Genomic DNA, 57,671 nt, shown 5'->3' with positions numbered 1-57,671 from the left:
GTAGCCACTTCCAGCGAAAGGATAGCCTCCTCTAGCTAAGTTGTTCAGCCAATATCACCTCCATACAATGCTCAAACGTATAGAAAATTTGGAGTTTTGGTAATGATCAAGACTAAGCTTTCCCCCTGCGAGAGTTTACTCTATCACTGGATTCGGTTTCATACTAGAACCAATCATAAAGTAAATTTTAACTGGCATGACTTTCAGGCTTGGACAGCAGAATTCCTTGAACATTCAGTTAGCTTGAGCGAAGTTTACGCCGCGCTTACAGAGCTACATAAGCTGAAATTAATTACTGTCCAAGGCACCGAAGTTGCCCTAAATACCCCCCCAAGTCGTACACCATTAGAACTTTCACCATTACCCCATAAATTATTAACCACCAACCGAAAACCTAAGCTTTTTTCCTGGGGTTCCCTGATGACGTTAATCTTTTTAGTCTTGTGGTTAGGCTCAGGCGTTATGTATTTTAAGTTGTATTCAGGAGACTCAAATCATTATACCAATCCTTATCAATTTTTGGGCGAAAAAATAAAATAATTGGGTTGACTTATTTAGTCAATCGGAGACAGAGCGAAACCAGGATGAAGAGTGAAACAGGGTTATCCGAATGTAGTGTCGTGGCACACCTTAATTGGTGGATTAGCATTGTAGGGGCGCATGGCGTGCGCCCGGTTAAACGTCAAATCTATTCCACAATTTTAGCTGTGTCAGTCCAGTAGGGGCGGGTTTCACTACTATCTTTTTTGACTTCACCCGAATTTCACTAAACCCGCCCCAACCCAATGTGAGAACTATAGGACAAACCAATGACACAAGACAAACGCCTTAAGCATCAATCACCACTTGTCCGTCAGGTAAAGCACAACAAGTCAAAACCATGCCTTCCTCTAAATCTGCCACAGCATCATACTCTTCCTCATACTTCACTTGACCTTTTAATAACTTCTTAGCACAAGTCCCGCAAGTACCAGCACGACAACTACTGTCGATTTCAATGCCTTGGCTTTCAGCCATGTCCAGGATAAATTCCTGAGAATTGCCGTCAACCTGTTTCCAAGATTCCGCGAAAAATAGCTTTGTTTGAGCTTGATTGCCGTTCGTTTCTGTCTCAGATGAAGGTTGAGTATCCTCTGGAACATTCTCCTGAATTTCTGGCTCCGGTTCTATAACCACTCCATCCTTAACTTTAGCATCAAAGTTTTCAATTAATAGATTCCGCAGAATCGGTTTTAGATCATCGCAGGCAATTCCTTTTTCCAATACGTCTCCGAGTTTAGCATCTTTGCCGACTTTTCCCCCAGTATAAAGATTCACCCCTTCGACAGGTGTGCCATCTTTACGAACTTTCGTACCCATTAAGCCAATATCAGCAACTTGAGGTTGTCCACAGGAGTTGGGACATCCAGTCCAGTGTATCCGAACTCGTTCGGGAATGTCTAATTCTTGATCCAGTTCTTGTGCTAATTTTAATGCCCGTTGTTTGGTTTCTATGATGGCAAAATTGCAATAGCGATTCCCCGTACAAGACACCAATGAACGGGTAAGCGTAGAGGGATGAATCGGAAACTGCTGGAGTAACGGTTCACTCAGAAACGCTTCGATTTTTTCATTGGCAATGTAGGGAATAATTAAATTTTGTTCAACGGTTAAGCGAATTTCACCATTGCCATAAACATCAGCTAATCGGGCTAACTCAAACATGGTGTCGGCTGACAAGCGCCCCACAGGAACCAGTAAGCCCACATAACTGTATCCTGGTTGCTTTTGCGGATAAACCCCAATGTAATCTTTTTTCTCTTGGGTAATCTCATCCTCAGGCGCAGCCGGGAGAATTTCTTTCTCATAAGTTTTTTCAACTTCCGCCCGGAATTTTTCTACGCCCCATTTATCAATTAACCACATCATCCGGGCTTTTTGGCGGCTTTTTCTTAATCCCTCTTTTAATCCGTTCTGAGTATAAACGGTGAGAATCGCACCACTCAAGTTAATCACATCTGCTTCATTTGCCGGAACCCATGCATTTAAGGGAATCGCTTCCACACAACGCTGGGCTGATAAATAACCGCCGACTAAAACATTAAAACCTAATTCTCCATCCCGATAGGCAGGGACAAAGGCAATATCATTAATTTCAGCATGAATGGAGTTATCCCGCCCTCCTTCAATGGCAATATTGAATTTACGCGGAAGATTAGTAAACGCATAATTGCCTTCCCCGTTATTGGTAATCATGTCCTGCAATTTTTGCACCATGTCACGGGTGTCAATGATTTCGTCCGCATCAATTCCGGCGACGGGTGATCCGGTTAAATTCCGCACATTATCCATTCCCGTCTGCACACTGGTCATATTAATAGATTGCAGTTGACGGAAAATGTCTGGAATATCTTCTAAACGGACGCCTCGCAGTTGAATATTTTGGCGAGTAGTAATATCGGCGCTACCATCATCACCATAACGCTGCACAATACTGGCGAGAACCCGCATTTTCTCACTGTCCAGATAACCATTGGGTGTGCGTAAGCGCAACATGAATTTGCCAGGAGTGACTGGACGAAAAAAGACACCTAACCACTTGAGGCGAAGTTCTAAGTCGGTTTTATCAACGTTTTCCCAGCCAAGTTCGATTAAGCTTTCCAGTTCATGTTTAATGTCTAGCCCATCTTTCTCTGCTTTGGCTTTTTCCACTTTGTTTATTTTTTTGGATACGTCTTTTGTTGTAGTCATAGCGCTATTTTGATGAATTTTTACGGTTTTCGGTTCTACTAAAATTTCCCCTCTTAATTTCAGTAAGGTAAGCAAGGTTAAAGTAGTGAATTGTATATTTGGATACGTTTTTAAGTTGAGTTTGAACAAAATGCATCATATAAATGCAATTTGTGAATTAAATGTTTATAAATCCTAGATTCTATGAAACGATAGGAAGAGTGAGGCTGAAGTGGCACACCATTCAGTCTGGGTAACGATGCAATTGATCAAACAATGGACAAACTTCTTAAACAAGCCACAGTTGCCACAGAGCAAGGGGATTGGTTGTCAGTCACTCAATGTTTGCAGCAATTACCGTTGGATGAGTGCAGCCGAAATCATTCCAGTCAAGAAACAAAGGAATTGCCCCTAGGATTGGCGATGGCGTTAACGGTTTTGGAACAGGGAGATTTTCAGGCGCGTTGGGATATTGCCAAGGTTTTGCCACAATGGGGAGAGAGTATTGTAATACCGTTGATCGAGATTCTGGAAGATGAGGAGGCGGATTTAGAGCAACGGTGGTTTGCGGGGCGGATTTTGGGTGGATTTAATACGCCTGACGTGATTCGGACATTGGTGAAATTACTCGATCACAGTGAAGATGAAGAGTTAAGTGCGATCGCATCTAGTGCATTAGCCGCGATTGGACATCCTGCGGTTGAGGCGTTGACTGATTTGTTGGTGAAACCGGAATCTCGTCTTTTCGCCAGTCGCGCCTTAGCGCAGATGCATTGTGCAGAGGTGATTAATCCCTTATTAAGTGTCGTCCATGATCCCGATGTACAGGTGCGCGTCACCGCCATTGCTGCCCTGAGTCGTTTCCATGACGATCGCATTGTACCCGTTTTCTTGGTGGCATTAAAGGATTATGCAGCATCGGTTCGCAAGGAAGCGGTGATCGGGTTAGGCTTAAGCGCCTCCTCACAAACAGATCTCGATACATTAATCTATCTGCAACCCCTGCTGTATGATCTGAACTTAGACGTCTGTCAGCAAGCCGCGATCGCGATCGGTAGAATCGGTACAGATCAAGCAACTGAGGCGTTATTTCCAGTTGTGCGATCGCCTTTAACTCCCGTTCCCCTACAAATTACCGTCATTCAGGTATTGGCGCGGATAGAAACGGCGACTGCATTGGAGTATTTACACCAAGCATTACCCGCCATAGCCGAAGACTCCATCTTAGAAATTGTGCGCGTTTTTGGGCGGATTGAAACCCCAAATCTGAAACACCAAGGCGCTAAAATCTTGCTAGATTTCTTCCAGTCTGGACATCCCAGTGTTGATACAATGGTGATTAAACAAGCATTAGCCTACAGTTGGGGACAATTAGGAATCCGCGACGCCATGAGTGCTTTAACCCAACTTCAGAATGATCCTCAATTGAGTGTCAGATTACACGCTAATGCGGCAATTCAACAACTCCAGTAAACGTTTCCAAATCTTCTATCCAAAGTAGTATGATCGCCATCTAATCCTCCTGTGATCTTCTCTTCTCATCCTCTGTCCTATGATGAAGGGCGGGTTTTGTTGAAAGGTTATCGATAAGTACCAAAATTAAACGGCTAAACCCGCCCCTAAAATTAGACCCTTTGACTACGCTCAGAGCATGCTTTGTAGAGGCGTTGGGTTTCATTCTTCGACCCAACCTATTAGCTAGAGTCGCGGATCAGACTCCGGTGGATGCCAACCTGCTATAACTTGCGTTTGGGGGTCAAGACCCGATGTAAAGTTATAATGACGCTCATTGATAAATATTACCGAATTCGCTCATTTTCATGCCGGAGGACATTAGGGCGGAGGGTTGAACCATGAGTTGAGGTGTCATTGGGCTACCACGATTATCAATTGCTCTTTATCCTACTATTTTAGATGGGTCACGCTAGGAAAATCGCTACCGTAATCCCTGTTCAATTAGCAGCGTATTCAGCCAAGCCGCTTAGGAATCGCATCTGGTAAATTAAAGGCATAAAGCTGGGCATGAGGTCTTAACTCGCTGCGACTAATCAGAATCCGATAGTCTTTTAACTGAGCTACCCCTTGCATCGGCATCGCTTTTCCACTGCGAAGTAAATCAATTTCTACCAAGTGGGTGGAACAGGTTAAAATTTTCTGGCGTTTGCGTAGATATGCTTCCCTCCCCTCACCTGCTCGTTTATTCTTGGGTGAAAGTAGTTCAATTGTGGTGACAACTTTTCCCGTTTTAGTGTCTCGAATCTCTAAATAGCGTTCTTCTACCTCCTCCGCCAAGGGAATCGTTACGGTTTGCGGTTGATCAGGCTTCGATAAGGTAGCAGTAGCCCTGTTGCGCGTGGCGAATTCTGGAGACGCCTCTACCTCTGAACAGACAACGGAAACATCGGGAATACCAATCAGGATAGTATCCTCAGGAGTGCTACTGTAGACACGCTTTTCAATTGCCACATAATAGTTAGGAAGTAACGGGGGTGCAATCTCATCCGCGATCGCGACAATTAGACGGCTATGCACCTCAGACCATAATTCTGGATTCTCCAGATAGGGATTCATGCCAGGAAATGGAGACGTCATATCGCTAATTGTTGCAGGGTGAGTAGCTGTAATCTAAATATTTGTATACTGACTACTATAATATCATCAAAAACTGAAAAGTGTCAGTCCACTACGGTGTATCAAGTTTCTACTGCCGCAGCTACGAATCGGCGAAGACAGTGCAACTACGAACCGGGTTTCCTGTACCCATTCGGTCGAGTAAACCGTACTCTTTGATGACTCCAACATTTTAGGACGGTAATCATTAGTAAATTAGTCGTTAAAACCGAATTGGCAGTGTTGTTTGTTTGCCTACTATGGGAATCAAGGGATAGATGGTAATGCTCCATTCCGTTACCAGCCCGGATTCAGCATACGAATGTGAAAGCTGAGTACAAAGATGGTATTTTGAATCTGACGTTGCCTAAGACGGAACAAGAAAAGAACAAAGTGGTCAAAGTTCAGCTTGAACCAACCGCTTAAGGGATCTTTCACCATTCTAAATTAACCGCCCGACGCCCGACGCCCGATGCCCGGAGTTCAAACTCCGGGCTAAAAGCTTAAGTCAGCTAAAGCTGACTGGATTGAGTGAGGTACTCCAGATCCCCCTCCCGTCCCCCTTCAAAAGGGGGAAGCCAAAGGATGCTTCGCTTTTTTTGCACGGGGATGCGAGGGGGATCGACAATCTACCGCATAGCAGAGCAAACTGCTGTATTCTCAAGCCTACCCAAAAATCGGTTGTATATTTTTGGAGCTAACCGATTTACTTCTCCTCAAAATGTATCCGTTCTTTTCCTGTATAAATATTAAATCGTTTTCCGCGCAAAAATCCGACTAAGGTGATGCCAAACTCTTTGGCTAACGCAACCGCTAAACTGCTGGGTGCAGATACCGCACAAACAATCGGGACACTGGCGGTTAGACATTTCTGTACTATCTCAAAGCTAGAACGTCCACTCACCAGCACAATTGGGTTGGTTAAAGGTAATTGATTACTCAAAAAAGCAGCACCAATTAATTTATCCAAGGCGTTGTGGCGTCCCACATCTTCTCGTACTGAGAGTAATTTTCCTTGGGTGTCGAATAAGGCGGCGGCGTGTAATCCTCCGGTACTTGAGAAAATCCGCTGGGCGGTGTGTAATTGTTCGGGTAAACTATAAATAATATCTGGACTAACGGTTAATCCGGCTGAGATAATTGAACATCCCCGTAAATGTAGGGCTTCTAGACTGGCTTTCCCACAAACTCCACAGGCGCTGGTGGTAAAAAAGTGGCGTTCTAAGGGTTGTAAATTAACCGATAATCCGGGTCGAAGTTTTACATTAACAATGTTGTAACGTTGTTCCCCATCGACATCCGGATCAACACAATAACTAATCTGCTGAATATCATCGCGATCGCGAACCACTCCTTCAGAGTACAAAAACCCCGCCGCCAGTTCAAAATCCGCCCCTGGTGTTCGCATCGTCACCGCTACGGTTTGCGGGGGAGAGACGAGGCGAATCTCCAAGGGTTCTTCCGTCGCCACCTGATCCTGGCGCGATCGCACGTTACTTGAGAACCCCCATATTGAAACTGATCTCCCGCTTCTTTGAGATGTTGAATCCCCGCATATTGGGGAATGATTTGGGCAATTTCTTGGCGAATCGCGGCGGTTCCTTCAAACTTTAACGGCGCGTTTCCGTCATTTCCTGCGGCTAAATCGGGACGAACTCTCCGTGCCAATTCCATGAATACTTCCCATTCTGGACGCGCTTCGCCAATGCGATTTCCCTGAACTTCGGGACTGAAAATAACCCGTCGTTCTGTCGTGGTTTCGGTTACGCCTCCTGGCACTTCATACCGAGTGGTGGCGGGGAGTAGAATTACCGTATCCGCCGGATCAACTAACATTTGGCTAGAACAAATAATATCCTGATGCACCCGCAGGGGAACGCGCTTTAATGCCGTTTCCACATAATCGGGTTCGGGTAGCACTTCTAGGAAATTTCCCCCCACGGAAAAAAGGACATCCAACTCTCCCGCATAAGCCGCCTGAATCATTTCTGATGCGGTTAATCCTGGGGAGGTTGGTACATCAAATCCCCATTTTTTACTCAACTGTGCTGCATTTTCTCTTGTAATCGGCTTCCCTCCAGGGAGTACCGTGGCGTAGCATCCCATCTCCGCCCCCCCTTGTACTCCAGAATGTCCGCGAATCGGCATCAAGCCACAGCCTTCTCTGCCGACAAAGCCTTTCGTTAGTGCTAGATTAATTAGCGATCGCACGTTATCTTCGCCACATTCATGCTGGGTAATCCCCATACTCCAGACAAAGACAGCCTTGTTCGCCTCGGCTATCATCTGGGCAAATTCATACATCTGATCACGAGATGCGCCAGATAGCCGTTCGAGTTCCTCCCAGGATTGGCAGTCTAGGCTGGCTTTTAAGTCCTCAAAGTTGCGCGTATAGGTGTTGATAAACGAGTGATCAACCCAATTATTGGCGATTAAATGTTTCAGTGTACCATTAATAAACGCCATATCCCCACCCATATTCACCAGGAAAAAGTCTTCGGCGAATTTTGTGCCAAATAAAGCACTTTCGGGAATCGACGGCACCCAATAGCGTTCCATCCCCGGTTCCTGGTAGGTATTAATTACGACTATTTTTGTTCCCGCCTTTTTTGCCCAGTGGAGATACTTCACGGTGACGGGTTGGTTATTTGCCACATTCGACCCAATGAAGACTAATAAATCTGTCCCTATCCAGTCTTTATAGGAACAAGTTGTAGCGGCTACCCCTAAGGCGTTTTTCAATCCCGCTGTACTCGGAGAATGACAAATTCGCGCCGCATTATCAATATTATTGGTTAAAGCGGGCATTGTATTCATCCGCAGCAGTCGCAACCGGACATTACAAACATGAATCCCCTCTAATGTCCAGTCTTTCATCCCCGTGGTGCCTAACGCACAACCGTCGCAGACGCCTTGGTTGAGGATATCCCAGGCGTAGGGAAGTTGATCCCGATTTTCCCAGATGGCGCGAAATACTTCCCAGTAATTGTTCGGGTATTGTTCGCCGATACCGAAGGGTTTCCAGGTTGCCCAGTGTTCAGGCGTCCAGCGCTTTTTAGGTTGAGGTAACATGATTTGGAGTGGTGCTAATGCTTGCGATTCTTTAACGCTACCATTTTCCTATTCTAATCCGATAGTTTGGTTCGGTCTATCGCCTTTCCACTCGATCATCAAACCTAATGCTAAGTAGGTCGGTGTCAATAAAGCTATCTATATTAATTTCTGTAAATAAACCTAAAACTCTTACAAATGACAAATGACAATCTTCACCGTTCACGTTAATTATGTCCACCTACTTAGGGTCAAATGTCCAGCAATCCATACCGTTTCTGAAGTTGCAGCAATTTTAGTCGGGCTTCCCCTGCATTATCGGCTAAATCAGCAAACTCTAAAAACCGTTTCAACTCTTTTTTGAGCAAATTCCGTTCCACCTCTAACGTTTCACGTCCTAAATCTGGAGGGAGAACAATCATATCAAATAAAGTTGCCCGTTCCTTATCAGGATGCGGGCGCAAAATTCGCCCCCGCCGTTGAATAAACTGGCGGGGATTTCCACTACTAGCAAGAATAACAGCCGTTTGAATCGCTGGAATATCTACCCCTTCATCAAGACAGCGAATCGCCACCAATCCTTGTAATTTCCCGGTTTCAAATTGATGACGTAATTCCTCTCGTTCGGCTAAAGGCGTGTCTGCTGTATAGGTGTTAATCCGATATCCAAGTTCACTTCCTAATAACCGGGTTACGGCTGCTAATTGACGAGTGGTTTCCTGACTTACACTGCCTTCAACTGAACCATCTCCACAATAAAATAACGTGTGATAGGTCTCTAATCGTTCTGCCATTAACTGTTGCAATGCGGTTAACTTGTTAGCCGCTGATCCAATTAAACGAGCGCGTTGCATTAATAAGGCAGTTACAGTATCATTATTCTGGATATCGATCCCTTCATTATTCATTAGCGCCCAGCCAATGCGTTTCGTGAATTTGGCATAAGCGATTGATTCAGTTTCAGTTAATTCCACTAATATTGGATAGTAGAGATAGTGAACTAATGCCCCTTGGTGAATCGCATCCGCTAAAGTCAGTTCAGGTTGCAAAACTGAGCCAAAATAGTTGAATAAGCCGTGGGTTCCTTCCTCATCAAAATAGCGTTCTGGTGTCGCGGATAGGGCAAGACGTAAGCCAATGTTGCGCGGTAAACTCTCTTCTAAGCGTCGAGACCCTAGGTTATGGGCTTCATCACCAACAATTAAGGTTTTGGGGGGAAGGTATTTGAGTTGAGATTGTAACCCTTCTGTGATCAATGTGGCGTTGGTGGTGATAATTGTCAGAAAAGATTGATTGCCTGATTGTAAGTTATAAAGGGCAGTAGATAGTTGATTTTGCCAATGGCGTACACTTTCAAATGCCAGAATCGGTTCTAAATTAAACGTCTGACATTCTCGCGCCCATTGGGTAACTAGATGACGATAGGGACAAACAACCAGTAAGACTTGTAAGCCGATTTGGTGATAGAGTTGGGTTGCGATCGCGAGGGCGGTAATTGTCTTGCCACTCCCTGTCGCCATCTTCAGCGTACCGCGTCCCTGATTGCTAAACCAGTTGGTTATCGCTTGTTGCTGGTAGGAACGCAGATGCAGTGATCGGGGTATCCGGGGACAACCTGGTGATATCATGTCCGGTTTTTGATGGCAGATGGCAGAGGGAGAGCAGGGGGAGCCATGTAGAGACGTAGCATGCTACGTCTGGAAGATGAGGGCGGGTTTTGAACCAACGTTATCATCAATAGCTGGCGCGAAGTCCCTAAACCCGCCCCGACAAATCAGGTTCCCTTGAAGGAAGCGAAGGGTCAACACTCAACCCTAAAAAATTTCCCAAGCCTTTCCGCGATACCCAAAATTAAATGATTCTGGATGCAGGATTTCTGCCAAAATTTCTAAGGAATCCACTAATCGGGGTCCGGGACGATTAAAATAAGCATTGCCATCGGTAATATAGACTCTCTTATTCCGTACCGCCTGTAACTCTGACCATTCTGGACGCTGAGTTAACTGCTGGGTTTCCTGACGGGTTCGCTCTAAATCAAAACCACAGGGCATAATAATCATCACCTGAGGGTCAGTTTTCAGTAGTGCATCCCATTCCAAGTACGGCGAATGCTTACCCAAAGCGGCAAATAAATGATGACCCCCAGCCATATCGACTAATTCGGGAATCCAGTTACCACTCGCCATTAACGGATCAGTCCATTCGATCGCGGCGACTGTGGGTTGATTGGCGAGGGAGAGGTTCTGTGTCATTTGCTGAATGGTGTTCACACGAGATTGGAGTTGATTCAGCAAGGGTTGGGAGTCTACGTCTAATGTAGCCGCTACTTGTTCAATATCTGTCCACACCTCGCTTAATTGATTCGGCTGCAAGGAAATTACTTTTGGCTGACTCTGGGTGAGTTCAGCAACCGCTTTCTCGACTTCTGGAAAATTGACTGCACAGACATCACATTGATCTTGAGTAACAATATGGGTGGGTTGTAATTGTTCCAGGATATCGGTTTTAATTTGGTAGATGCTCAAAGCATCCTTGACTAAGCGACGCACATCCCGGTCAATTTGGGCGCTGGGTTTTTCGGCATTTAGTCGCGCTTCGGTACAAATGGGGCGGTTTTGGATGTCGGGAGGATAGTCGCATTCGTGCGATCGCCCGACAATTGCATCGGTTAAGCCTAAAGCGGCGACAATCTCGGTAGCGCTAGGGAGTAGGGAGACTATTTTTAGGTCGGATGTTGGCATGATGGAGTGAAGATTTTATTTTTTCAACGCAGAGGAACGCAGAGGGTTACGCAGAGGGGCGCAGAGGATTTGAGAGGATTTGAGTGAAAATTTTGTAGAATTTGAGAAACGATAAGTTATCACCTGGCAAGTTTGCTTTAGGGGGTAAAAGCACTCACTCGAAATTCATGAGGTTGGATTTGTTACTCTAACCGGATATTTGTGCTAAAACCTGTACTATTATCCGATGCAAAATTTTAGGTGATTTAGTTCTAATATGAAAGCATTGCTCGTCTATCCCCTCTTTCCCAAGACATTCTGGTCTTATGAAAAAATCTTAGAATTAGTCGATCGCAAAGTTTTACTGCCTCCTTTAGGGTTGGTCACTGTTGCGGCTATTTTACCACAGACGTGGGAATTTAAATTGGTGGATCGCAATATCCGAGCCGTCACCGAAGCGGAATGGGAATGGGCGGATATTGTGATTCTTTCAGCGATGATTGTCCAAAAAGGGGATTTACTGGCACAAATCCGGGAAGCCAAACGGCGAGGGAAACGGGTGGCTTGTGGGGGTCCTTTCCCCACCTCTGTTCCCGATGGGGTGCAGGAGGCGGGGACTGATTATCTGATTTTAGACGAAGGCGAAATTACGTTACCCCTGTTTGTCGAGGCGATTCAACGGGGAGATGAGACAGGCATATTCCGTTCCAATGGGGAAAAACCGGATGTGACAAGCACGCCAATTCCTCGGTTTGATTTATTGGAATTGGACGCTTATGATTCAATGTCGGTGCAATTCTCGCGTGGTTGTCCGTTTCAATGTGAATTTTGCGATATTATTGTCCTCTATGGACGCAAACCCCGGACGAAAACACCCGCCCAGTTATTGGCAGAATTAGACTATCTCTATGAACTGGGATGGCGACGGGGTGTGTTTATGGTCGATGATAATTTTATTGGCAATAAGCGGAATGTCAAGTTATTGTTGAAAGAATTAAAAGTTTGGCAAGAAGCACACCAATATCCTTTCCGATTTAATACTGAAGCCTCTGTTGACTTGGCGCAAGACACCGAACTGATGCAATTAATGGTCGAGTGCTATTTTGATGCCGTGTTTCTGGGAATTGAAACACCGGATGAGGATAGTTTACAGTTGACCAAAAAATTCCAAAATACCCGCAGTTCCTTGGCTGAATCAGTGGATATTATTACTGAGACAGGATTGCGGGTGATTGCTGGTTTTATTGTCGGTTTTGATGGGGAAAAATCTGGTGCGGGTTCGCGGATTGTCCGGTTTGCTGAACAGACAGGAATTCCGACTACAACCTTTGCCATGTTGCAAGCGTTGCCGAATACAGCATTGTGGCATCGGTTAGATAAGGAGGGACGACTCCGGGGCAAAGATGGCAATATTAACCAGACTACGTTAATGAATTTTATCCCCACTCGCCCTTTAGAAGAAATTGCCCGGGAATATGTCGAGGCGTTTTGGCAATTATATGAGCCGGAGCAATATTTAGATCGGGTGTATCGGTATTTCCTGAAACTCGGAGAACCCAAGTGTAAACCCCCGTTTAAATTGCCGAGTTGGGTAGATTTAAAGGCAGTGGCAATTGTGTGTTGGCGACAGGGGCTGAAACGGAAAACACGCTGGAAATTTTGGCATCATTTATTTAGTATGATTCGGCGAAATCCAGCGGTTTGGGAGCATTATTTAATTGTTTGCGCTCACAACGAGCATTTTATGGAATATCGTCATATTGTCCGGGATCAAATTGAGGGACAGTTGGCGGAGTTTTTGGCACGGGAGGAGAAGTTAAAAGCCTCTACAGAGAATCGCAAAACTCAGGTGACTGTATAACGAGATTCACGTTACCCTCCTATGTAAAGTCAGTAAACAGTGATCAGTGAACAGTTATCAATAAGCAGTGCTAAGTCGAATGGTACTGACTTAAGGTTGGTGGGTTGAGCGAAGTCGAAACCCACGATGGCGGCTTGACACAGCTAAAATTGTGGAATAGATTTATCGTTAAACCGGGCGCAAGCCTTGCGCCCCTACAATTCTAATCCATCAAATAAGGTGTGCCACGCCACTACGGTATATCAAAGGTTTCGGTGATTTCCTAATGCTTATTGAGTGTGCCATTCGTGCTAAGTCGGTGATAACTGATAACTGACAACTGATAACTGACAACTGATAACTGATAACTGATGAGGAAACTTCTTGTGGAACTAAGATAAATCTAAGTTAGTTTTATTCGCAATCTGATCCTGTACTCCCATCTTAATGTCTTGAGCTATCTTCGTGAATTTATCGAGGCTCTTGGGTTCATACTGTACCGTATCCGCTATCGCTTGGACGCTTTTAGCAACCTCTGAGTCGGTTTTGGCGACTTCTTCTATATGTTTGGCAAGGCGAGCCGCTTGATTGCCATTTAATGGCTCTTGCTCAGTTAGTTCTATCTCATTTGCCGTTGTGGGAAATCTATCTTGAAGTAGATGCCATAATTGGTGCCGTTGTTCAAGCAACTGTCCTTCGATGGGTTCACCTGTTTTTTCTACAGCGTTTGTCAGTACCAAGGTAGCAATTGCTGGTTCTGTTAGTGAAGTAGATGTCATAAAGCATTATTATTGATAAACGGTTATACCTTAGCAAAGCATACCTAGGCAAGTTTAGCGTCTATGGAAAGTTAGAGTTTGAGCAATACTGACATTTCTACCACCAACATCGGGGTGCTATCACCACTCCCAGAGCCAAGTATCTCTCCTTCTGCGTAGAAGAAGCACATAGCGATTCTTTGCCTACGATTAAGTAGGTTGGTGGAAATTAGCGGGTGTCGGGGCTTACTGATAAACGTGCAAGATGTAAGGTTAACCTAACCCTTGAGTGGAGGCAAGTTTGTGCGTATAGGTTCATTACTGGGATTATTCTTATTTATCCTCTCAGTTTACATTTTGTGGAAAATTAAAACGGTTATTTTGCTCGGTTTTGCTGCCGTAGTTTTTGCCACTACACTTAACCGCCTGGTGCGATTTCTGCTGCGCTTTCGGCTCAAACGCGCTTTCGCTATTATTATATCTGTGGGCTTTTGTCTAGGATTACTGAGTGGTTTTTTTGTCCTGGTTGTTCCCCCCTTTGTTGATCAAGTTCAGCAATTGATCGATTTAGTTCCAATTGGATTACAACAAATTCCTGAATGGGCAAACTGGGTGAGAAATTTGGTTCCCGATGGACTTTTAGATGATATTGGCGGTTTGAAGGTCTTTACCCAAAATCTGCGCTCATGGGCAACAAAACTCTTTGGCAACTTTTTTGATATATTCTACAGTTCAATGGGTCTAGTCTTGAACATGTTGTTAGTTGTGGTTGTAACCATTATGTTACTCGCCAATCCTGAACCCTACCGCCAAGGTTTTATCCTCCTATTTCCTGCCTTTTATCGTCACCGAATTCAGGAGATTCTCGATGAATGTGAAGATACTCTGGGAGGCTGGGCAGTTGGTATCCTCTTTAACATGACAGTAATTGCTATATTGAGTGGGGTTGGGTTATGGATTTTGCAGATACAATTGCCACTGGCGAATGGTTTGTTAGCGGGTATATTCACATTTATCCCAAATTTGGGTCCGACTTTAAGTGTAATTCCTGCCGTGGCATTGGCTTTACTTGATTCGCCTTGGAAAGCTCTAGCTGTGGTGATTTTGTATATAGTAATTCAGCAAATTGAAAGTAATATTTTAACTCCACTGGTTATGCAACAACAGGTATCTTTGCTGCCAGCGGTTACGTTATTGTCTCAGATGGCTTTTGCTATATTTTTCGGCATCTTTGGTTTGTTTTTGGCGCTTCCTATTGTTGTCGTGGCTCAGGTTTGCTTAAAAGAAGTTTTGGTCAAGGATATCCTAAACAAATGGGAATAGTTCATTAATATAGCACTACGAGGAGACGTTAGGACATCAGTTAGTCCAAGAGGGAACAGGGAACCGGGAACAGTAAAGAATTTCCTAACCTGTCTTAGTACCGCTATAAAAACATTTTGTAGATTGGGTTTAACAAACTGAAACCCAACAGATTTGTATCAATTTTTTGTTTGTTGGGTCTCGTCCCTTGACCCAATCTACTCTTTTAATTTTATTTAAGAACTGAAGGAATTGCTGCCATTATCTGTGATGTAATGAATTCCGGTGTATCACTGATATTAATGGGAATGTGAAGATCGGCTTCTGCATACATAAGACGCCGTTTGTCAAGTAAATTTTGCAGTGCTGCTGTTGGATCAGTTGTTTGTAATAAGGGGCGTGTAGTATCATCTTGCAGACGCTGTATTAATAGGTCTACAGGTGCATCTAACCAGACAATTAAACCTTGGTGTAGATAACTCCAATTCATCTGTTTGAGTACAATTCCACCACCTGTGGCAACAGTCAAGTTAGTGTAAGCGGATACTTCTGACAAGACTTGAGCTTCTAACTGGCGAAAGTCTTCCTCTCCTCTGTCAGCAAAGATCTGGTTAATGCTTTGTCCTGCTACTTGCTCAATCAAGACATCTGTGTCTACAAAACGATAGCCTAGTTCTTTTGCCAATCGTTGTCCTACGGTGGTTTTACCGACACCCATCATGCCAATCAGGTAGACATTTATGCCTTTTAATAAATTGTTCATCACTAAAGTGTTTCTCTCTCATCTCCTGGTTAAGACGAGTTACATTCTACCTGATTGAACACTATAAAATTTCGAGGTGTCTTCGGTTATTGTGCCAATTGGGGATAAAATTTACCCTGCTCAAGGATAGCCGCGATCGCTAATAAATCATCAACCTTGAGCGGTTTGGTGATATGGCTGTCAAACCCTGCTGTCAGGGCGAGTTGGCGATCTGGCTCAGTCGCTGCTACCGTCACCGCGATCGCGGCAACATGATATCCTCGTTTTGTCTCTAAGCCTCTGATTTGACGGATCAGCCAATTGCCGTCTTCTTCCGGCAGAAGTAGCTCACATAGCAGAATATCCGGTTGAAAATCCTCAAATACCTCCAACGCTTCCCTCGCGCCAGTAACAGTCAGAACATTGGCTTTTTCTTGCTCAAAAATGATGCTGAGTAATTCTCTGGAATCGGCATTGTGATCTACAACCAGAATCCGCCTATTTTTGAAATTATGGTTCATTGGTGGGTGTTGTCTAGCTTGTGTTTTCAACCGCGATCGCCTACGCTGGCACAGATTGAGTTAGACATTCTGCTGTTTAAGCATTACAGAATTGAGATCATTCGTCGGTACGGTAGCGTACAGAGGTAGGGCAGGGGGAGCTGGGGGAGCTGGGGGAGCAGGGGAAGCAGGGGGAGCTGGGGAAGCTGGGGGAGCTGGGGAAGCTGGGGGAGCAGGGGGAGCTGGGGGAGCTGGGGGAGCATGGGAAGCTGGGGGAGCTGGGGAAGCTGGGGAAGCTGGGGAAGCAGGGGAAGCAGGGGGAGCAGGGGGAGCAGGGGAAGCTGAGACGTTCCGATGAAACATCTTTTGTAGGGGCGGGTTTTATCACTAACGTTTCGTTTTCACCCTGATATAACTAAACCCGCCCCGCCCTAACTTTCAATTATCACAAATGACGTAGCTTGCTTCTCGCTCCCTTGAGTATGACGAATGACGAATGACAAATGACGAATGACGAATGACAAATCACCGATCGCCATTTGCCGGATAAAGTAAGCGATCGCACTCCTGTTTGACGACGTTGTAACATTCACACGCTATAGTTTCCAACAGTTTCCGATTGAGAATAGTAATCATCCCTCGGTGATGGCGAATTGCACCTGCCTCCTGAAGCTTACCCGCCGCGACTGTCACCGTAGCACGACGGGTTCCCAGCATATTGCCCAGAAATTCTTGCGTGAGTCGCAACTCAGAGCCAGAAATACTATCCTGAGCCGAGAGTAACCAACGAGCCAGCCTTTGTTCTAGCTGATGCTGGCGATTGCAAGCCGCCGTTTGACTCACCTGATTCAAGAGGGTTTGGGTGTAGCAGAGGAGTAATTGTTGCAATCTAGCCCGTCGATCAAACTCGCGTTTCAGAATTGAGGCATCCATTTTCATCCCTGTGCCTTCGAGTTGCACAATTGCTTGGTTGATTGCCATCCCATCCGCCAGAAATACAGGAATACCAACCATCCCTTCCTTCCCTACCATGCCAACTTCAGTTGTTGAACCATTTGTCAAGAGGGTGACTAAAGAAACCATTGCCCGATTGGGAAAATAGACATGGAGTATCGGTTCTCCAGGTTGATAAAGAATTTGTCCTAATGTCAGAGAGACTTCTTCGAGGTGAGGAACAAGGCGTTGGTACTCCTGATCGGGTAGAGCCGTCAGCAGTTGATTAATCCTGATCGAATTGCTATTTAATGAGGGCATTTCACTATAGTATTTCCAGGGAGGTTGTCAAGAACATCTCCGCATTTTTTGGTAGTATGAAGTCTGCATGACAACTCATTCTTCACCCCTTTCACTTTGCCCTTGATCGACGCCTACAGTGACTTTGAGCAACAACTCGCCCACCTGCCGCTAATTTTGGCAGGTCCGATCTTGCGACGTACTGATCCTGATGGCGTCACCGTTTGGCTGGCACTGAAAGCGCCGAGTGTGGTCACGCTTAAAGTTTATACCACGATCGCAGGTCAGGGGAAAAGCCTTGATCGGGAACAGTTGGCTGGATCACGCGCCACTGTCCCCGTTGGCAAATACCTGCATATTGTCGCCGTAACCGCCAAACCCATTGAGGGCGACTTACTTGAACCGGGACAAATTTATGCCTACGATTTAGAATTTAGCGATCGCACTCAAACCCTTAACGATGCCCTCAACGCCAGAGACGTTTTTCCCCTGATCACCGTTAGCTATTTAGACCACAATCTGCCCACATTTGCCATGCCGCCGGATGACTTAAATCATCTGCGGATCGTTCATGGTTCCTGTCGCAAAGCCCACGGAAAGGGACAAGATGCCCTACCTCTGCTGGATGGTTTAATCGAACAGTCAGCCGATCAACCCAATCATCGACCGCATCAACTCTTTTTAACAGGAGACCAAATTTACGCCGATGATGTCGCTGATCCCCTGTTAGCCGCCCTCAGCGATATCGGGAATACGTTACTCGGTTGGGAGGAAGAATTGCCCTATAAAGGTGATTTTGTCAAGGGGTATTCCTGGAAAAAAGTGAGTGAATGGAAACCGGGACAGCGGACAGAAATTGCCCGAAATTATGCTGGCTTAACCGCGATGCTGGAAAATCAACCCGAACGCTCTAAAAGCCATCTGTTTAGTCTGGGTGAATATTTGGCGATGTATCTGTTGTCTTGGTCGCCAATCCTGTGGGTGAATCATCTTACTAAAGGCAAGACAAGGGGGAAAAAGTCGAAATCATGGGATGAGGAAGTTGATGCCATTCAGGACTTTGCCAGGTATTTGTGGCAAGTCAGGCGATCGCTGGCGAATGTGCCAACCTATATGGTTTTTGATGACCATGATATTAGCGATGATTGGTATTTGAATCGGGAGTGGTGTAACCGGGTTTTGGGGAAACCCTTAGGCAGACAAATCGTTCAAAATGGACTATTAGCTTATGTTCTGTGTCAGGGGTGGGGAAATACACCAGAACAGTTTACCGCAGGGCAACCCGGAGAAAAATTCTTGCAAGTGTTGCAACAATGGTCAGAATCTGCTGGGACAGATGAATCCGCCTGGGAAACGATGGGAAAATATTTGGGAGTTCCTGAGATTGACGCAGAAACAGGATTGCCGAAGTTGAAACAGGATGGAACGGTATTAGTTCTGAATCGAGACTATGCTGATGGCACTCCAACTTTAACCTGGCACTACAGTGTTAGGAGTTTTAAGCACGAAGTTATCGTATTAGATACGCGGACGTGGCGCGGTTTTCCCATGGGAGAGAAAAAGGCGATCGCACCGCCGATGCTATTATCCCCCACAGCCTTTGACCAGCAGATTGAAGATCCCCTAGAAGCAACCAATCAGCTTAAAGCGGCGGGTAAGTCGAAGATTGAAGCCACGTTAATTGTTTTACCAACAAACCTGATCCATGCATCATTAGTGGATATCGCCCAACGGTGGCATTGGCATCAGGGTAAGGTATTTGGGACTGATGTGGGGGATTCGTGGAACTTTCACGATGTCGCCTTTAGTAAGCTATTAACCGCCCTATTTCAGCGACGCGATCGCATTGTGTTGCTGTCGGGAGATATTCACTATGGCTACGTGGTTCGCCTCAACTATTGGTCAAATCCCCGTGGGAAACTCCAGAGACAAGAAGTCGGCTATGTCTGGGAAGCTGGAGAGAGGGACAATCAAGATGCGGCATCGGTGCTAGTTCAGTTAACCTCCAGTTCAATCAAAAATGCTGAGTTGAAGACGTATTTAGTTCATACCAAAGTTAAATCACTGGCATTAGAACAATCTGAATATTGGGTCGGATGGCAGACACCGCCGCCACTGGTGGAAATTATCGCAACTCCCGGTAAGGTGAGAATCCAAGATGTGCCAGTCCCCAGTCAAGGACCCTTTTGGCAGCAAATCCAGGTTCCTCAAGGCACTTGGGACATCGCGTGGCAAGTTGCCCTCAAGGAGGCGCGATCGCAACCCGACTGGCGGTATCGAACCGCATGGAGTAAACGCCAAAAAGCTGAACCCGTTCCTTGGCTGAAACGACATCCCCAACCCGAATCCGGCAAAAAGCCACCCTTATGGCGAAAGCTTTTAGTCGGTTCCCTATCGTGGTTATGGCGAAATCGCTGGTTACAAGAGGGTGACGAAATTGTTGGCTGTAATAACATTAGCGTTGTCAGTTTTCAATGGTCACCCGATGAGAATAAAGCGGTGATTCAAGAGGTCTATTGGCATCCACCCTGGAAGCCGAATAGTGTGGTTAAGAGTCGGTATTTTGCGCCACTACAGTTAGAGTCGCCACCCCCGTTACCTACCATTAACAGTTAAGGCAGAAGGCACAAGGAAGAGGAGTTGCCATGTAGAGACGTTGCATGCAACGTCTCTACTATAAGATGCGTCCTAACCGCTATGGCGATTGCTATATATCCCTGAAGGGGTGATTTCCGAGAACATCTTTACCTGCACTCCCCGCAAACGGTAATATTCACTACAGTTCTAGATCCAATTTAGACCAATCTTGGAATACGTAGGGTTTACATCAAGGAGGAGGGGTGTAGTAAACGTGGCAGTACAATGGGATCTCTACAATCCAGAAGACTTCTATGATGAGCTGTTTTCAGCCAAAGGGCAGCCACGAGAGTCAGCCGCTGCCCTGATTCAATGGATGCAGGGATTACGCCCTGATGAACTCCAGCGACACCGGGAAACGGCTCAAGTTGCTCTGCTCAAGTTGGGTGTAACCTTTAGCGTCTACAGTGATAATCAGGGTATTGAACGAGTATTTCCCTTTGATATCATTCCCCGGATTATCTCGGCTCAGGAATGGCAAACTTTAGAGGGTGGACTCAAACAACGGATTCGAGCGCTGAACCTCTTCCTCAACGATATGTATGGGGAACAGCGTATTCTCAACGATGGCAAAATCCCCCACGAAGTTGTGTTTTCGGCAACGGGATTTCTCAAGCCTTGCATCGGCTTAAAGCCGCCCAGCGATGTCTGGTGTCACATTACCGGAACAGATTTGGTGCGCGATCGCGAGGGTCAGTGGTATGTTCTAGAAGATAACCTGCGTGTACCTTCGGGCATCTCCTACGTCTTGGAAAATCGGCGGGTGATGAAAAGTACATTCCCGGCAATCTTCCAAACCCTGGCAATTCAACCCGTGGACGATTATCCTAGCCATTTGCTAGAAACGCTGCTCAATTTAGCACCAGCTCAACTCCCTGATCCCACTGTTGTTGTCCTTACTCCCGGTATTTACAACTCCGCCTACTTTGAACATTCCTTTTTAGCCCAGCAAATGGGTGTGGAACTGGTTGAAGGTCGGGATTTAGTCGTCGTGGATGGCTATTTGCAAATGCGAACGACGCAAGGATTGCGGCGAGTAGATGTGGTGTATCGTCGTGTCGATGATGACTTTTTAGATCCTCACGTCTTCCGCCCGGATTCCCTCCTAGGCGTACCCGGATTGATGGACGTTTATCGCCAAGGGCGAGTCGCCTTAGCTAATGCACCCGGAACAGGTGTAGCCGATGATAAGGTTGTCTATGCTTATGTCCCCGAAATGATTCGCTATTACCTGGGAGAAGAACCAATCTTATCCAATGTTCCTACCTATTTATGTTGGCAAGAACAAGACCGAAACTATGTCTTGAATAATTTAGAAAACGTCGTGGTTAAGTCTGCCAATGAGTCGGGGGGATATGGTATGTTAGTGGGTTCGAGTTCCACTGAGGTGGAACGGGCAGAGTTCGCGGAACGGATTAAAGCCAATCCTCGCAATTATATTGCCCAACCGATCCTTTGTTTGTCGCGAGTGCCAACGTTGATTGATCATCAGGTAGAAGGACGACATGTCGATTTGCGCCCTTATATTTTGCATCGGGGAGATGACATTTATGTTCATCCCGGTGGATTAACCCGTGTGGCGTTGAGAAAGGGTTCTCTGGTGGTGAATTCATCCCAAGGGGGCGGAAGTAAGGATACGTGGGTACTGAATCACTTTCATGAATGATGCATGAATTACCCTGTTCCAGGGCTAGTCCTTTGTTCATAACTTCCTCAACAAAGGACTAATGACTAATGACAAAGGACGAATAAATAAACAAATGACAAATGACGAATAAATACTTATGCTAAGTCGGGTTGCTGATTCTATCTATTGGCTCAATCGCTATATCGAACGGGCAGAAAATATTGCCCGATTTGTGGATGTTAATTTAAATTCCATGCTGGATATGCCCCCCGGAGTGACTCAGCAGTGGGAACCCTTGGTGATTACAACGGGGGATTTAGATTTATTCCGGGAACGCTACGGCGAGGCTACCTCGGACAATGTTATCCACTTCCTCACATTTGACTCGAACTATCCCAATTCAATTCTATCTGTACTCCAACTCGCTCGCGAGAATGCCCGTTCGGTTCGGGAAGTTATATCTTCAGAAATGTGGGAAGAGGTGAATCAATTTTTCCTCATGGTTAAAGAGGCGTCTCAAGGAGGAGCATTGGGGACATTGCCTGATTTTTTCACCCAAGTAAAACTGGCTAGCCATCGCTTTGCTGGAGTTATGGATGCCACGATGACCCATAATGAGGGATGGAATTTTGGGCAACTGGGTCGATTATTAGAACGGGCAGATAAAACAACCCGAATTCTCGATGTGAAGTATTTTGTGTTACTGCCGTCGGTACAGTGGGTAGGAACGCCATTGGATCAAATTCAATGGATGGCGCTACTCAAATCGGCTAGTGCCTATGAAATGTATCGCAAATCTCAGCATCGGATTACGCCGAATGGTGTTGCTGAATTTCTAATTTTAAACCGTCAATTTCCCCGTTCCATTCACTTCTGTCTAGCGCAAGCTGAACAATCATTGCATCAAATTACTAGCACCCCCCGTGGAACCTGGTGCAACCCAGCCGAACGTGGTTTAGGGCGTTTGTGTTCTCAACTCGGATATCAGACAATAGAAGATGTGTTTGAGAATGGCTTGCATGAATTTTTGAATCAAATGCAAATTGAAATAAATCAAGTCGGCAATCAAATCTCGAAAACATTTTGTGCGGTAGAACCTGTATAGTGAGCGAGGGAGACATGTAGAGACGTGCCATGGCACGTCTAGAGGAGCAGGGGAGATTGAATTATCGTGCGTTATAAAATTTGCCACACGACAACCTATACCTATAATCAGCCCGTTATTTTAAAACCCCATATCATCAGGCTACGTCCCCGGTGTGATGGGACTCAGACACTGTATTCGTTTACACTGGAGATTGAACCCAAACCTGAGAACATCGCTGAGATAATCGAATTGGATGGAAACGCGATCGCGAAACTTTTATTTAATACCAGTACCGAACAATTAACGATCAGCGCTACCTCAGTTGTGGAAACCTATCGAACTAATCCCAATACCATTCAACTCGAATCCTGGGCGACTCAGTTACCGATTAACTATCCCAACTACTGGTTCTCTCAGTTACAGCCTTATCAGCAATTTTATGACCCTACCTCCGGGAATTCGATCAAACAATTAGCCCAGGATATGTACCAGCAAGTTAATGGCGATACCGTTAACTTTGTCAAAACACTCAACCAATATCTCTACAGCCATTGTAAACCCCAATATCGGGAAAAAGGCGCACCTCGGTCTCCCCGTAAAACCTGGGACTTAAAGAAAGGCTCTTGTCGCGATTTAGCGGTGCTATTCATGGATGTTTGTCGGGTGATGGGATTAGGCGCACGGTTTGTCAGTGGGTATCAGGAAGGTAATCTAGAACGATCGCAACGATACCTTCATGCTTGGGTAGAGATTTACTTCCCTGGTGCAGGCTGGCAAGGCTATGATCCTAATCAAGGTGTCGTTGTTACAGATCGCCATATTCCCCTCGTGGCTTGCGCTTTACCCCGTTATGCTACCCCGATTTCGGGTGCGATCGCGACAACGAAATCGGTGGGTGAAGGGGGTAAGAAAATTGAGTCTGATATGAAGATTAATTTGTCGATTGCCAGAGATGAATATAGCGGTTTTCAGTCCGATACAATACATTTAACCTAAGTCATACCAAGTTGCAGTCTAAGGTAGAATTTGTCATGCTGAGCGTAACGGAGTGTAGCGAAGCATCTGTCCAGATTCTTCGCTTCGCTCAGAATGACATGATAGAACGCAACTCGGTATCAATGGATTTTAATTATCAGCAATAGACTATGGTACAATCCCTCACCCCAACCACCACCGCAACAGATTTGGCTCAACTGGCGATTGATTTGATTCGTCAAGCCGGCTGTGAATACGGCGATGTCCGATTTTGCACCTACCGCCATCAAAATCTTTATGCCCGCGATCGCTCCCTGAGTCAATTGTCTGATAATGTTAGTGCTGGCTTTGGTGTGCGGGTGTTGCTGGATGGGGCGTGGGGATTTGCAGCGAGTCCCTATAAAACGCCAGCAGAGGTGGAACGCCTGGTTACCTTAGCCGTGGAAATTGCCAAGGGGAGTCGCCTGTCTCAGCGGACAAGGGTACAACTGGTTCCTGTCGCCGCCTATCAGGATACCTATATCACTCCGATGGACATTGACCCCTTTAGTATCCCGATTACTGAAAAAGCTGATCTACTGTTACATATTAATGACCAACTGCTGGGTTATGGCGAACGGGGGATTAAAAAGGCGTATTCTTATTTACAATTTACCAAGGAAGATAAGACCTTTGCTTCAACGGAAGGTTCGCTGATTCACCAAACGCTGTATCGGACTTATCCTGGATTTGGCTGTAGTGCGATCGCGAATGGAGATGCTCAAAATCGCAGCTATGAACGCCCGCCGATGAATAAGGGCTATGAGCATGTTATCCGAGCCGATTTACTTTCTCAAGTGGAACGAGTAGCGGAAGAAGCGATTGAAAAAGTCCATGCGCCGAAAAGTCCCTCTGGTATTCGTACCACGCTAATTCTGAAACCGACAAACCTGTGGCTGACGATTCATGAATCGGTAGGACATCCCACAGAATTAGATCGAGTATACGGCTATGAAGCCAACTTTGCTGGCACCAGTTTCGCCACAACTGATAAATTAGGGAAACTCCAGTATGCTGCACCTTGGGTTAATTTTAAAGCCGATCGCACTCAACCGGGTGGACGCAGTACCATGGGTTATGATGATGAGGGCGTACCATCACAAGAGTGGTACGTTGTCAAGGATGGAATTTTAGTTGATTATCTTACCGATCGCGAAACCGCCTATCGATTGGGGCGAGGCAGTAGTAATGGTAGTGCCTTTGCCGATAGTTGGTCAAGTGTACCGATGGTACGCATTCCCAATTTAGGCTTAGAACCGGGAGTCGAGGGGGGAAGTCATACGGCGACATTAGCCGAAATGATTGCTGATACCGAGGATGGTATTTTAATTGATGGCATTGGCAGTTTTTCTATTGATCAGCAACGGCGCAATTTTCAGTTTGGTGGTGATGCTTTTTGGAAGGTAGAAAAGGGGAAAGTAGTGGGAATGTTAAAGGATGTCACCTATCATTCCATGACCACTGACTTTTGGAATAGTGTAGACGCGATCGGACCTAAATCTGAATGGCAACAATGCGGGACGAATTTATGTGGCAAAGGTGAACCCATGCAAATTGCCCAAATGACTCATGCTTGTGTCCCCGTGCGGGTGCGAAATATTCACATCGGCGGCGCATCTTGATCCGTCTGTAGGGGCGGGTTTGACTATTATCGTTTCTTTTGCACCAAAATGCAACTAAACCCGCCCCGCTCAAGTTTTGAGGACAGTGTTCGTAGTAAAGGAACCTTAGCCTTCAACGTGTCAACGAAGCCAATAACCCTTGAATAAAGGGCGGGTTTTGTTGTTCAGTTATCGTTAAGCCATCCAAGTGAGTCCCTAAACCCGCCCCTACATTCTTGCTCCCCTCTCCACAGATCCCTTCCTTTCAAAGCAGGGCTAATTCCGCAGTGATGAGAGAAAATTAGGGCGACCATGATAAGCGCGTAAACTAAATATTGAAACCCTAGTTTAATTGAGTCATTTGCTATCATGAAGGGCAATCTCCTGGAAGCCTTAAGCCAAGTGCCAGATTTTCGTGCCGCAAGAGGACGGCGTTATCCTTTGTGGTTACTTCTTTTTAAGTTGACTACTGAACAAACAGTACCTATTAGGTTTGATATCACCACGGTCAGCAGATTCGCGATCGCGATTTGAGAGGATCTGATTTCTTTGTGGTTCTGAATGTAGATGGTAAGCGCGAACGCCAAGGCTGGGTTGTTTGGGAAGAAAAAGGTCGCTATCCTGATGTGATTATCGAACTCATGTCACCGTCTACTGCTGCGATGGACACAGGTGTAAAAAAAGATATTCATCAATTGGAAGGTTTAGGGGAAATTGTTTTAGAGGTGGAATCCTTAGAGGAATTTATCAACCAGTCATCTTAATCCGCCTAACCCACCCTACAAAACTGATGACAAAGGACAAATGACATAAGACGAATGACAAAAGAATAACCCCTTCTGCTTGACTCTACAGAAGGAGTTTACTGGGCTTCTATTCTATGTAAACTCGGAGGGAATTACTTAAGACTCAATTAAGCCTTGTTGTTCTTTTTGGACTGTTGGCGCTTGAGCAAACCGCCGATTCCTAAAGCAGTAGCGGAACCTAAGATGGTGAGGGGTTCGGGAACAGCTTCAGGATCTGTAACAGGTTTGGGTGCTTGATACACGGTGAAGTGAGATAAACCGGGACCTGGCTGACCGTTACCTTTTACAACCCCATCAGTATTCCATGAGCCGCTAGTCGCACCATCGAGTAAATAAGCACTGAAGCTGTTACCACCCTTGAGGGCAACCATTATATTAGATGTGTTGAAATCGATGCCTGTCAGACTCCAGCCTCCTGATGTACCGCCACCAGTAACATTCAAGCCACCATTAGTGCCACTATCATTATCTACTTTAAATAGTTCTGACCATGCATCGACTCCAAATAGACCATCTAGGTCTTGATTAGAATCATTACCATCAAAAGTACCTTCACAAGCTACAGAGCCACTTAGGTCTGAAGTGCTACACGAATTTGATAAAGATGTTAAGGCGGCTTGAGCAGGAGAGAAAGCTGAAGATGCAACAGCGATTCCAGCAGCGGCGATAACAGAGGGAACGAGAGAAGAGAATTTCATGTAAGTACTCCTTAGGACTAGATAACTCGATTGCTGAAGCGTTTGGACTGATTTGCTTCGGCGTGTTTGCTTTTCTATATTCACACTATAAGGGACTTCACTTAGGTGTTGGGTAAAGTAGCAATGAAGAATCAGTGAAATTATGTAAACTTTCGATAAAGATTAATCTCTATAAGGCTAGATACATTACGGGGCAAGGATTTGAGGATTTGATTAAAGTATCGGGATTCATGCCCTCTTGAGGAAAAATCAGCACAAATAAGACCCCCAGCCTGTTTTTTTGACGCAGGAAGACTATTGGGGGTCAAGCTCTTTGTGATATTGGCTAAGTTAATTGTTTTAGTTGTTGTAAGTTGGGTTGAACGAAGTAAAACTCAACCGATTATTGTGGGGACTCATACATCAACCCAACCTACCTCCTGAATTGCTCAATAAAGCCAAACAAAAGGCTGAAGATACAGGTGGGAATGCTTTTTTGTATAACTTATGACGTATGAATAAGGACGGGTTTTGTTGCTCAGTTATTAGTGACAAGCTAGCTTGATTTCCTAAAGGGAGTCCCTAAAATAGGCTTATATATATATATATAATTGATTACTTTTAGACATGACGACGGCTACGCCAGTAGCAGCTAAAACCGAGGGAACAAAAGCAGAACGTTTCATGTCAGTGCTGTTTAGGACTAGTTAACTCAATTCAATACTAGATAGTTGCTAGATGTGAGCAAAACCCTGAATTGCTTGCCATATCTGGCTTGAGCTTCATTGAATTCGCTCTATCGTTCACTATAAAGTATCCTTCGATACATGTCTATAAAGCTTCGATGAAGATATCCGGAAAATTAACCCTTAATTTAAAGTTTTGATGAAGATGCCTGAGATTCCCGTCAAAATCCGGTAAAAATGGTTACATTATTTCGGCTGAAAACCAGGTATAGTTTACCTTTGAGTATTAGACTCTGCTAAATAAGTGTTGTAGTGGGGGGAAGAGGAAGACTTCAGCCTGAGCGCGACTCGACGTCTCGACTGAAGACTTTGTATGACTAACGCTCAAAGTTTAGATCCCCCTAAATCCCCCTTAAAAAGGGGGACTTTGATTAATTTCTGGTTCCCCCCTTTTGAAGTTGATTAATTTCTGGTTCCCCCCTTTTGAAGGGGGATACTGCTGGTCATTAACGGAGGGGTCAGACCCCTCCCCAAACCCCTCCCCGCCACGGGGAGGGGCTTAGAGGCTCCCCCTTCCGTGCAATAAAAGCGAAGCATCCTCTGTCCTCCCTCCTCGCAGGGGGGAATGAGGGGGGTTGGGAAGGGGGCTGGGGGGTTAGGTTTTTCCAATTCGCCAGCAGTATCAAGGGGGGCTAGGGGGGATCTCTTATTAAGTAAGGGTTTCAGCCTTAAGTTGACACCAATGGTCTCGTCCGACAGTGATTATCCTCTACCAACTCATGCCCTATTCATGTACAGACGCGCCATGGCGCGTCTCTACTGCCAGGTTATCTCTGGCAATCCGCATCTTCACGAAGTAAGGCGCGGTTCATGAATCGCTACGTCTTGCCCAACCCGTTAAGCGCCAAACACTAACAAACAACGCCCCAGACACCAAAGCGCCCAAATTCCACTTCACCGAATTCTCCAGTAACCGTAAGCGCCGAGACTTTTTCTGGGATTGAGCTTCCTCCTGCATCCGCGTCTCACCCTGTTCCAAAAATGTCGAAAGCTGCTCCTTCACCTCAGCTAACTGCTCAGTACCTTGAATCTGTGGGGTGCGCCCTTGACTATCCAATTGACTAATCAGAAACTGCATCTGTTCTACAGTCGTCGCTTGTCCGAGTGCCTGTTTAACCTGTTGAATCTGCTCCTGCCGCTGTTCAACTTGCCGAGTAATTTGATCCGTGTTCCGCGCGTCCAGTCGGATTGTGTTCACCACACCCAAGGGAACCAGTAAAAAGAACAAAATCCCCACTAGCAACGCCAACCAGGACAAGATATTCAGAATGAGAGGTTCCCAGCGGATGCGTTGATCTCTCTCCCCTAAAAACACCAGCGCCAATCCCAGCAACGGTACGGGCACTCGTTCCACCAATTGCCCAAGCGTCTGAAATTCCCAAGCGGGATTCATAAACAGGGGAGGTACAAATATCTCTACGACATCGAAGAATGCCAAAATCAATAACCCATAGCCTATCCACCGCACCACTCCGATTGACTTGGATAAACCAGCGCTAAACTTCCACAGTTGGTCGATGGCAGGAACAAACTTATCTTTTTCTTCTGATTGCGTCATGGTTTTAAGTATTGGTTATTTGTCATTCGTCATTAGTCATTTGTCATTTGTCATACTCGCTCCCTTGAGAAGCAGGCTACGTCTTATGTCCGACATAATGATCACAACTAATTCATTGGTTAGCAGACTAATGACGTTTAACGTTCAATAGATTATCTCTTTTTCCCTACCTCTGGAAACAGATTGTCTAAATTATGCGTGGTAACTTGTTCGGCATTTAAACCATAATGTCAAGAATGGGGAAATCCTTGTAGTGTGTTTAGCGAAGCCATGCCGCAGGCTTTGCATCTTGCTCACTACCTATACAAAATTTCAATGCATGCCAGCTTACGAATGTCAAGATGCGCTATAGCGCATCTCTACCGATGGCGGCAATGCCAACGACTCAACCTGGGAAACCCTAGTCGCTGACTTTCCTTGCCCTTTCTCAGCCAGAGTTACCAGAATGACTTTCAGCAACACCACGAGAACGGCACCAAAAATCAGCGCTAACACAAAAATCCGCACCTGTTTCCAGGACATTATGCCTCCTCAGTCTCCGGAGAACTCGTGTCCTCCAGCCGCAGCAGCAACCAGTAGAACACGCCGAAAACCATCACGGAAATCATGCCGAAGACTAGAGATCCTTCGCCTTCATGCCAGTATTTAAAGGCTTCCATATTTTGGGCATTTGCCAGCACCGCCATCAATGCCACCCGGAAGCTATTGACGACAAATCCGACAACCAACGCTATGAGTGGTACGAAATACTGCTTACGGCGAGCAATGGGAAACATAATCAGACAAATCACCGATAGTCCCAACACATACGTCATCGCTTCCATGCCGGAACAGCCATGATACACCTTAACGCCACCATCAGGCAGGTTAATAAAGACCTTATCGTACAGATCGACCTGAAAGCCCATATAGTGCAGCATGAACGCCGAAAATATAGCCGTGATTGGCGAAATATCTGGTATAAATGAGGCAATTGTAGCCGGTCCACCGAGAAAAAACAGGATGGTTATTTCTTGCCAGTATTGTTTGAATCCTTTAAACCCAGAGGCAAGTAACGCCACACCAATGGCAGAAATAAACGGCAGCAGTCGCAGTAACGGTGCCAGCCTTTGCACATTTTCGTTAGTTAGCCTCAACCCACTGATGCTGGCGCTGTACCAAAGGATAAAGCCAATGACTAACGCCCCAGCGATACTTGGGACAACTTCACTTTCCAGGTTTAACTCATGGCGTTTTCCCCAAAGTAGGGAACCAACCGCTAGCCAAAACAAGACACTCATGCCAAGTTGGGCTTCATCTCCGGCTTTCCAACTGAGTGTCATATAGATGGCAACTAAGCCAGCAGCGATCGCAAGTAGCCAATAGGGGGGGATTTTTAATCGTTGCAGGGGTGTGAGAGAGGTCGCTTTCATGGTGCTTTATGGGTAGAAACGATTAGAGAGAAAATTAGCCAAACTGAATGCCTATCATTACATCATTAAAGTCGATATCACTATCGTTTGTCAGGTCTTCCCAGGCAAATTCATTCGGGGACAGTCGCCAGAAGTTATCGATCCCATTAGGGTTCGCAGCAATGATTGAGAAAAAGGCTAAGGGCGAATTCCCCAGTAAATTGTCGGGGTTTTCCCGTAAAAACTGTTCCGTTGTGCCGTTTTGGATCAAATACCATCCTAAAACGCGATCGCTCTTCACATTCAGTGTCCGTTGCCCATTCCCTGTCTCTCCCGGTGCAACGATAACCTGGCGATTCGGCTGAGACAGGGCAGCTACAGCATAACCCGGATCACCAGGGACTAAATTACCGATTTGTCCGTTGGGCTGATCAAACAAAAATAAACCCAGTTCATGACTGATCACGCTATCTTGTGCCATCCAGTTGAAAATCAGGGGTCTCATCTCACCCAACTCCCCTGGCACAGTCCAATCAGCGTTACTCACGTTGAAGATAACATCATTAAAATCTTGATCGCCGCCACCCGTGAGATCTTCCCAAGCCAGTTGCACCATACCATCCCCCAACTCGGTACGTTGAACGTGGTTAAACTGATCAGGATTTGCCGCCGTGACGGAGAAAAAGGCAATGGTTTCCCCATCCAGACGATTGTCCGGATTCTCGGCTAGCCAGTCTGCCCGGGTACTATCCTGAATTAAATAAAACACCCAATACTCTCCCGCCTGGAGGCTCAAATCCACACCCTTACCTACATTCTCCCCCCGGGCAAATAATACCTGGCTCTCAGCACGAGTTAAGGCTTGCTGGGCATATCCTGGATCACCGGGGCGCACGCCATTCACTGTCCCCATGGCATCATCTACTCGCAAGACACCGACTTCATTTTTAAACTGGGCTTCTCGGAACGTCCAGTCGAACTGTAAGCGCACCGCTTCTCCGGGAGTTCCACCCACTTGAAAAACGCCCTGAGTTGAACCGATTTGTGCCAAATCCACTAAACCAACGGGTAGAGTAGGTGTTGGTGTAGGCGTCGGGGTATCATCAACAGCCGCGATCGCAATCTCAAAGCTCTCTTCAAAAGAGAAGCCATCGGCATCGGTACTGCGGACAGTAATCTGATAACTCTGATTGGTCTCAAAGTCTAAGTTAACACCATCGGCAACGAGCAATTTATTATCAGCGATCGCAAACCGTCCTCCGGCATCATCAATTAACGTGTAAGTATGGCGATCATCTGTATCTGGGTCAAGCGTCGTCAGCTCACCCACAACCTTCTCCTGTAACGTATTTTTAGCAATGGTTGTATTCGTTAAATTAATCTCTGTGGGTGGATTACCAATCGGAGTGGCTGGACTTTGCCAAACTGAGAAAAAGGCATCCTGATTACCACCCGAAGTACCCTGAAGCGGATTAACCGTAATCATATTTGTACCGGAATTTGTGGACACCATCGCCCGGATATCTCCAAACACCGCCACCCCATTCACCTCAGAACCCGATGGACTACCTCCCGACCAAAGTCCCACCAGTTCCCGTTGTTGGAAATCCTCACTTACCGCAATCACTGCCCCCTCAAAGCCACTGTAGGGTCCGACAGACATTCCATTAATTTGCAACTCAGAGCGATCGGGTAAAGAAGCACCGGCTTGACCCCCAATATAAACTCTACCATTGGCATCCGCCGTAATTGCATTAACCGCAAAGGAATTTCCTTTACCACTGGAAAGGCGGGTGAGGAAAATCTGACCCTGATTCAAAGTTCCTGTCGCCGGATTCAAGCGGGCAAAATAGGCAAATTTTCCGCCACCACTGTTCGATGTGTTTGTGTAGTTGTCGATATTCACATTACCAGCCGATTGGGTGATAGTTTCGGGATCGCGTTGAAAAACACTATTCCCGCCGTCCAAACTACCTGCAAAGTAAAGCTGATTATCTTGTCCAATCGCTACCCGTAACCCACGAGTATCTGCGCCTAAATTCTCTCCGGCGGCTTCATTAGCCGAAAAATTATAATTTTCCCAGTTAATCTCACCCGTGTAACTATAGCTGCGGAGTAAGGGAAGCTGTAAATTGGTACTTACCTGTCGATATCCGGTGACAAATACCGATGAGGTATTACTGTCAATCGCCACATCTGCAATCTGGGTTCCTGGGACAGTAAAGTTACCGATGGCAGTCCCCTGTGGATTATAAACTGTCACCTGTTTATCTGCGAGGACAGCAACTTGACCCTGCCCCGCCACCGCGACTCGTTGGGCGCTACCGGGATTAGCACTCCAGAGAACCTGACTGGCGTCACTATTGAGGGTTTTAACGCCAAAGTCACCGACAACGGTGATGTTGCCATTGGTGCGATTGAGATCCAAGTCATCCACATCAGCACCCACCTGAGTTACTGAGAGTCTCGTTTGTCCCGTAGAATCCAAACGGATGACTGTCCCCTGTCCATCTGCTAAACTCTGAGTCGGTGTTAGATCAAAATTCCCGCCAATCACAATGGTTCTGTCGGGGGCAATTTCCACCGCATTGCCACTGTCATCCCCATTTCCCCCCAAAAAACTGGCACTATTGACTGTTAGATTATTATCCACCGCATCCAGTACCGCCTGATACGCCGACTGCGCCCACATCTGCAACGCCACATCGGATTCAATGGTTCCCTGAGATACTTCCAACTCCCAATCCCCGCCCAAAGCTGCACTTCCCGTGCGATCGCTAGAAGCGGCGACATCTGCCCCTGTCAACTGACTCACCTGTTCGATGAACTGCTCTCCTAAGGCGGTTGCTGCCAGATTACAGCCATAGAACAGGATATCAGCCTCTGATGTTAATGCCCCTGCCCAGGTTTGCAACTGATTGGTATACGTATTCAGCGTATCCAGACTCAACTCTCCTGCGCCTAATTGCAACCCAGCCGACATACCATGGGAGATAATCTGAACACTGGATAGTCCTTGACGTTCTGCCAATACCTGAGTAATTTGGCTCACCCCATCCTGATCCGGTGTCAGCATGATTACTTCAGCCCCAGGGACAACCCCAGCCACTAAGGTTTCAGCGTCTGCAATCCCGGCGTCTACGAATACTAAAGTACTGTTGTGGGCGTTTCCAACATCCAATCCGGTAAGGAGATCTCGCCCTGTCGCCTTCTCTGATTCAGGGTTTAATGTCTCTGGAGAGTCTACGCTAGATAAGCGGTGTTCTAGAAACGGAACTGCCGCTTCAACGTCAATCACCGGATTATCTGCAAGTGGCTGTAACTCTGGGATATACGCCTCACCGACAAGACTGCGATCGCGGTTTGGTCTCCCATTGACTTCCCCGATTTGATTGAACCCTAGTCCCTCTGAGTATCCCGATACCCTGTCCGCCTCAGCGGATACGATCAACCCTGTTCCTGGTTCTATCAATTCCATCTGATGCACCCTATCATCGCCATTGCCACTCCAATCTAGCCTGAGGCATTAGGAAAGTGTGTAGGGGCGGGTTTCACTACTATCGTTGCTTCCCTCTCCCAGATGCGACTAAACCCGCCCCGCCTTCCTTGTCTCCTAACGAATGACGAATGACGTAGCTTGCTTCTCGCTTGCGCGAGTATGACGAATGACAACTTTAAAAAACGCAACATTATCGCGAGTGCTTCGCAAGAATATTTTACATTTTTTTGCTCTGATCTTGGTTAAGCTAAAAATAACAGAGAAATTCAAGGAAAAACTATGAATGCTGTTTTTGGGACTAGCACAAAACGACCCACCTGGCAAACGATTGCTCTGTTTGTCTTGGGTCTGTGGTTAAGTAGTAGCTTTATTTTAGATTTCGTGATCATGCCCACTCTGGGAACGGCTGGAATGTTGAACGACGCCAGTTTTGCCAGTGCGGGTTATTCGGTTTTCTGGATGTTTAATCGGATCGAGTTACTCTGTGCCGCTTTAGTTTTAACCAGCCTTTTGGCAATACGTGGCACATCTAATCTCTATCATCATGTCAGACGCTGGTCGATCCTATTATCTGGGCTTCTGTTAGCAATTGCTATCATTAATACCTACATCATGACGCCCCAGATGAGCGCTCTAGCGATGCAACTGAATCTGTTTGAGCCAGCAACGGGTATGGCAAGCGGAATGGTTGAGATGCATGAAGGCTATTGGTTCCTAGAAGCGATTAAGTTAATTGTCGGTGCGACTGTATTGGCTTGGTGTTATCACGATTCGCGAGAAATCGCTTAACAGGTTTTACCGTTGAACTACCAGATGTAGGATGTAGGGGCACGACATGTCGTGCCCCTTTTGGTGTGATACTTAGGGTGAAAATCAATATTATTCGACGTTCGACAATTGACAACGCTGAACCGCTCCGGCTGACTCTCCCCTGATTCGACGTATCGCGACTTCCAATTCACTCAAATCTTCTTGTAAAGCGCAATACTGAACTTGTAGAGTCTGTAATGTGTCAACTTCCACTGTCTTGCGCTCTTCTAACTGACGCAGTTCAGTTCGAGCCGTCGCGATTCGTTGTTCGGTGGTTTGGATTTCGCCTTGTAATGTACTTAAACGCTGTTGTACGGTGCGGAATTCACGGCGAGAGACTTCCAGGCGTTCTTGAGCCGTTTCGATTTCACCACGTACTGCTACCAGTTGGACTTCTAAGCTTTGGCGTTCACTTTGGAGTGATTCAACTCTGGCTTCGGCGCTGCTAACCTCTTGTCGCACTTCAACTAACCGTTGTTGAGATTGTCGCACCGAAGATTGAGAGGCTTCCAGACGTTCTTGAACGGTTTCGATTTCCTCCCGTACCGCTACCAGTCTTGCTTCTAAGGTTTGGCGTTCACGTTGGAGTGATTCAAATTCTATCTGTGCAGTACTAATCTCTTCCCGAACTTCAACTAACTGTTGTTGAGATTGTCGCACCGAAGATTGAGAGGCTTCCAGGCGTTCTTGAGACACCTCAATTTCCTCCCGTACCGCCACCAGTCTGGCTTCTAAGGTTTGGCGTTCACTCTGTAGGGATGTCAGTTGGGCTTGAGCGCTACTAACTTCCTCTCGCACTTCGACTAACCGTTGTTGAGATTGGCGCACAGATGCTTGAGAGGTTTCCAGACGTTCTTGAGAGGTTTCAATTTCCTCCTGTATCGCTACCAGTCTCGCCTCTCGACTTTGGCGTTCACTTTGGAGTGATGTCAATTCGACTTGAGCGCTGCTAACTTCCTCGCGAACTTCGACTAACTGTTGTTGAGATTGGCGCACAGATGCTTGGGAGGCTTCCAGACGTTCTTGAGAGGTTTCAATTTCCTCCCGTACCTCAACCAGTCTCGCTTCTAAGGTTTGGCGTTCACTTTGTAAAGATGTCAGTTGGGCTTGAGCGCTGGTAATCTCCTCTCGCACTTCAACTAACCGTTGTTGAGATTGGCGCACCGCCGCTTGAGCGGATGAGAGTTGGGCTTGGGCGGTTTGAATCTCTTCTCGAATGGCGATTAACGGTTGTCGAGATTCCCGGATTTCGACTTGGAAGGATTCGAGTTGAGCTTGAGCGGTTTGAATTTCTTCGCGCAGGGCGACTAATCGCTGTTGCGATTGACGCACTTGAGATTGGGAGGATTCAAATTGGGCGGTTACGGTTTGGCGTTCATTCCGCAGCACCTCTAATCGGGCTTCGGCGGTGCGAATCTCTGTTTGCAGCGCCACGAGTCGTTGTTGGGCGCTACGAACCTCGGTGGTAGATTCGCCAGAGGTGGTGAGAATAGAGAGTAAGGTGGTTACTTCTAAATCAGTTGAATCATAACTCACCGCTCGTTCTAAAGACGCGATCGCTTGCTCATAACGTTCTAATTGATACAATGCTAATCCCCGTCGTTTCCAGGCGAGGGCGTTTCGCGGTTCAATTTCTATGGCTTGGTTACAACTGGCTACCGCGTCTTGATATCGTTCGAGTTTATACAATGCGGCGGCGCGTTCTACCCACACTGACGCCATCTGCTCATTCGTTTGCAAAAGTTGGTCATAGATTGAGATCGCTTGATTATACTCTCGCAACTCATAAGACAGCACTTGGGCAATTTTTTTGGGGATGACGGTGGAAATTAAGGTTTGTTCATACTCCGATTCGGCGTTTAAGGTTAAGGTTTGTTGCCAAGTTGTCACCGCCGCCTGATAACGTTGGAGTTCGTATAAGGCTTGTCCTTTTTTATACTGAGCTAAAAGATAACTGGGCTGAAGTCGAATCGCTTCATCGTAGGATGCGATCGCGCTTTCATTCTGTCCCCAACTGCTGAATATCTCACCGCGCCAATACCACGCCAAGAACGCCTCTGGCTCAATTTGCACGATCCGATCGAGGATCGCGATCGCCTCACGATATTTACCCACACCCCGTAACTGGCTCACCTGTTGCCACAATTGATCCAGCAGTTGGGCTTGTGCGATCGGCATTTCCGTGGGAGTGCGATCGAACTCCATGGGTTCAATCGGGGTTTGCACCGTCGCACTGGCGATTCCACCAGTCATCAATGTCGCTAAGGCTACGCCTATCTGAACCGGGATTTTTGACATACTGACTCCTCAGACCTCAAGATACCATCAACGAGCATAACTCTGTTGATAGTTTAAATAATGTATAACTTTATCAAGTTCTTTGTTTATATACTACTTTTACTTAATAAATCCGTAATATCTTAGCAGAAGTTTAAGAAGTAGTTATTCCTAAAGAGAGCGTAGACTGTTTTTTAGCGACGCAATCATCATCATTTGTCATTGGCTCCTATTGACAGACAAACTCAATTACCCCAGACGCGATCGCACCAATTTAGTTACTCTTTTCCCACTTTACGCAATATAGCAGTTCCCCAGCCAATGTGGTACACCCAACAGTAGGGGCACCATCCTTGCGCCCTTGGCACAGTAGCTCACCAGACCGGGAAATGCTATAGTATTATCTTTGAGGTTGAGACAAACGAACAAACGAGAATCGCGGTATAAATGCTTGAACTTTACCAGCGCGTCGTTCTATCTCGCAACCTTCCAGAACATCATCTGCAAAAAGGTGACGTTCTTACCCTAGTTGATTATGTGCCTCATTCTAGCGGTGATGAAGATGGCTATATTTTGGAAGTTTTTAATGCTGTAGGTGAATCCATTAATGTAATTGCTGTGCCGATGTCCGCCGTTCAACCCTTGAAAAATAATGAAATTCTCACCGTTCGTTCTCTAGCTTAGGCAAGTTAATAAAACTCCCTTACTCGTTTTAAATCAAAACCGGAAAAGCTATCAGGTAGAGAGTTTTACGGGTCTGGGTTAGGGGAGGCGATCAATGTCCGACTACTTATAGTATTTTGGAACCAATGTATCCAATAATTATTTTACCTGGTCCTAAGTCAACTGAAAAATGAAGTCGCCAAGCTCCTGGCGTCATGCGAACATGAAAACTGAAGATACGTTCGTTACCATCAGGACAGACAAAGGTGAACTTCTTTCTCAACTGCTGAAGCCTTGTCTCACTTTCTGGACTAGCCTTGCTCGGTAATTGATCTGGATTAAATGAGCCGGATGTCCAACTTTTACAATAGTTTTCCAGCTCAAATAATCTTTTGACAACTTGTCGTAGTATTGGGTTACCAGTACCAATCTTTCGTAGTTGCTGGTTAACGGTTTCACAAAAAATTAGAGAAGGAAAAAGTTCACTTCTCCGGTTCCACAGATCTATTCCATCACGAACACTTGTCCTAAGACGATTCTGTATCCAAGGAGTATGTTCCTGTATATGTTCAACTTTGCTAGCATGAAAAACTGTTATTGTTTCTGAATTGAAAGTTTCTTCATCTTCAAGCAAAGTCGCTTCTAAAACTAAATGACTAAACTCCCATTGAGGTTCTGATTGGATGCTTAGAGCAAGAGACTCAAGCAAGTAAGCAATTTTCAGACCTTCAGTTGATTCTCCCTCAAAGTAAAAATCTGACAGGAGGTTTCTATCCTCAATCTCAGAATTTTGAAGATCTGCCAAGAAAGGAGTTTTTGTAGATAAGAGAATAAATCGTGATTTTTCTCGATCCACATTTCTATCAACAAGCCAATCAGATAAAGAATAGTCAGGTGCAAGTACAGTAGCGTAAAACTGACTATGAGTGCGAAGAATAGGATTTACGCCGAGTTCAGCCGCTGTTTGTGCGGTAGTAATCAGATCTGACATCCGTTGTCGAGCAGCTTGAATATTATCAGCCGGAATTCGCAAGGACAGCTCGTTCAATACCATTTCTAAATCCATGGTTTACGCATCCCTCGGTTTTAGTAATGTCATTAAACTTTTATCCCATTCATCAAAGAAACCATCGGGCCAGTAATCAATTCGTCCATTTTGATCAATCCGTGGGGATATTACTTCGGTGTAAATTTGTCGATCTTTTTCTTTGCGATCAAAATAGTGCAACTGAACATCATTGGGTTCAAGTTTTCCACCATGAACAGCTAGACGAATCCCATTTAAAACATGGTCACTATGAGTTTCTATGACAACTTGAACCCCACAACTAGCAGCAAGTGCCAATAATTCACCCATTTTTGATTGCCCTTTAGGATGAAGATGCGCTTCTGGATTTTCCAGTAAAATTAGTGTACCTGGAGGAGATGAAAGTACGGCGACAATAATGGGTAAAGTGTAAGTAATGCCAAAACCAACATTAGTAGCACGGTAGGGGTTACTGAGTCCGTAAGAATATTGAAAATTCACCAAATCCATATCTTGGTTTGACTTGATTTCAATTCGTGTACCTGGGCTAACTTCTCCCATCCATGCCTCGACCTGATCTTTTAGATCAAGTGACTTTGCCTCTGGATGGCTCAAATTACTGTTAGGAATATTTTTATCTCTATAAGTTGAGAGAAAATGTGCTGTGTATTCCCCCCTGGTGCCAATTTGCTCATGTTGTCGTACTTGAAAATCCGATATCTCGAAGTATGTCCGGGGACCAATACGTTCGGCTTGAATATAGTGGAACTTATCGCCGAAAAGACTTGATTTATAGACATCAGAAGCCGTTTGGGGTGAGGAAAGATCTATTACATCTGCCTCGCGGTTGTAGTCGAAACGCCATCTTCCCTGCGTGTCATCTTCCCATAGCAGATCAAAACCGATTACATCATCTTTTGCCGCCTCAAAAAGTGCATCTTGAGCTGTACCAATACAAACCAAATCCCCGTTGAGAGCCAAACCTTGTTCTGGCAATAAATCTTGCTGATAAGATTGACGCAATAAAAGAAGTGCTTGTATAACTGAAGACTTACCTGTACTGTTAAGACCAGAAAGTAATGTTAAAGTTTTAAACTTAAGCATCTGGTCTTCAAAAGCCTTAAAGTTTTTCAATTGAAGTGAACTAATCATGATAGAACAGTTTGAACGATTTTTTCGACTATCTCAAATCTATAGCTAACCTTTTCAGAAGCCTGAGATATGGAATGGAAAAACTCAGCATCATTTTCACTATAACTCACAAATTCTTGAATTAACTTATCCTTGCGCTGTTTAAGAATTTCAAGTTTTGGATCATTGAGTTTGCTTAATGTAACTGACCAAACCTCAAACAAGGCTTTATTGAGAGGTTGTTTTTTTTCTTGATTTTTAATGATTTTGCGAAAAGAATTTTCTTTAAAAATAGAATAAGCTGCTTTTAGAGAACGAAGAAATTTACATTCAATATCGTCAAGTTCTTTTGTTTCCATCTTGTTGATTTTTGCCATGGCTTCATTAAAAAAATAATCTCTGCCCTCTTTAACATTATAATCTTGATATGGGGTCAGAAAGAAAGCAACAAATCCCAAAACAAATTCATGATCATCCATGCGTTCTTGCTTTCTCTTACCAATGCTGGTAGCCTGTTGAAACTCCTTAGATTTTGCTAGCTTATCTAAAAACTTTGTTGCAGATCCTGGATTTATTGCATGACGTAATTCTTGGGGAGATAGAGGCAAACCTCCTGTGTTAATTCGTCGAAAAATGTTGTACTTTACTTTAGATGGAGTTCCTTTTTCAATTAAATATACAGTTAGGACTGTTTCATCGATTCTTCGCTGATAATTGCGCGGCAACTCATCATAATTTTTACCGTTAAAATTAGTGAGAAATTCTAAATTATTTAATTTAAGAGTTTTATCAATAGCAAATTGCTTCAGAGTACTTAACCGCTGCAAACCATCGATAACTAACCATTTATCTTCATTAGTAGCATCCATGTAGAAGGCTGGTAATGGTATACGAATAAGAATAGACTCAATGAGCCTGCTTTTTGCCTTATTGTTCCAAATGTTAGCGTTACGCTGAAAATCAGGAGCTAAATTAATCTCATCAAATTTAATTCTCTTAAGCACTAAATCAATAGTCATGGGTCGCGTATCAACCCTGATTTGACTGGGATCAAATGGAGTTGTAATTACCTCGTCTTCTGGCTCAATATCATCCTCCTCTGAGTTAATCCATGTAGCTTCATCACTATTACTGTCTTCGTTAGTGAATTCTAAGTTCAGGTTATTTGGCTCTGTCACAATGGTTACTCCTAATCTAATCTCATTTAATCTATTTAATGCCTTGTACTTTCATCAGCTATATATAAAATCTGAGTAGACAGTTTTTAACAGCGATCGCGGATTAAATTGCTGATAGAGTAGTATGCCGATTTTCCAGGTAGTTCTGGAAATCTTCCCCGACTTCACGAATATCTGAATAATCATGTTCCACTGCTCGCTGGGCAAGCCTTTTGGCAAGTTCTCTATCAATAGCAACATATAATTCTAAGAGAATTATTGAGGAAGTCTTGGCGAGCTTGAATGTGGGCAATTTCTTTGTCAAACACTTTCTGCCAAAGTTCGATATCGTTGTTGGTGGGTTGCTCTTGAAACATGGCTTTTAACTTTTACCTCTATCTTATTTCTTTCTTACCAGCGTACACCCATCCACTACTGAGAAATTTTTCCTCAAATTCTGTAAATGGCATTTCTCGACTATTTCCTACTCACCAGCAGCCTGTAAAACCTCGGTATACAAGCGATCACTAACCCGAAAGCCAGCTTGCAAAATTAAATCGTCCATAATGGGTTTCACCGCCGAAATTAGTCCTCTACCCTTGGCTACGACTAAAACTCCCAACACTCCAATAATTGAAAGTCCCAAACGTTTTGCCTCTCTCCTACCCAATCGCTCATCGATCAGCAGTTCGTCTACATTCAACTCCACGGAAAGGGCAATTGCTTCCGATTCCCCCAAATCCAATTTCCCTTCATTTTGCAACGTTTCAATCAGTGTCCGGTTGGTAACGGATTGAGTCTCAATCCAAGTCAAAGATAAGACGGCTGTGACTCTGCTATCCTCAGGTTCCGTATTAGCTAGTTCAGTAGCAACGGCTGTGGGAATAATCACTTTTCCATAGAGTTGTTGTAAAAGTGATAATTGCTCAACAATTGCTAAACTGCTGAGTGGCGAAGTGTCACTGACTACGATCACAGCCAACCTCGTTCTTGTAAACTCTTAAGGTCTTCTTGAAACTCAGCAACATCGTAATGAATGCAAATATTACGATCAGCTAACAGTCGCTGAAATCGGAGTTGATTCATCCCCACTAACTCACTGGCTTTTCCCAAAGATATTTTATCCTTTTGAAAGAGTAGAATGACTAACTCTAGCATCAACTCTTCTGCTGACATTCCACTGGCTTTGACAATTTCATTGGGAATCACAACACTCATCTTCCTCTTCCTCTCCTGTCTGTGATAGTTCCTGTCCTCTACAATTACAGCAGATTCAACAGCGGTGCGATCGCGTCCTATTGAAATTACCTCTGAAATCCAGTCATGTTTTAGGATAACGCGGTTGATCACCCTGATTTATCCCTAAGCAGTTATCGATAGACCTTTTTCAGCCACTAAAGTGGCTACTACGAACGGTGCGATCGCGATCGCGTTCTCTGGAAATTCCCTCGGAAATCTAATCCTGTCTTAGGATAACGCGGTTGATCACCTTGATTTATTGCTGAACAGTTATCGATAGACCTTTTTCAGCCACTAAAGTGGCTACTACGAACGACAAATAAACCCCTCGGAATCCGAGGGGTAGGAGCGATCTCAAAGGAGGAGAGATCAAACCTTCGCTTCTTCTTTCACCAACTTATCCCAACCCAAATCCTTGAGGTTGTTATTGCGGCGTAGAGGACGAGTGGCTAACTCCAGAATATCCCGCGCATTGGTAAAGCCGTGAATCTGAGCAAATGTAAACTCAACAGACCACTTGGTATTAATTCCTCGCGCTTCTAAAGGATTCGCATGTGCCATTCCGGTAATTACCAAATCCGGATTCAACTCATAAATTCGCTGAATTTGATTGTAGTTATCTGGTTTCTCGATAATTTTTGGTGTCGGGACTCCCATCTCCTGACAGGTTTTCTCCAGCAGATCCAATTCCGCCTTCTGATACCGCTTATCCATATAGGGAATACCAATTTCTGGACAACTCATCCCGCAGCGAATTAAGAAACGAGCCAGGGAAATTTCTAATAAGTTATCCCCCATGAAGAATACCGATTTACCCCGTATTAACTTGACATACTCTTCCAGGTTTTCCCAAATATGCGCTTCCCGTTCATCTAATCCTTTCGGTTCAATTCCAAACACCGAACAAATCTTCTCAATCCAGGCGCGAGTTCCATCGGGACCAATGGGGAACGGTGCGCCAATTAATTTACACTTACGGCGACGCATTAAGGTTGTCGCAGTGCGGCTTAAGAAGGGGTTGACACCAGAGACATAATACCCTTCTTCAATTACTGGAAGTTCAGTATACCGCTTCGCGGGTAACCAACCGGAAACTTTAATTCCTTGCTTCTTCAGTTCCAGAGTAAGGTTGGTTACCACGGGGTCAGGTAACGATCCAAATAGTACCAGGGGAGGATGATCCACATACTCCGATTCTTCAGCAGCAACGTCTTCTTTCTGGCGTCCAAAGTTGAGTAGTTTGGAAATCGCATTCCGTTCTTCTTTTTCCGCTTCTACCTTGGGTGCTTCTTTCGGACATTTGTGCGCCATCGCCGCGAGGACTGTATCTTCGCCTTGAGTGAAGGCATAGTCCAACCCATTCGCCCGCGCTGTCACAATGGGAATGCCAATCTCGCTTTCCAACTTCGGCGCTAACCCTTCCAAATCCATCTTAATGATTTCGGTGGTGCAAGTGCCAATCCAGACAATTACACTCGGGTTGCGATCGCGCTTAATCTGTAAACATAACCGCTTCAGTTCTTCGTAGTCATTTAATTGGGCAGAAATATCTCCTTCTTCCAATTCCGCCATCGCATAACGAGGTTCGGCGAAAATCATCACCCCCATAGCATTTTGTAGGAAATAACCACAGGTTTTTGTGCCAATCACTAAGAAGAAACTATCTTCAATCTTCTGATAAAGCCAAGCTACACAGCTAATCGGGCAAAATGTATGGTAATTTCCAGTCTCGCATTCAAACTCTAGGGATTGGGGGTTTTGAAGCGCAGTCATAAAAAGTTCTCCTCTTCTCGTTTCTCAGGAAAGTTTCTATCTATAAGAAGTCCAACGTCTTAGGGTAGGGCTGGATTCAGCCACAAGTGTAGGGGCGGGTTGTCGGGGCGGGTTTAGCCACTCAAACGACTTGTCACCGATAACTATCAACAAAACCCGCCCTTAACCCAATGTCTCAACGTCATAACCAATGACAAAGGACAAAAGACCAATTACACCATCATCAGGTCAAGTTCTTCTTCCTCTGACTTTACCTTGGGTTGTTGGGGATTCAGGTAGAAGTCAGACAGCAAGGAGAACAACTCGCGATCGGGGGAGTCGTTGGGAACCACACCTTCTGGACGTGCCAACACTTGATCTGCAATATTCAGATAGTAATCACACACAGGTGTCAGAGACGGATCAGTTTCTGCCATTTCAAAAATGGTTTTCCCTTTAACCCGAGAGATGCGAATATCTTCAATTAAGGGCAGAATCTCCAACACGGGAATGGGTACAGCTTCAATATACTTATCGATCAGATCCCGCTTCGAGGTACGATTGCCGATCAGCCCAGCGAGGCGCAAGGGGTGGGTGCGGGCTTTTTCACGTACAGACGCCGCAATTCGGTTCGCCGCGAATAACGCATCAAAGCCGTTATCGGTAACAATCATGCAGTAGTCGGAATAGTTCAGAGGCGCAGCGAATCCCCCACAAACTACGTCACCGAGAACATCAAATAGAATTATATCGTACTCGTCAAACGCATTAAGTTCTTTCAGTAGCTTCACTGTCTCACCGACAACATAGCCACCGCAACCTGCACCAGCGGGTGGTCCACCTGCTTCGACGCAATCAACGCCGCCATAGCCTTTATAGATAACATCTTCGGGCCAAACGTCTTCGTAGTGATAATCCTTTTCCTGAAGCGTATCGATAATCGTGGGAATTAAGAAGCCTGTCAGGGTAAAGGTGCTGTCATGTTTCGGATCGCAACCAATTTGCAACACCTTTTTGCCGCGTCTGGCTAAAGCTACGGAGATATTACAGCTTGTTGTGGACTTACCAATACCGCCTTTTCCATAAACTGAGAGTTTCACGCTTCGTTGTCTCCTATCGTTTGGATCAAAACTGAAATGTTGTCGTAGCTATTAAATGAGCTGGCATCTAGGTTTGGGCTGAGTCGTCAGCCGTTGCTTGCTGCCTGCTAATCGCATTATTGACATAACTCCCTGAGAAATGAAAGGGGGAGTTGGAATGAGATGGGGTTTAAGTATCCATCCAATCACGCCTATCAATGCTTAAAGGCTTTTATAGCTTCAGAGTGACTCTGAAGCCAATTTAAGCAAATTATTATAGTTTTGTGTATTTTATTTATATAAATGTGAACAAAAGCAAAAATACGGCTAATTGACTTCTAGCCTGACTAAGCTGGCTCACCTTAGTGATCTAACTCCAGCTCAACGCTGACGGGAAATCGGGGATATAGATGGGGTTTGACGCGATCGCATTCCCTAACCCTGAGACTCCCTGATCCCCAAAAACCCTTAATTTACGTCACTTAGAGAACGTGCGATCGCAGGTTTGGCGAACTCCGGCAAGATTGTTGTAAATAAAGATTAATTTTTGTGGCAGTGATGACACTCGCCGCGATCAGGAAGCCCTGGCATAGGTTAAAGCCTATGGTTGCGATATAAATATACCGATGCTCGAAAAACCAATGATGTTGAGATCGTTCACCGGAGAAAGGCAGGGCGGGTTTAGTCGCATCTGGGTGCAACTAAAAAGATAATCGTGAAACCCGCCCCTACGCACGCGCCAGGTTCCCTATTGTTTTATTGTTTTTTTGATAGCATCAGGATAACCACAACCCAATAGAAAAGCTACGACGCTTGTTTACTACTAAAATAAGATTACTAGCCCTCCTTTAACCTTAGATTCAACAGGAATAAAACCATGAAATTTATCAGCCCTAAAGTCGATTATGCCTTTAAAAAAATATTCGGCTCAGAACAAAGCAAAGAGGTTTTAATCAGTTTCCTCAATGCCATTATTTATAATGGAGACAAAATTATTCAATCCTTGACAATTGCCAATCCTTATAATCCAGGTCAGGCAATAACTCTAAAAGATACTTATTTAGACATAAAAGCTGTTTTAGCTAACGGTTCTGTTGTTATTATTGAAATGCAAATAGCGCGGGTAACAGCTTTTAGCAAACGAATTGTTTACAATCTGAGCAAAGCTTATAGCAATCAGTTAGGGATTGGGGAAAATTACCTGATTCTCAATCCAGTGATCGGCGTAACGATTACAGATTTCATCCTGTTTAATAACACCCCAGATGTGATCAATCAATTTGTTTTTCAGGAAAAAAACAAAAACTTTGAATATCCTGATCCAGAATTGCAGCTAATCTTCGTGGAGCTACCGAAATTCAAGAAAAGCTTGTCAGAGTTAACCAGTTTAAGCGATAAGTGGATTTACTTTCTAAAAGAAGCGGCTAGTCTCGATAATATTCCTAATAATTTGGGAGACGTGTCTGAGATAGAACTGGCTTTAAACATTGCCAACCAAGCCAAAATGACCGTAGAAGAGTTAGAAGTTGTGGAACGGCGGGGGATCATGTTGCAAGATGAGAAAGGGCGGATAACGTATGCGGCAGAACAAGGGGAAGAAAAAGGAAGAGAGAAAGGACGTTTGCAAGAAGCGATCGCTCTAGTTATGCGTCTACTTAACAAGCGTTTTGGAGAAGTACCAGAGGTGATAAGTACCAAGGTTGAACGTTTGCCTTTGCAAGACTTAGAAAATTTAACCGAGGAGATTTTAGATTTAAATCGTTTGGAGGATTTGGAACGTTGGTTAGACGAACATTCGCCATCTTAATCAGGTTTACTGTACCAAATCACCTTGGTTAACTTCCTTGTAGCGAGCAAGATGCTCGCACTACGGATAAGCTGTCACGCATTTTAATTGGGTATTAGTAGCGAGCAAGATGCTCACACTAAAAGGATGTGTCCTCTAGCTTGTTCTTTTATGCAACCGAACTAACGTTTCAATCGTTTACGTCGAGTACGACGCCGCAAGACTTTTGCTAATAGGATGGCTTCCCGTTCAGCTTTGAATAAATCTACCGATCGCGTCGTCAGTAGAAATGCACCCGATGGTTTGTACTGCACCAAAGGTAACTTCGTGATCTGATATTCACAGATGTTAGGAATAATCGCCTGTGTTGACGAATGCTGCATCTTCTGGAGTGTTTTCCAATCCGCATTCACTTGTGACGCGATCGCTTTAAGTTCTCGCAACGCGGCTTCTAACTCTGTCGATAGCTGATTGATGTGGAAGGCTTGAGACTCTAACCGTTTCCAGCCGTCTCTAGTTCGTTGCTGTAGCATCCGTACAGACGATTGAAGCTCAAAGGATAAAGGCGGTTGAGACTTCACGGGTTGAGGGGGTGCCTTGATTGCCTTTCGGGGAACTGGGTAAGGGGAACGGTAACGCCTGCGAGGTGGCTTTTTTAAGACGCGAGGGGGTTGACGCTGCATGAACTGGGAACGCAGGAATTGAAGTCCGGCTTGCAGTGTTTTCATGAGGATCACGCTGTAATTTGGTACAAATGTACTATATTGAACGTGAAATAGCAAGCTCTCCTCAATAAAGAACGCCACAACGAAGAATCCCCCCTTTTACTAGAAAAGAGGGGACTCCCAAGGAATATTTCTTCAAAGATAGACAGTTCAGTTAGTGCTTCTGTATAGAATTCGCTGGTTGAATAAGTGAGTTGAGTTTACCAGCACTTTTATAGTAAACCCCTAATTAGCGGGTTGACAATAAAAATCGGTCAATTTTACAAAAACTTTATAGATCTCTCGATCAGCTTTATCAGAACTTAATATTTAACATCTGACTATAGATAATTAGGGCGGCTAGGTGAACATTCTTAAAGCGAATGCACGTCCCCGCCGCCCTTGGGGTTATGACAAAAGGAATGATTACGGTGCTAAAGCGTTTCCGCGCAACAGACTACCAATCGTCTTGGCAGTAATTTTAAGCTGCACTAAAGGATTAGCAGGTACAACCGTTTTGTACAAATAACTGTCAAACGTGAGTCGCTGCACATCTAGATCTGAACACATCTCCACAAATGCTTCACGAGTCGCATCAGACCGATAGAAGACCGTTTGCAGAATATCCAGCACCTTATAGGTGATGCCATACTTCTTATCCCAGCGCTTGAGATAAAGCTTGAGGTCATCTTCCGTGGGAATGCGAGTTCCGCCATTGGAGGTTTCGACAATGGTTTCGGCGCACATCCGCGCGGATTTTGCGGCAAAGTAAATCCCTTCGCCAGACGATTTCGTCACCGTTCCCGCTGCGTCTCCAACTAACGCCACCCGACCAACGACTCGGCGAGGTCTGGGATGTTCTGGAATCGGGTGTGCTTCTACTTTGATGATTTCACCACCGACGAGTTTCTTGGCTGCACGAGCGCGAATCCCTGCCTGTAGCTTTTTAATTTTGGCTTGGTTCACCTTCATCGTACCCGTGCCAACGGCAACGTGGTCGTATTTGGGGAAAACCCAAGCATAGAAGTCAGGAGAAACGTCGTTACCTACATACATTTCTGCCAGGTCTTCATAATAGTTCATCATGTCCCCTGGCAGGCGAATCCGCTCTTGGAACGCGATCGCATAATTGTAGTCCCCAGCGTCAATTGCTTTAGCCACGCGGGAATTCGCGCCATCAGCACCAATCACTAGGTCTACTTTCAGGGTTTTTTGTACACCACTGAGACTCCCATCGGAATGGTCAGCGTAGTGAAGGGTATAGGGTTGTGTATTACTTGTGGGAATATCGAGTTTATGAACAGTGCCATTAATTAAAGTTGCACCCAACTTGGCAGCGCGGTTCCGCATGAAGCCATCTAGGACTTCCCGGCGGCACATGCCAATATATTCGTCTTCTTTTATCAGGTTGATGTCCACCTCTATATTCGATGGCGAGATCATCTTCATCTTTCTGACTCGCCGATCAATAATTTCAGGTGGCAGGTCAAATTCACTAACCATACAGAGCGGAATGGCTCCGCCACAGGGTTTAGCATTGTCTAGCTTACGCTCAAACAAGTAGGTTTCGATTCCAGCTTTTGCTAGAGTCTCTGCGGCAGACGAGCCAGCAGGTCCTGAACCAACAACCGCAACCCTTAGTGCAGGCATTTTTTCTCCCAATCGTTTTCGAGGTACGGATTGCATGGTATCACGGACTTTTGGCGATTTCATCCCCAATGTGCGATCGCGGCTCATTTTGAAACACAGCTTAACAATTACCTTCACAAAGCTTAATATTTTGTCCGTTGTCCTTGATCCTTCGTCCTTGGTCATTCCTTTGTCCTTTGTCCCAGCAAAGGTATCTGCATCGTTACAGAATAGTGATAGTGATAGTGCAGGCTTCCTCGCGTTTTAACCGAGGGATGAAACGAAGTAAATCGTCCAGCCAGCGAATTTATTCGCCAGTCCGTTTCTTGCGGATGATACTTGCTATGCTGGTATACAGTTAAACTGTGTTGGGTACGCTCTCGACCTAAGAGGATGTTCAAGTTCGTCTGACTCCCCTCCAACGAGAGAAGGGGATTGAAATTTGCATAAATTGTGGAGCTAGAGGCTGATTTATGCATTGGGATAGACCCGCATCATGTAAGACCTGTGAAGGCAGTGAGAATACCGAGGGACAATCGGAAATTTAAGCTTGAGGAGTGAGCTAATTGGCTCAAGTTATGCTTCGTAAGACCAAAGGTAAACCAATTCAATTTGTTGAAGTGGATAACCAGAGGCAGAATCAGCCCAAGAATCAGCCGTGTTTTAACCGGGTGAGTGTCAAAATTAAGACAACTGTTGAGTCCCATACTGATAAGTCAGCACCACCCTTGTCCCAACAACCGACAAGACAAATACTGGTATGTCAGCACCGTACTTGCCGCAAACAAGGTGCAGCCAAAGTCCTGGCAGCATTTCAGGCTTTACCTGTTAATGGGGTGACAGTGAGCGGTAGCCCTTGTCTGGGAGAATGTGGCAATGGTCCGATGGTCGTGGTTCTGCCCGAAGAAACATGGTATTGTCGGGTTCACCCCGATGAAGTCCCGACAGTGGTACAACGGCATATTAAAGACGGACAACCTGTGAAGGCGATGCTCTATCGGAAATATTATTGACCTTTGTTTGTAGGTTGGGAAAACGCAAGGAAACCCAACTCCAAGATCAGGCTGTTGGGTAAATAGCGGTTTCGAGAAGCAGAATGAAATAAGGGCGGGTTTTGTTGAAAGGTTATCGGTAGGATACAACAATTAAAGGCTAAACCCGCCCCTACTGATTTCCAGGGTACTCGTGGGTCAAAAAGGGAACATCCACAACGTCACCCTCAACCTCTCCCACCTGAACCTTAAGCCCAACGCCGCCAGCTTTGGTACGGATATAGGCTAAACCGATGTAACCTTGTTCCGTTGGCGTACAACTGGTTAACTTACCCACTTTTTCCCCATCCACGGTGACTACAGTTCCCGGTTCCACAGGTGCTGGTAAACGCACTCCCCACAATTGCTGCTTGACGCCTTTGTAAGTATTTAATCGCGCGATCGTTTCCTGACCGATATAACATCCTTTCTCAAAGGAAATCGTACTCCACAACCCCGCTTCTAGGGGATTATAATCCTCTGTTAGTTCATAATCAGGAAGCGGACGTCCTTGTTCAATTCGCAACTGCTGCCAAACGCGATCGCCCATTGGTATAGCATCGGCTGTAGTTAAGGTTTGCCATAGCTTTGCCGCATCGCTGGCGGGAACAATTAGGGTATATCCGGGGAGTGCTAAACCACTTCCTCTAGCCATTCGCACCTCTATATCATTCAGCGTGAGATGTTGATGACTGGGGTATGCCTCACCAATCGGCAACTGGACACCTAGCTTGGTCAAAAGGGTATCACAGTCAGATCCAACTAGACTAAAAATAGCAGTTTCATTGGAGATATCCGCCAATTCCACCCGATCCATGGGAAAGATATAGCGATCAAGCCATTCGAGTAACTGTTGACGCCGATTGGGGGATACCAATAGTAATACCGCCTCTTTCGTGACGTAAGCGGTGACCAGATCAATAGTACGGGCAGTTGAGGTCACAAACACGGTATCACAACCCTGTCCCGGTTTCAGGTTTTGGAAATCATTGGTACTCTGATTATGCAAAAAGCGCAGTCTATCCTCATCAGAGATTTTCAGCAATCCCCAATGGGATAAGTCAACTAAAGCCACCCCTTGACGCGCTGCTTGTAGGGCGGCTGTATCATTCCCGAAACTACTTGGTACTGGCACTTGGGCAACTGGCTCAAACGTTGCTCCGGCAATACGCTGCATCTCTTGTAAGGTTTGGCTCATACATCAAATCCTGTGGTTAACCCAATACGGCTTGGTTAATCAAAATTGTAGAGTAAAAGATGAACAGAATTTAACGTGGTTCAGTTTATTTCCACTGACCTACTTATACTTCTATTTAGTTCATCTATGATCAAAGATCATCCAAAGGATTGGAACGAGGATTGAAGGGACGATTTTGGGGTACTACCGTGAAATAAGGATTGAGGAACTCTTCCTCCACCCAACCTGAATGGTAATTCAGCTTAGTGGTCGTTTCTGTTAATTCCAATACTTCCAGATCACCCCGCAAGACGTTCATATTGGCAGGCTTTTCCCCTGTCCATTGATCCTGATCGGATACAATTCCCAGAGGTCCACCACCAAAGAAATTTAGGGCGACTTGATCAAAACCGCGCACAAAGCGATCGCCTTGCCAATGCCATTCATGTCCTGCCCAGTATAGAGGCGGTTGCCAGGGACGAGGTTGCCATGATGACCCATATTTCTCAGACCAAGAACTCGTCCCCTCGTCTAAGGTGACGGTAAAGCCATCCTCATACCGAACTTCATACCGCCCTTTTTGGGTTTGGTAGTCCAATGGAGACCACCATAACACCTCTACCGTGTCTCCCACCTGATCTGGGTCAAGGGTAACGGCTGGAGTTTCCGCTAATAAACGGCGGTAAATCGGCAATCCCTGACTCGGCAGTTTCGCCTTTGCTGCAAATCGCCAACACGACCAATTTCCAGGATTATCTGCCCCTTGCCAACGAACCTGGCAAACCCCGTTTCCAGTTCCCACCCAGAGGCGATCGCCTTCTAAGTGCAGTTGATCAGGAATTGCCCCAATAATCGGACTATTGCGGACGGTGTAAGAGGTAATTGTTCCGGATTTGAGACTCGGGGGAGAAGGACGATAGGCGACTAATCCCATTCCGGATAAATAGGGATTCCCTTCGCCACTGATTTGAGTTCCCAGCCAAAAGACTGGATTGCTAGGATCTCCGGCGATGACAAAATCAGTAATTTGTTGCCCTTGGATTTCTTCAGGTTGAATCACCACCAACTCATTCATATCGGGATTGTAACCAACCATCGTGGCGATACCACTAAATCCTTCCCCTTGTTCCGATGCGACTGACCAAAATAGGCGATCGGCATAACTGAGGGCGGAGGTAATTCGAGGAACTCCCAAGGAAAATCCGACTTCAGCCTGCCTTACCTGGTCTAAAGTATAGAGGGGGTGACGTTGGGGTTGTTCGCTATTGGGAGTAATCAGTTCAAAGACAACCGTTTCGGGTTCAATTCCTTGGGCTTCATTGCCAAAGGGATTCGGTTCGAGAATGACGCGATATTGATAAGATTTTCCGTTAAGTTCAATAGTTTGATAGGGGGGATTTTGCAGATTTTCTTGGAATTGTTCCGGATTATCCGTCGTCTCAGCTTCACTCGCTAAGGTTCCCGGTTCTACCGTCCAAGTGCGGTCAAATCGGCAAAATACAATATCATACTGCTGCGTCTGGAAGGTAATCGTATCAGCATCTGTAATAATATCGCGAATATGATAGTCAAATTGCTGATACACTCCCTGATCATTAGCAGAGGCGATCGGTACGGGTTCAGTTTGGCTAGGGCAATTAGCGGGATTCCTGATGGCTTGAGAGGAAATGTTCACCGGGGTGGTGCAACTCTGGAGTAATCCGATAATCGCAAAAATAGGTAAGATAGGTTTCATAGAAAAAGCACCAGAACTATTATTTATCAAGACGAATTTTAGTGGTTAACGTTCCTTTTTGTCATTGGTCATTGGTCATTGGTCATTTGTATTCCTCGCGAAGCGTCAATCAAACTACGTCACGAGACAGGAAATGGGCAACCTATTTGTAGGGTGCGTTAGCGAAGCGTAACGCACCTTTACCCTACTTAGTCTTAATCGCTACTTGGTTCAATTTGCCCCGATAAAAGCCATTTCATTTATAATTCCGGAGAAAATTGCCCCACTCCACCGCCAGAGGAATTTCGGTAAACGGAACCTGAATCGTGGATTCTGGCAGGAGAAACTCTAGTGCGATCGCGCGACTTTTTTTGGGCGGATTCTCTAAGGTAACAATTTGCCCATCAACTACCAGTTTAATGCTTTGGACATCATTCAGAGAAAATGTTTCTATATCCACCGGACCCGAACGAGTCGGTTTTCCCCAGGTCAGATTCTTCCCCTTTTGTCCCAGTACCGCATAAATATCATATTTTGCCCGTTCAAATTGTTCTGCCCATACACGATATGCCTCAACTTTTTGATATTCATTCCAACCTGACCAAGCTAGCCAAATAAATACAGCGAGTAAGGGTAACCAGAGTAAACCACGTTCCATGTTCTTGTTAATCTACTAAATAAACCAAAATATTCTAAGTAGTCGGACACAACAAAACAGCACGTCCACGCTGGTTTTGTTAACCAGCCTCAACAGGGTAAGCTTATCTAATTTAGTATAAATTGTACTTGACAAAAGTCAGAGTCATTGTGGAGCAAGAGGAAGGGTTTGCGATCGCGTCCTGGATATGGGTCAACCTGACTTGCACAAGCAAACCGATAAAAAATGTACTTGACATAGCTAGCTTGCATAAGTGAGATTACATTTCCTAATGTAACAGATTTGTAAGGGTTTCAGCCCCATTCAAAGAGCCAACGTGCCAAATTGGGATGCTCCCAACTATCTTGCCTTTGTTACGCAGGTGTTGGAACTTGCTGATAACTTTGATTATGAGGAGATTCTGAAATTAATTGATCAGTATTATGATTATGGCGGAAAAATGACTACCTGCTAGGGCGATTGAAATCGCAGCTAAACAAATGTATGCGAAGCCTTCCCGAAGGGTAGTCCGCCTGCGCGAACTGAGTTATAATCGGGGTACCTAACCCAAATTGGGTATGACGAATGACAAACGTTTTAATCATTTTCACCGACTTAGATGGCACATTTCTAGATTCTGAGACTTACAGTTATCAGAATGCTATTCCAGTTCTCAATACCTTAAAGAATAATCAGGTTCCGGTTATTCCGGTTACCAGTAAGACACGCCTAGAAGTCGAAACGCTACGCCAATCCCTACAAATCAATGATCCGTTTATTGTGGAAAATGGTAGCGGTATCTTTGTTCCCCTCGATCATAACGACTTAACCTTACCCAAAAGTAACCAATGGGGGGATTATTATCTGCATCGCTTAGGTTGTACTTATGCTGAAGCAAGACTTGGATTAGAGAAAATAGCCACCGCCCTCAATGAACCCTTGCAGGGATTTGGGGATATGAGTGAAGCCGAGATTTGTAACTTGACAGGGTTGTCCTCCGATGAAGCCAAACAAGCCAAGGCGCGGGAGTTTACCGAACCCTTTGTGACTCCTAAGAAGGTAACACCAGAACGCCTTAACGAAATTGTACAAGACTTAGGATACCGGATAGTTGTTGGCGATCGATTTTGTCATTTGATTGGTGCTGGAGCAGGTAAAGGAAAAGCGGTACAGTGGTTAGTAGATTCCTACCAATCTGCTCGACCCGATGCCAAAATTACTACCCTGGGTTTAGGCAATAGTCCCAATGACTTGGAGATGCTGGAAGCGGTGGATAGTCCGGTAATTGTTCCTGGAAATAAAGGCATTCATCCCGGCTTATCCGGTAAAGGATGGCAAGTCGCACCCGCACCCGGTTCTCAGGGTTGGGCGGAAGCGGTAAGAGAGGTTGTCTGGGGGGAGCAAGGGTAGATGGGGAAGATGGGGAAGATGAGGGAGAGTGTGTAGGGGCGGGTTTCACTACTATTTTTTTGGTTATACCCAGATGTAACTAAACCCGCCCCGACTAAATGACAAATGACAAATGACGATTTTCACCGTTAGCTTTTATTGTGTCCACCTATTTAATGTGAGTATATAGTTGATCACGTCGTAAAATCCGCCACAGGTGTTCGGTTGCACTCACTAGGCGACGGCTAAGAGATTGATTAAAGTAAGAGAAGAGATAAGAGATAGGAAAGCAAACGACACTACCCATTTTCAATTATCACCATGAACAATCTGCCCAATCGAGTTCCAGAATTATTTGATCACGAAGGCGAAGGCGGTAACTTACTCTGGCAATATGTCCAGTCTCTGCATCCAGAAACCGTTGCCCAACTCTCTAAACCCGATCCGGAAGTGGTTCAGGTGATGGAACGCAACTTAATCGGAATGTTAGGCACACTCCCTCACGAACATTTTAATGTCACTGTTACAACTAACCGCGAAAATCTGAGTCGGTTATTAGTTTCTGCGATGATGAATGGTTACTTTCTCCGCAATGCTCAACAACGCATGGAATTTGAAACGTCGCTGCACAAAGTCGCAGAAATGCATGATCATTAATTGATAACCTGTGAACTCAGGACGAAGGACGAAGGACAAAGGACAAAGGACAAAGGACAAAGGACAAAGGACAAAGGACAAAGGACAAAGGACAACCTTGTCATCTGCCATCAGAAGTGAGATGATCACTCAAAATGAGTGGTAAAATTCCCTGATGGCTAACCCTTTTCCCCAGAAAACTCCCAGTGAACCCTTGAATTTGCCCACCAAACTCGCTTATGGAGTTGGAGAACTGGGAGGAGAGATTCCGGGTAATATCTTAGTCTTTTTCTTGCTGTTTTTCCTCACCAATGTCGCGGGGTTAAATCCCACCTTGGCGGGGAGTGTTTTGCTGATTGGCAAGGTTTGGGATGCGATTAATGATCCGATGATCGGGTATTTGAGCGATCGCACTCGTTCTCCTTTAGGGCGGCGTTACCCCTGGATGCTGATCGGGGCGATTCCCTTGGGGATTGGCTTTAGCTTACAGTGGTTTGTTCCGCCTACCTCGAATCAATGGCTACTGTTTGCCTATTATGGCGGAATTGGGATTCTATTTTATGCCGCGTTTACCTCGGTTGTTCTCACCCATAATGCGTTAGCGGCTGAACTCACTCAAAGCTATGATGAGCGCATTGGTTTAATTGGCGTTAAAGCCGCGTTTAGTATCGGTGCGAGTATTTTCTCCCTGGGTTTAGCCCAGATTATTTTTGCCCAATTTGATGATCCGTCTCAAGAGTATCGGATTCTGGGAACAATTTGTGCAATCGTCGCCACGTTAGCGATTTTCCTTTGTGTTTGGGGAACCTATAAGCGTTATAAGCAAATCGAAGCCCAACGGGAATCCGTGACTCAAGTATCTTTTTTACCCATCACCCAACAGTTTCGGATTGCGTTCAGTAACTTCCCTTTTATTTGTGTAATTGGGATTTATTTGTGTTCTTGGTTAAGTCTGCAAACAACGGCGGCGATTCTCCCCTATTTTGTGATTCATTGGATGGGATTACCGGATCACCACTTTACCCAAACCGCGCTAACCGTTCAAGGGACAGCCCTAAGTATGACATTTGTCTGGAGTGCGATCGCGAAACGTGTGGGTAAACGGGCTATCTATGGCATGGGTATCCCGTTTAGCTTATGCGCGTTGCTGGGACTGTGTTTTTTACAACCCAATCAAGTGGGATTAATGTATGTTCTGGCGGTATTTGTGGGGCTGGGTTTGTCTACGGCTTATATTGTACCCTGGTCAATGCTTCCTGATGTTGTTGATTTCGATGAACTTAACACCGGACAACGACGGGAGGGTATTTTCTACGGATTAGTTGTACAAATACACAAAATTGCCGTCGCGATCGCACTATTCCTCGTGGGTAAAGCCTTAGATATGTCGGGGTTTATCTCCAGCACATCTGAACAGTTACCCACGACTCAACCAGAATCAGCGTTGTGGACGATTCGTCTGTTGATTGGTCCGATTCCCGCTATTGTCCTCATGGGCGGTTTAGCTTGGGCGTACTTCTATCCGATTAGTCGTTCCTTCCATGGCGAAATCCTCCTAAAACTCATCGAACGCCGGAATAGGGAAGATGGGGGAGATAGGGGAGATAGGGGAGATAGGGGAGATAGGGGAGATAGGGGAGATAGGGGAGATAGGGGAGATAGGGGAGATAGGGGAGATAGGGGAGATAGGGGAGATAGGGGAGATAGGGGAGATAGGGGAGATAG

The 57,671-nt window shown here is 45.4% G+C and carries 49 protein-coding genes and 3 pseudogenes (1 of these 52 running past the window's edge); 23 read left to right on the top strand and 29 right to left on the bottom strand.

Annotated features, from left to right (window positions below):
- From RIB93_RS13330 to RIB93_RS13320, 3 genes are all read left to right on the top strand, one after another.
- A protein-coding gene (locus RIB93_RS13330) for a hypothetical protein (protein ID WP_006105971.1) crosses the window boundary here: on the top strand, window positions 1-4 show its 3' end. Its footprint begins 200 nt before the window's first position; only the last 4 of its 204 coding nucleotides appear in the window; its start codon lies off the left edge, out of view; its stop codon occupies window positions 2-4.
- Between the two features lie 98 nt (window positions 5-102).
- Window positions 103-540: a hypothetical protein gene (locus RIB93_RS13325; RefSeq protein WP_446373242.1), complete on the top strand. Its 438-nt coding sequence runs from the start codon at window positions 103-105 to the stop codon at window positions 538-540.
- Window positions 541-584: 44 nt separating this feature from the next.
- Window positions 585-722, top strand: a complete 138-nt coding sequence (locus RIB93_RS13320) for a hypothetical protein (protein ID WP_446373241.1) — start codon at window positions 585-587, stop codon at window positions 720-722.
- Window positions 723-828: 106 nt separating this feature from the next.
- Here the strand turns inward: RIB93_RS13320 and RIB93_RS13315 are convergent, their stop codons facing one another.
- Entirely contained in the window at window positions 829-2,730 is a 1,902-nt protein-coding gene (locus RIB93_RS13315) for a ferredoxin--nitrite reductase (protein ID WP_446373240.1), read from the bottom strand.
- A gap of 255 nt (window positions 2,731-2,985) precedes the next feature.
- Between RIB93_RS13315 and RIB93_RS13310 the strand changes: the two genes are divergently transcribed.
- A complete protein-coding gene (locus RIB93_RS13310) occupies window positions 2,986-4,182 on the top strand; it encodes a HEAT repeat domain-containing protein (protein ID WP_446373239.1) in 1,197 nt (398 codons plus the stop codon).
- A gap of 495 nt (window positions 4,183-4,677) precedes the next feature.
- Here the strand turns inward: RIB93_RS13310 and RIB93_RS13305 are convergent, their stop codons facing one another.
- Complete coding sequence (locus RIB93_RS13305) at window positions 4,678-5,301, bottom strand: DUF4058 family protein (RefSeq protein ID WP_446373238.1); 624 nt, start codon at window positions 5,299-5,301, stop codon at window positions 4,678-4,680.
- Window positions 5,302-5,610: 309 nt separating this feature from the next.
- Here RIB93_RS13305 and RIB93_RS13300 point away from each other — a divergent pair.
- Window positions 5,611-5,745 (top strand): annotated as a pseudogene (locus RIB93_RS13300) (Hsp20/alpha crystallin family protein); the annotation flags it as partial.
- 280 nt (window positions 5,746-6,025) lie between these two features.
- Here the strand turns inward: RIB93_RS13300 and fdhD are convergent.
- From fdhD to RIB93_RS13280, 4 genes and pseudogenes are all read right to left on the bottom strand, one after another.
- Window positions 6,026-6,811, bottom strand: a complete 786-nt coding sequence (gene fdhD, locus RIB93_RS13295; RefSeq protein ID WP_446373237.1) for a formate dehydrogenase accessory sulfurtransferase FdhD — start codon at window positions 6,809-6,811, stop codon at window positions 6,026-6,028.
- 2 nt (window positions 6,812-6,813) lie between these two features.
- Window positions 6,814-8,391 (bottom strand): annotated as a pseudogene (locus tag RIB93_RS13290) (molybdopterin-dependent oxidoreductase); the annotation flags it as partial.
- Window positions 8,392-8,621: 230 nt separating this feature from the next.
- Complete coding sequence (locus RIB93_RS13285; protein ID WP_446373236.1) at window positions 8,622-9,998, bottom strand: DNA phosphorothioation system restriction enzyme; 1,377 nt, start codon at window positions 9,996-9,998, stop codon at window positions 8,622-8,624.
- Between the two features lie 186 nt (window positions 9,999-10,184).
- A complete protein-coding gene (locus RIB93_RS13280; protein WP_446373235.1) occupies window positions 10,185-11,111 on the bottom strand; it encodes a cobalamin-binding protein in 927 nt (308 codons plus the stop codon).
- Window positions 11,112-11,367: 256 nt separating this feature from the next.
- Between RIB93_RS13280 and RIB93_RS13275 the strand changes: the two genes are divergently transcribed.
- Window positions 11,368-12,951, top strand: coding sequence for a B12-binding domain-containing radical SAM protein (locus tag RIB93_RS13275; protein ID WP_446373234.1), 1,584 nt, complete (start codon window positions 11,368-11,370; stop codon window positions 12,949-12,951).
- 371 nt (window positions 12,952-13,322) lie between these two features.
- Here RIB93_RS13275 and RIB93_RS13270 read toward each other — a convergent pair whose 3' ends face one another.
- On the bottom strand, window positions 13,323-13,709 hold the full coding sequence (locus RIB93_RS13270) for a hypothetical protein (protein WP_446373233.1): 387 nt from the start codon (window positions 13,707-13,709) through the stop codon (window positions 13,323-13,325).
- Between the two features lie 282 nt (window positions 13,710-13,991).
- Between RIB93_RS13270 and RIB93_RS13265 the strand changes: the two genes are divergently transcribed.
- Window positions 13,992-15,011, top strand: a complete 1,020-nt coding sequence (locus tag RIB93_RS13265) for an AI-2E family transporter (RefSeq protein WP_446373232.1) — start codon at window positions 13,992-13,994, stop codon at window positions 15,009-15,011.
- A gap of 211 nt (window positions 15,012-15,222) precedes the next feature.
- Here the strand turns inward: RIB93_RS13265 and RIB93_RS13260 are convergent, their stop codons facing one another.
- Together RIB93_RS13260 and RIB93_RS13255 are read right to left on the bottom strand one after the other, a co-directional pair.
- Window positions 15,223-15,753 carry a shikimate kinase gene (locus RIB93_RS13260; protein WP_446373231.1) on the bottom strand — a complete coding sequence of 177 codons (531 nt, stop codon included), beginning with the start codon at window positions 15,751-15,753 and terminating at the stop codon, window positions 15,223-15,225.
- An 86-nt stretch (window positions 15,754-15,839) separates the two neighbouring features.
- Window positions 15,840-16,253, bottom strand: coding sequence for a response regulator (locus tag RIB93_RS13255; RefSeq protein WP_446373230.1), 414 nt, complete (start codon window positions 16,251-16,253; stop codon window positions 15,840-15,842).
- A gap of 91 nt (window positions 16,254-16,344) precedes the next feature.
- Between RIB93_RS13255 and RIB93_RS13250 the strand changes: the two genes are divergently transcribed.
- Complete coding sequence (locus RIB93_RS13250; protein ID WP_446373229.1) at window positions 16,345-16,590, top strand: hypothetical protein; 246 nt, start codon at window positions 16,345-16,347, stop codon at window positions 16,588-16,590.
- Between the two features lie 167 nt (window positions 16,591-16,757).
- On the opposite strand, the gene RIB93_RS13245 is transcribed toward RIB93_RS13250, so the two are convergent.
- Window positions 16,758-17,486 (bottom strand): Crp/Fnr family transcriptional regulator, encoded by a 729-nt coding sequence (locus RIB93_RS13245; protein ID WP_446373228.1) that lies wholly within the window; start codon window positions 17,484-17,486, stop codon window positions 16,758-16,760.
- A 96-nt stretch (window positions 17,487-17,582) separates the two neighbouring features.
- On the opposite strand from RIB93_RS13245, the gene RIB93_RS13240 reads away from it, so the two are divergent.
- The 7 genes and pseudogenes from RIB93_RS13240 to RIB93_RS13210 form a co-directional block, all read left to right on the top strand.
- On the top strand, window positions 17,583-20,081 hold the full coding sequence (locus tag RIB93_RS13240) for a PhoD-like phosphatase (RefSeq protein WP_446373227.1): 2,499 nt from the start codon (window positions 17,583-17,585) through the stop codon (window positions 20,079-20,081).
- A gap of 235 nt (window positions 20,082-20,316) precedes the next feature.
- Window positions 20,317-21,768: a circularly permuted type 2 ATP-grasp protein gene (locus tag RIB93_RS13235; protein WP_446373226.1), complete on the top strand. Its 1,452-nt coding sequence runs from the start codon at window positions 20,317-20,319 to the stop codon at window positions 21,766-21,768.
- Window positions 21,769-21,886: 118 nt separating this feature from the next.
- Entirely contained in the window at window positions 21,887-22,834 is a 948-nt protein-coding gene (locus RIB93_RS13230) for an alpha-E domain-containing protein (protein ID WP_446373225.1), read from the top strand.
- Window positions 22,835-22,900: 66 nt separating this feature from the next.
- Window positions 22,901-23,812 carry a transglutaminase family protein gene (locus RIB93_RS13225; protein WP_446373224.1) on the top strand — a complete coding sequence of 304 codons (912 nt, stop codon included), beginning with the start codon at window positions 22,901-22,903 and terminating at the stop codon, window positions 23,810-23,812.
- A 149-nt stretch (window positions 23,813-23,961) separates the two neighbouring features.
- Window positions 23,962-25,452, top strand: a complete 1,491-nt coding sequence (locus RIB93_RS13220) for a TldD/PmbA family protein (RefSeq protein ID WP_446373223.1) — start codon at window positions 23,962-23,964, stop codon at window positions 25,450-25,452.
- Window positions 25,453-25,800: 348 nt separating this feature from the next.
- Window positions 25,801-25,965, top strand: coding sequence for a hypothetical protein (locus tag RIB93_RS13215; protein ID WP_446373222.1), 165 nt, complete (start codon window positions 25,801-25,803; stop codon window positions 25,963-25,965).
- Window positions 25,944-26,126, top strand: a pseudogene (locus tag RIB93_RS13210) (Uma2 family endonuclease); the annotation flags it as partial. The gene RIB93_RS13215 and the pseudogene RIB93_RS13210, both read left to right, overlap by 22 nt.
- A 218-nt stretch (window positions 26,127-26,344) precedes the next feature.
- Here the strand turns inward: RIB93_RS13210 and RIB93_RS13205 are convergent.
- The 5 genes from RIB93_RS13205 to RIB93_RS13185 all read right to left on the bottom strand — a co-directional run bounded on the left by RIB93_RS13205 (window position 26,345) and on the right by RIB93_RS13185 (window position 34,087).
- Window positions 26,345-26,935, bottom strand: a complete 591-nt coding sequence (locus RIB93_RS13205; RefSeq protein ID WP_446373221.1) for a PEP-CTERM sorting domain-containing protein — start codon at window positions 26,933-26,935, stop codon at window positions 26,345-26,347.
- 1,533 nt (window positions 26,936-28,468) lie between these two features.
- Window positions 28,469-29,218: an HpsJ-like protein, cyanoexosortase A-associated gene (hpsJ-A, locus tag RIB93_RS13200; protein ID WP_446373220.1), complete on the bottom strand. Its 750-nt coding sequence runs from the start codon at window positions 29,216-29,218 to the stop codon at window positions 28,469-28,471.
- Window positions 29,219-29,554: 336 nt separating this feature from the next.
- The gene (locus RIB93_RS13195) at window positions 29,555-29,740 is read right to left on the bottom strand and encodes a hypothetical protein (RefSeq protein WP_446373219.1); all 186 of its coding nucleotides are present in this window, start codon (window positions 29,738-29,740) and stop codon (window positions 29,555-29,557) included.
- Entirely contained in the window at window positions 29,740-30,630 is an 891-nt protein-coding gene (crtA, locus tag RIB93_RS13190; protein WP_446373218.1) for a cyanoexosortase A, read from the bottom strand. The genes RIB93_RS13195 and crtA overlap by 1 nt, the downstream gene beginning before the upstream one ends.
- Before the next feature lie 34 nt (window positions 30,631-30,664).
- Window positions 30,665-34,087, bottom strand: a complete 3,423-nt coding sequence (locus RIB93_RS13185) for a DUF4347 domain-containing protein (protein WP_446373217.1) — start codon at window positions 34,085-34,087, stop codon at window positions 30,665-30,667.
- 300 nt (window positions 34,088-34,387) lie between these two features.
- On the opposite strand from RIB93_RS13185, the gene RIB93_RS13180 reads away from it, so the two are divergent.
- Window positions 34,388-34,897 (top strand): DUF4149 domain-containing protein, encoded by a 510-nt coding sequence (locus tag RIB93_RS13180; RefSeq protein ID WP_446373216.1) that lies wholly within the window; start codon window positions 34,388-34,390, stop codon window positions 34,895-34,897.
- Window positions 34,898-34,987: 90 nt separating this feature from the next.
- Here RIB93_RS13180 and RIB93_RS13175 read toward each other — a convergent pair whose 3' ends face one another.
- On the bottom strand, window positions 34,988-37,216 hold the full coding sequence (locus RIB93_RS13175) for a tetratricopeptide repeat protein (RefSeq protein WP_446373215.1): 2,229 nt from the start codon (window positions 37,214-37,216) through the stop codon (window positions 34,988-34,990).
- Between the two features lie 426 nt (window positions 37,217-37,642).
- On the opposite strand from RIB93_RS13175, the gene RIB93_RS13170 reads away from it, so the two are divergent.
- Window positions 37,643-37,879 (top strand): DUF4926 domain-containing protein, encoded by a 237-nt coding sequence (locus tag RIB93_RS13170; protein WP_446373214.1) that lies wholly within the window; start codon window positions 37,643-37,645, stop codon window positions 37,877-37,879.
- A gap of 106 nt (window positions 37,880-37,985) precedes the next feature.
- Here the strand turns inward: RIB93_RS13170 and RIB93_RS13165 are convergent, their stop codons facing one another.
- From RIB93_RS13165 to bchL, 8 genes are all read right to left on the bottom strand, one after another.
- Window positions 37,986-38,924: a hypothetical protein gene (locus tag RIB93_RS13165; protein ID WP_446373213.1), complete on the bottom strand. Its 939-nt coding sequence runs from the start codon at window positions 38,922-38,924 to the stop codon at window positions 37,986-37,988.
- A gap of 3 nt (window positions 38,925-38,927) precedes the next feature.
- Window positions 38,928-40,037, bottom strand: a complete 1,110-nt coding sequence (locus tag RIB93_RS13160) for an AAA family ATPase (RefSeq protein ID WP_446373212.1) — start codon at window positions 40,035-40,037, stop codon at window positions 38,928-38,930.
- Window positions 40,034-41,194 (bottom strand): DUF262 domain-containing protein, encoded by a 1,161-nt coding sequence (locus RIB93_RS13155; RefSeq protein ID WP_446373211.1) that lies wholly within the window; start codon window positions 41,192-41,194, stop codon window positions 40,034-40,036. Before RIB93_RS13155 ends, RIB93_RS13160 begins: the two co-directional genes overlap by 4 nt.
- A 227-nt stretch (window positions 41,195-41,421) precedes the next feature.
- Window positions 41,422-41,550 carry a hypothetical protein gene (locus RIB93_RS13150; RefSeq protein WP_446373210.1) on the bottom strand — a complete coding sequence of 43 codons (129 nt, stop codon included), beginning with the start codon at window positions 41,548-41,550 and terminating at the stop codon, window positions 41,422-41,424.
- Between the two features lie 107 nt (window positions 41,551-41,657).
- Window positions 41,658-42,149, bottom strand: coding sequence for a DUF3368 domain-containing protein (locus RIB93_RS13145; protein ID WP_446373257.1), 492 nt, complete (start codon window positions 42,147-42,149; stop codon window positions 41,658-41,660).
- Entirely contained in the window at window positions 42,146-42,391 is a 246-nt protein-coding gene (locus RIB93_RS13140; protein ID WP_446373256.1) for a UPF0175 family protein, read from the bottom strand. The genes RIB93_RS13145 and RIB93_RS13140 overlap by 4 nt, the downstream gene beginning before the upstream one ends.
- 390 nt (window positions 42,392-42,781) lie before the next feature.
- Window positions 42,782-44,185, bottom strand: a complete 1,404-nt coding sequence (locus RIB93_RS13135; protein WP_446373209.1) for a ferredoxin:protochlorophyllide reductase (ATP-dependent) subunit N — start codon at window positions 44,183-44,185, stop codon at window positions 42,782-42,784.
- 212 nt (window positions 44,186-44,397) lie between these two features.
- Entirely contained in the window at window positions 44,398-45,264 is an 867-nt protein-coding gene (bchL, locus tag RIB93_RS13130) for a ferredoxin:protochlorophyllide reductase (ATP-dependent) iron-sulfur ATP-binding protein (RefSeq protein ID WP_446373208.1), read from the bottom strand.
- 856 nt (window positions 45,265-46,120) lie between these two features.
- Between bchL and RIB93_RS13125 the strand changes: the two genes are divergently transcribed.
- Complete coding sequence (locus RIB93_RS13125) at window positions 46,121-47,050, top strand: Rpn family recombination-promoting nuclease/putative transposase (protein ID WP_446373207.1); 930 nt, start codon at window positions 46,121-46,123, stop codon at window positions 47,048-47,050.
- Window positions 47,051-47,211: 161 nt separating this feature from the next.
- Here the strand turns inward: RIB93_RS13125 and RIB93_RS13120 are convergent, their stop codons facing one another.
- Together RIB93_RS13120 and chlP are read right to left on the bottom strand one after the other, a co-directional pair.
- Window positions 47,212-47,757, bottom strand: a complete 546-nt coding sequence (locus RIB93_RS13120; RefSeq protein ID WP_446373206.1) for a hypothetical protein — start codon at window positions 47,755-47,757, stop codon at window positions 47,212-47,214.
- Between the two features lie 402 nt (window positions 47,758-48,159).
- Window positions 48,160-49,383, bottom strand: a complete 1,224-nt coding sequence (gene chlP / locus RIB93_RS13115) for a geranylgeranyl reductase (RefSeq protein ID WP_446373255.1) — start codon at window positions 49,381-49,383, stop codon at window positions 48,160-48,162.
- 557 nt (window positions 49,384-49,940) lie between these two features.
- Between chlP and RIB93_RS13110 the strand changes: the two genes are divergently transcribed.
- Complete coding sequence (locus RIB93_RS13110; protein WP_446373205.1) at window positions 49,941-50,375, top strand: (2Fe-2S) ferredoxin domain-containing protein; 435 nt, start codon at window positions 49,941-49,943, stop codon at window positions 50,373-50,375.
- A 151-nt stretch (window positions 50,376-50,526) separates the two neighbouring features.
- Here the strand turns inward: RIB93_RS13110 and ygfZ are convergent, their stop codons facing one another.
- The 3 genes from ygfZ to RIB93_RS13095 all read right to left on the bottom strand — a co-directional run bounded on the left by ygfZ (window position 50,527) and on the right by RIB93_RS13095 (window position 53,942).
- Complete coding sequence (ygfZ, locus tag RIB93_RS13105) at window positions 50,527-51,591, bottom strand: CAF17-like 4Fe-4S cluster assembly/insertion protein YgfZ (protein ID WP_446373204.1); 1,065 nt, start codon at window positions 51,589-51,591, stop codon at window positions 50,527-50,529.
- 130 nt (window positions 51,592-51,721) lie between these two features.
- Window positions 51,722-53,305 (bottom strand): hypothetical protein, encoded by a 1,584-nt coding sequence (locus RIB93_RS13100; RefSeq protein WP_446373203.1) that lies wholly within the window; start codon window positions 53,303-53,305, stop codon window positions 51,722-51,724.
- Window positions 53,306-53,540: 235 nt separating this feature from the next.
- Entirely contained in the window at window positions 53,541-53,942 is a 402-nt protein-coding gene (locus tag RIB93_RS13095; RefSeq protein WP_446373202.1) for a hypothetical protein, read from the bottom strand.
- A 316-nt stretch (window positions 53,943-54,258) separates the two neighbouring features.
- Between RIB93_RS13095 and RIB93_RS13090 the strand changes: the two genes are divergently transcribed.
- From RIB93_RS13090 to RIB93_RS13075, 4 genes are all read left to right on the top strand, one after another.
- Window positions 54,259-54,396 carry a hypothetical protein gene (locus RIB93_RS13090; protein ID WP_446373201.1) on the top strand — a complete coding sequence of 46 codons (138 nt, stop codon included), beginning with the start codon at window positions 54,259-54,261 and terminating at the stop codon, window positions 54,394-54,396.
- A 110-nt stretch (window positions 54,397-54,506) separates the two neighbouring features.
- The gene (locus RIB93_RS13085) at window positions 54,507-55,331 is read left to right on the top strand and encodes an HAD-IIB family hydrolase (RefSeq protein WP_446373200.1); all 825 of its coding nucleotides are present in this window, start codon (window positions 54,507-54,509) and stop codon (window positions 55,329-55,331) included.
- 300 nt (window positions 55,332-55,631) lie between these two features.
- Entirely contained in the window at window positions 55,632-55,967 is a 336-nt protein-coding gene (locus tag RIB93_RS13080) for a DUF760 domain-containing protein (protein ID WP_446373199.1), read from the top strand.
- Window positions 55,968-56,121: 154 nt separating this feature from the next.
- The coding region (locus RIB93_RS13075) for an MFS transporter (RefSeq protein ID WP_446373198.1) at window positions 56,122-57,671 on the top strand (1,550 nt) is incomplete at its 3' end.

Origin of the sequence: Coleofasciculus sp. D1-CHI-01 (genome assembly GCF_040218875.1) — a bacterium.
In the GTDB taxonomy this organism is placed as follows: Bacteria; Cyanobacteriota; Cyanobacteriia; order Cyanobacteriales; family Coleofasciculaceae; genus Coleofasciculus.
This window is presented reverse-complemented; position numbering and strand designations above follow the sequence as displayed.

What these genes read in the sequence shown, in the direction of transcription:
- RIB93_RS13195 (WP_446373219.1), bottom strand. Translation starts at nt 29,740, where the DNA reads ATGTCCTGGAAACAGGTGCGGATTTTTGTGTTAGCGCTGATTTTTGGT.
- RIB93_RS13325 (WP_446373242.1), top strand. Translation starts at nt 103, where the DNA reads ATGATCAAGACTAAGCTTTCCCCCTGCGAGAGTTTACTCTATCACTGG.
- RIB93_RS13260 (WP_446373231.1), bottom strand. Translation starts at nt 15,753, where the DNA reads ATGAACAATTTATTAAAAGGCATAAATGTCTACCTGATTGGCATGATG.
- RIB93_RS13205 (WP_446373221.1), bottom strand. Translation starts at nt 26,935, where the DNA reads ATGAAATTCTCTTCTCTCGTTCCCTCTGTTATCGCCGCTGCTGGAATC.
- crtA (WP_446373218.1), bottom strand. Translation starts at nt 30,630, where the DNA reads ATGAAAGCGACCTCTCTCACACCCCTGCAACGATTAAAAATCCCCCCC.
- ygfZ (WP_446373204.1), bottom strand. Translation starts at nt 51,591, where the DNA reads ATGAGCCAAACCTTACAAGAGATGCAGCGTATTGCCGGAGCAACGTTT.
- RIB93_RS13305 (WP_446373238.1), bottom strand. Translation starts at nt 5,301, where the DNA reads ATGACGTCTCCATTTCCTGGCATGAATCCCTATCTGGAGAATCCAGAA.
- RIB93_RS13120 (WP_446373206.1), bottom strand. Translation starts at nt 47,757, where the DNA reads ATGAAAACACTGCAAGCCGGACTTCAATTCCTGCGTTCCCAGTTCATG.
- RIB93_RS13080 (WP_446373199.1), top strand. Translation starts at nt 55,632, where the DNA reads ATGAACAATCTGCCCAATCGAGTTCCAGAATTATTTGATCACGAAGGC.
- RIB93_RS13100 (WP_446373203.1), bottom strand. Translation starts at nt 53,305, where the DNA reads ATGAAACCTATCTTACCTATTTTTGCGATTATCGGATTACTCCAGAGT.
- RIB93_RS13095 (WP_446373202.1), bottom strand. Translation starts at nt 53,942, where the DNA reads ATGGAACGTGGTTTACTCTGGTTACCCTTACTCGCTGTATTTATTTGG.
- RIB93_RS13245 (WP_446373228.1), bottom strand. Translation starts at nt 17,486, where the DNA reads ATGCCCTCATTAAATAGCAATTCGATCAGGATTAATCAACTGCTGACG.
- RIB93_RS13085 (WP_446373200.1), top strand. Translation starts at nt 54,507, where the DNA reads ATGACAAACGTTTTAATCATTTTCACCGACTTAGATGGCACATTTCTA.
- RIB93_RS13220 (WP_446373223.1), top strand. Translation starts at nt 23,962, where the DNA reads ATGGTACAATCCCTCACCCCAACCACCACCGCAACAGATTTGGCTCAA.
- RIB93_RS13185 (WP_446373217.1), bottom strand. Translation starts at nt 34,087, where the DNA reads ATGGAATTGATAGAACCAGGAACAGGGTTGATCGTATCCGCTGAGGCG.
- RIB93_RS13310 (WP_446373239.1), top strand. Translation starts at nt 2,986, where the DNA reads ATGGACAAACTTCTTAAACAAGCCACAGTTGCCACAGAGCAAGGGGAT.
- chlP (WP_446373255.1), bottom strand. Translation starts at nt 49,383, where the DNA reads ATGCCTGCACTAAGGGTTGCGGTTGTTGGTTCAGGACCTGCTGGCTCG.
- RIB93_RS13270 (WP_446373233.1), bottom strand. Translation starts at nt 13,709, where the DNA reads ATGACATCTACTTCACTAACAGAACCAGCAATTGCTACCTTGGTACTG.
- RIB93_RS13165 (WP_446373213.1), bottom strand. Translation starts at nt 38,924, where the DNA reads ATGGATTTAGAAATGGTATTGAACGAGCTGTCCTTGCGAATTCCGGCT.
- RIB93_RS13215 (WP_446373222.1), top strand. Translation starts at nt 25,801, where the DNA reads ATGAAGGGCAATCTCCTGGAAGCCTTAAGCCAAGTGCCAGATTTTCGT.
- RIB93_RS13160 (WP_446373212.1), bottom strand. Translation starts at nt 40,037, where the DNA reads ATGATTAGTTCACTTCAATTGAAAAACTTTAAGGCTTTTGAAGACCAG.
- RIB93_RS13170 (WP_446373214.1), top strand. Translation starts at nt 37,643, where the DNA reads ATGCTTGAACTTTACCAGCGCGTCGTTCTATCTCGCAACCTTCCAGAA.
- RIB93_RS13315 (WP_446373240.1), bottom strand. Translation starts at nt 2,730, where the DNA reads ATGACTACAACAAAAGACGTATCCAAAAAAATAAACAAAGTGGAAAAA.
- RIB93_RS13275 (WP_446373234.1), top strand. Translation starts at nt 11,368, where the DNA reads ATGAAAGCATTGCTCGTCTATCCCCTCTTTCCCAAGACATTCTGGTCT.
- RIB93_RS13255 (WP_446373230.1), bottom strand. Translation starts at nt 16,253, where the DNA reads ATGAACCATAATTTCAAAAATAGGCGGATTCTGGTTGTAGATCACAAT.
- RIB93_RS13180 (WP_446373216.1), top strand. Translation starts at nt 34,388, where the DNA reads ATGAATGCTGTTTTTGGGACTAGCACAAAACGACCCACCTGGCAAACG.
- RIB93_RS13150 (WP_446373210.1), bottom strand. Translation starts at nt 41,550, where the DNA reads ATGTTTCAAGAGCAACCCACCAACAACGATATCGAACTTTGGCAGAAA.
- RIB93_RS13285 (WP_446373236.1), bottom strand. Translation starts at nt 9,998, where the DNA reads ATGATATCACCAGGTTGTCCCCGGATACCCCGATCACTGCATCTGCGT.
- RIB93_RS13320 (WP_446373241.1), top strand. Translation starts at nt 585, where the DNA reads ATGAAGAGTGAAACAGGGTTATCCGAATGTAGTGTCGTGGCACACCTT.
- RIB93_RS13175 (WP_446373215.1), bottom strand. Translation starts at nt 37,216, where the DNA reads ATGTCAAAAATCCCGGTTCAGATAGGCGTAGCCTTAGCGACATTGATG.
- RIB93_RS13230 (WP_446373225.1), top strand. Translation starts at nt 21,887, where the DNA reads ATGCTAAGTCGGGTTGCTGATTCTATCTATTGGCTCAATCGCTATATC.
- RIB93_RS13135 (WP_446373209.1), bottom strand. Translation starts at nt 44,185, where the DNA reads ATGACTGCGCTTCAAAACCCCCAATCCCTAGAGTTTGAATGCGAGACT.
- RIB93_RS13110 (WP_446373205.1), top strand. Translation starts at nt 49,941, where the DNA reads ATGCTTCGTAAGACCAAAGGTAAACCAATTCAATTTGTTGAAGTGGAT.
- RIB93_RS13140 (WP_446373256.1), bottom strand. Translation starts at nt 42,391, where the DNA reads ATGAGTGTTGTGATTCCCAATGAAATTGTCAAAGCCAGTGGAATGTCA.
- RIB93_RS13125 (WP_446373207.1), top strand. Translation starts at nt 46,121, where the DNA reads ATGAAATTTATCAGCCCTAAAGTCGATTATGCCTTTAAAAAAATATTC.
- hpsJ-A (WP_446373220.1), bottom strand. Translation starts at nt 29,218, where the DNA reads ATGACGCAATCAGAAGAAAAAGATAAGTTTGTTCCTGCCATCGACCAA.
- RIB93_RS13280 (WP_446373235.1), bottom strand. Translation starts at nt 11,111, where the DNA reads ATGCCAACATCCGACCTAAAAATAGTCTCCCTACTCCCTAGCGCTACC.